This window comes from Clostridium sp. Marseille-QA1073, assembly GCF_054863625.1.
On sequence record NZ_JBSVQM010000027.1, the window covers coordinates 1 to 55,526 of the forward strand.

The following is a 55,526-nucleotide window of genomic DNA, read 5'->3' on the forward strand; positions in this document are numbered from 1 at the left end:
AATCTTAAATTATAAATGAAAAATTAATAATTCTATAGATTCTTAAATAAAAAGAAATATATGCTTAATTTATAATTAAGATTAGAGATATTAAAAAGTTGTGATTAATAGTCACGACTTTTTTGCTATAAAGTTTTATAAAGTAGCTACGACATATAAGATAGTATTTAGAGTAATAAATAAAAGGATATGGAGTTGATAACAATGAGATTAAGTCACAATATACCTTCCCTAAATATTTATAGGCAATATTCAAAACATATAGTGAATCAGAGCTCTGCACTAGGAAGAATATCTTCAGGATATAAGATATTAAGAGCAAAAGATGATCCCAATGTGATGGCGCAAAGTGAACAGCTTAAAATCCAGACAAGAGGGCTTCAAATGGCAGCTAAAAACACTCAAGATGCAGTAAGTATGCTTCAAGCTGCTGATGGAGCTACAAAAAATATAAGTGAAATTATAATAAGAATAAAAGAACTAGTATTAAGTGCTGGAGGAAGTCATACTAATGAAAGCTTAGATGCTATTCAAGGAGAAATAAATCAACTTGTTGAAGGAATAGATAATATAGCTAACTTTAGTGAATTTAATGGGATAAAATTGTTGGCAGAAGAGGAAAGCACTATAGAAAATCCCAAAACTATTGATTTACTATGTGGTGGAAATGCTGGAGAAATAACTAAGATTCCAAAATATGATTTAACACCTAGTGGACTAGGATTAGTAGATGGAGGTGGTAATGTAAAAATAGATGTTAGAAATATTGACAGTTCCATTGAGAAACTAGATAAGGCTTTAGATATAACTACTGCCACAAGAAGTAAGCATGGAGCTTTGACCAATAGATTGGATAGTACTTTTACAATTCTTAATGAATTCTCTGGAAAAATTGAAGGTGTAGAAGCTGAGCTTACTGGAGCAGATATAAGTTTAGAGATTATAGAATACTCTAAACATAGCTTATTGATTGAAAGTTCATTAGCATTAATGATTCAAACCAATAAAATGCCTCAAGATATTTTAACAATATTGCAAAATATTAAAGGAAGATAATAATACAATTGAGAATTGACAATGGAAAATTTATGACACTTCTCAGATATTTCTGAGAAGTTGACAATCTATATAAGGAAAAGTTGTAGTTAACTTTTCCTTAAGGTTTACTATGAAGACAAATTATTAAGTTTTTTATGCCAATATTAAATTGTTTATAAAGAATTTTAACTTTATTTTTAAACGTAAAATAGAATTAAGGAAAAAGATGACTAGTAATGTTTAGCCATCTTTTATTTTGGGCTTAGTTTAGATATTTGAAAGAAATAACTAGTTAGCATGCTAATTATTTTCTTTAAGATACTTTCTTAAAAGTTATAAAATGTCAAATTATCCTATATAATATCGTATACTAAGTTAATTTATAAACTTTTATAAAAATATTACAAAAATTTAGATAATTTTGAAGAAATATATAGAAAAAAATATATAATTTTCTAAATTATGTATAATTGCATGTAAATATTCACAGAGAATTTAAATAAAAGTATATAAATCTCATAAAAATATTAAAATTTTTAAAAATTAAGAAGGATTTATTGAATTTTTGTCAAAATAATATAGTCAGTGTGAGGTGGTAAATTTGAGAAATATTGATAATATGAGCTATAATTTAATTAAAAAGGGAATGGATGTAACTATTACCAGTAATAAGGTAATAAATAACAACATCTCAAATCTTAATACTAAAAATTATAAGCGACATTACATTGAGTTTGATGAGGCATTAAAAAATGAGGTATCTCAAGATTTAATGAAAAAGACAAATGATAAGCATTTAAGTATTAAAGGTAATGAATTAGAGGTTAAAACAGATACCACAAGTAGTATGAGAGAAGATGGAAATAATGTGGATGTGGAAAGTGAAATGACTAGCCAAGCTGCTAACAATTTAATGTATGATGCCTTAGTAAAACAGGCTAATACAAGATTTAATATGAGGAGTATAGTGATTAAAGGAGGTAATTAGCTTTGGAAGCTTTTAGGGGAATGAGAATAAGTTCAAGTGGTCTTTCAGCAGAAAGATTGAGAATGGATACTATAACTGGAAATATTGCAAATGCTAGTACAACAAGGGGAAAGGATGGGAAACCCTATATTAGGAAGATAGCAGTATTTGAAGAAAATTTAACAAATGAATTAAATAAACAAACTGGAAAGCTTGTAGAAAAACATATGGGAATTAAGGCAGTAGGAGTAGAGGAAGATAAATCTGAGCTTAGAAAGGTATATGATCCATATCATCCAGATGCAAATGAAGAAGGCTATGTTTTAATGCCTAATGTAAATATATTAAATGAGATGGTGGATTTAATTGCAGCTTCAAGGTCATATGAAGCAAATATTACTGCACTAAATTCACAAAAGGCAATGTTATCAAAAACTTTAGAAATTGGAAGATAGGTGAGTTAGGATGAAAATTAATAGTTTTGTGCCAGATACTAAAATTTTTACTGATGGATTAAAGCCAAAACAATTTACGAACGTAGAAGAAGAACCATCTGTTGGCTTTGGGGACTTACTAAAGAAAGAACTTAGTAAAGTTAATGATAAGCAAATAGAAGCAGAAAGTTCAGCTATATCTTTTATAAAAGGGGATATGGATTTACATCAAACTTTAGTAGCTACTGAGGAAGCTAGGTTATCTCTCGAATTAGCAGTACAAATTAGAAATAAGTTAGTAAATGCTTATGAAGAATTTAATAAAATGCAGGTATAGTAAGGAGTGCACAGAATGAGCAAGCTATCGGAGAGTATTAATAAACAAAAAGAAAAATTAAAAGAGATGAGCAAGGCTAAAAAGATAGCTTTAGGTATCATAAGTTCCGTTGCAATAATAACACTTATAACTATAACAGTAATCATTCTGCAGCCTAAATATGTTGTGTTGTTTTCAAATATGACGCCAGAAGATTCAGGTGCGATAATTAACAATTTAAAAGAAAAGAAAACCAAATATAAAATAAAAGATAATTCTATATTAGTAGAGAAAAAATCTGTAGATCAGCTTAGAATGGAGCTTTTATCAGAAGTTTCATTTAAAGAAGGAAGTCATGGATTTGAGCTTTTTGATAATAGTAAAATTGCTCCTACTGATAAGGAATCTAAAATTATGTATCAAAGAGCACTATCTGGAGAATTAGAAAGAACAATTAAATCATTTGCAGAAGTAGAAAATGCAAAAGTAAATTTAGTGATACCAGATAAATCAGCTTTTATAACTAAACCAGCTCCAGCTACTGCTTCAGTTACATTAATATTAGCAAAAGGTAAAGAATTATCTGAGGATCAAGTAAGAGCTATTGTGGCACTGGTTTCTGGCAGTGTGGAAAATTTACCAAAAGAAAATGTGGCTATTGTAGCTGATGGCTTTAAATTGTTAACAGAAGATCTTTTTAATGAAGAAAAAAATGCAATAACAAAATCTACTGATAAACAGTTGGCAGCAAAGAAACAAATAGAAGAAGAATATGAGAAAAAGATAATGAATGTTTTAGAGCCAATCTATAAAGAAAAAGTTAGAGTTTCAGTTAACGCAGATTTAAATTTTGACGCTGTTCAACAAAATAAAGTAGAATACGACAAAGATGGAGCAGTTGTAAGTCAGCATGAAATTACAACTTCAAACAATGGTGAAGGGAATAATTCTGGAAGTCCTGTAGACAATAATATGAATAATAATCAGAATACTAATGCAAATGGGGAAAACGTTACACATAAGGAAAATACAACCAATTATGAGTTATCTAAGGCAGAAGAAACAGTTATTAAAGCACCAGGCCAAGTAGAAAGAGTGTCTGCATCTATAGTTGTAGATGGAGCAATTGATAATCAAACTAGAACATCAATAAATAATCTAGTTTCTGAGGCTATAGGCTTTAATAGAAAAAGAGGAGACTCGATTACTGTAGAAGCGCTACAATTTAATACTGCTGAAAAAGATTTAGCAGAAAAAGAATTAGAATCAATGAAAGAAGCTGAAAGAATTGCTAAGAGAAATAAACTTATCTATATGGGTATTTTTGGTGTAGCTGCAATAATTATTTTAGCTATAGTTATTTCTGCAATTAGGAAATCTAAACAAGAGGAGGAAGAGGTGGAAGTTCCAAATTTTGATATGATAATTGGAGATGACGTTAAACCTAAAGAGATATTTGAAACATTAAATTTAGAAGCAGAAACAGAAAAAGAACATGTTGCTAATGAAGTTAGAAAGTATGCTTCTAATAAACCAGAACAAGTTGCAGATATTGTTAAATCATGGCTAGCTGAAGATGAGAGGGGATAATAAATGGCTAAGGTAGAAAAATTATCGGGAGTTCAAAAAGCAGCAATATTATTTATTACATTAGGCCCTGAAGCTTCTGCAGGCATTATTAAAAAGTTACCAGAAAGAGAGATACAAAAGGTAACTTATGAAATTGCCAATATGAGTACTGTATCATCAGAGCAAAGACAAGCTATTTTAGACGAGTTCTTAGAAATGAATAAAGCAAAGGAATACATATTAGAAGGTGGACTTGATTATGCAAGAAATCTTTTAGCCAAAGCTTTAGGAACTCAAAGGGCAGCGGAAATATTGGAGAAGGTTACAGAAATAACTCAACAATATAGACCTTTTTCTATTGCAAGAAAGGCAGATGCTCATCAGCTTATGAATGTAATATCTAATGAGCATCCACAAACTATTGCTCTTATATTATGTTATTTACAACCGGATAAAGCAGCACAGATCATGTCAGAGTTGCCAGTTGAGTTACAAGCAGAAGTAGCATATAGAATAGCAACTATGAACACTATTTATCCTGTAGTAGTTAAGGAAATTGAAGAAGTTCTAAATGATAAGCTATCCAATGTAATTCATAATAGTGAAACTACAATAGTTGGAGGGGTTGCGTCATTAGTTAATATTCTTAATCAAGTGGATAGATCTACAGAAAGAAATATTACAGAAGGACTTGAAAGAGAAGATGCAGAACTTGCCGAAAAAGTTAAAGAGTCTATGTTTGTATTTGAGGATATCATTACTCTTGACGATGTGGCTATTCAAAGAGTACTTCGTGAAGTGGATAACAAGGAATTATGTCTTGCCCTTAAAGGTGCTTCAGAACAAGTGGCAAATGTTATATTTAAAAATCAATCTAAGAGAGCAGCTGCTACATTAAGAGAGGATATGGAATTCTTAGGACCAGTAAGACTTATGGATGTTGAAAAAGCACAACAAAAGGTTGTATCACTAATAAGAAGACTAGAAGAAGCAGGGGAAATTCAAATAGCAAGAGGTGGAGAAGATGCAATCATCTTATAATGTTATTAAAAATCATTATGTTGTAACAGAAGGTAAGAAAGAGATTTGCACCAAAGCACCTTTAGTAATAGATGACTTTGAAGCAGAAGAGGAAGAGAAGATTGAAAATACTATTGAAAATACTGAGGAAGTCTTAGTATCTTTTAAAAATATAGCACGAGATATAGTAGAAAATGCTCATATAGAAAGTAACAAAATTATTGTAGAGGCTACAGAAAGAGCAAAAGAAATTGAAATTGAAGCTTTTAATAATGCAAGTAGTAAAGGATATGATGAGGGATATGGCATAGGGTATAAAGAAGGTATGGAAAAGGCAATAGCTGAAGGGGAAGCAATTATAAAAAATGCTAATGCAGTTTTAGCTAATGCTAAGCTTGAATATAAGAATTATATTGAAGAAAAAGAAATCCATATTAGAGAACTTATATATCAAATGACTTCTTCTGTACTTAAAAAAGAGGTTGAAGATAGTGAAGCTATTAATGAAATCATATTTGATGCATTATCAGAAGAAAAAAATGAAGAGTATTTTATTATAAAATGCAATTCTAATCATTTAAGTAGCTTAAAAGGCGAAGTAGAAAATATGAAAAATAAGCTTGCTTTTACAGGTGATATCTTTGTTATTGAAGATAATAGCTTAGGCAATGGAGCTGCTACTATTGAAAAAGACAGCGGTAAAATTTTAGTGGATATGGGTTATGTATGTGAAAAACTTAAGGAAATAATCTTTGAAAGATAGAGATTAGTGTAGGAATGGTGATGTATGATGTTATCCTTAGATTTTAACAAATTAAATGAAAAAGCAAAAAATACAAATTACAACTATATTGAAGGAATTGTTAAAAATGTTATAGGTCTTACAATTGAAGTGCAGGGCATGAAGGCATTTGTAGGAGAAGTATGTACCATATACAATCAAAAAAATGTTGGAATACCAGCAGAGGTTACAGGATTTAAAGCAGATAACGTCATATTGATGCCTTTAGGTGATTTGGTAGGTATTGCGCCGGGGTGCAGAGTTGTACCTAGTGGAAAAGCTTTAAGTGTTAAATGTAGTGAAGAACTTTTCGGAAAGGTTCTTGATGGATTGGGGAATCCATTAAAAAAAGAAGAAATTTCTACTTATACATTATATCCTTTAGAAGCAATGCCGCCAGATCCATTAAGAAGAAGAAGGATAAAGGATATACTTCCAACAGGTGTTAGAGCTATTGATGCTTTTTTAACCTGCGGCGAAGGACAAAGGGTTGGTATTTTTGCTGGTAGTGGAGTAGGAAAAAGCACAACCTTAGGAATGATTGCAAGAGAAGCAAAGGCGGACGTTAACGTAATTGCACTAATAGGGGAAAGAGGTAGAGAGGTTCTAGACTTCTTAGAAAAAGATTTAGGGGAAGAAGGTCTTAAAAAATCAGTAATAGTTTGTGCTACCTCTGATCAGCCAGCTCTTGTAAGATTAAAAGGTGCCTTTACTGCTACTGCTATTGCAGAATACTTTAGAGATCAGGGAAAAAAGGTAATTTTAATGATGGATTCAGTTACTCGTTTTGCCATGGCTCAAAGGGAAGTAGGATTAGCTATTGGAGAGCCACCAGCTACAAAAGGATATACACCTTCTGTTTTTGCAATGCTACCTAAGCTTTTAGAGCGTAGTGGTATGTCTGATAAAGGATCAATTACGGCCTTTTACACTGTACTTGTTGATGGTGATGATTTTAATGAGCCTATAGCGGATGCAGTTAGAGGTATATTAGATGGACATATAGTGTTATCAAGAAGTTTAGCAGCTAAAAATCATTATCCTTCTATTGATATTTTAAGTAGTATTAGTAGACTTATGCCAGAGATTGCAGAAGAAACTCATAAAGCATCTGCATCATTGGCTAGAGATTTGTTATCTACTTATAGAGATTCAGAGGATTTAATTAATTTAGGAGCTTATGTAGAAGGTAGCAATGAAAAGGTGGATTTAGCTATAAAATACAATGAGCCTCTTACAAGCTTTTTAAAACAGGGAATTAATGAGAAATGTAATTTTGATGAGAGCATAGAGGGACTTATGAACATGTTTAGATAATTCACAATGCACAATTCACAATTAAGGATAATTTCCAATTTACATTGGAAATTTTAATAAAATAAATGAAGGTACTTCAATAAAAAGTGGTGACTTTGAAAAATTTAAAGAATATGTTTTAAACAGTAGAATAACTTATTTAAAGTAATAAATTACTTTAAAATAAATAATTGTGAGTTGTGAGCTGTGAATTAATTAAGTTTTTGGGGTGATACCGTTGGGATATAAATTTAGATTGCAAAAATTGCTTGAATTTAGACAGGATATAGAGGATAAAAGTAAGATATCTTTTATGGAAGCTATGTCGGAAAAAAATAGGGTGGAAATGGAGTTAAATTGTCTTCAAGATAGTTATAACAAATATAAGAATATACCATTAAATCTGTCAACTATAGAGAAAAAAATAGTGCAAAATTATTTAAATGTGGTCAATAATTCTATCGAAGATACCAGTTTACTACTAGATGAGAAAGAAGTAATTGTTGAAGAAAAAAGAGAAAAATTAGTTAAATCGCAGGTAGAAAGAAAGACTGTAGAAATATTAAAAGAAAAAGATTATGGAAGATATATAAATGAAGAAAATAGAAAAGAGCAAAATCAAGTAGATGAATTTGCACTTTATGGATATGTAAGAAAATTTGCTGAAAGGAGGTGAGAATAATGAATAATATCAATATGAATATTTTAGAGGTTTTACAAAATCAAAGCAAACCATCAAGTAATAACAACACAATAAAAGCTAAAGAGTCTAAAGTATCAGATTTTGAAAAAGTGCTTCAAAAAGTATCAGAACCATCAAAAAATAAAACTAACTCTTTAGAAGATAAAAGTTTTATTAAAGAAGAGCTATTAGAGGATATTAATGAGAAAGAAGATAATGGTCATAAGGATATAATAGCTATGCTTTTAAACATGTTTTCAGCTATGGAGAATGATAAAAATATCAACATAAATGTAGAAGGTTTAATTGAGAATATTGAAGGAATAGACAACTCTACTTTAGATTTATTAAAAACTTTATTGAAAAATGTGGAAGATTTAACAGAATTACTAGATAATAAAGCTTTGATTAAGGACAATAATCCACTAAAAGATATGCTGTTAAAACTTATGTCAGTAAAAGGAGAAGATAAGGACTTTAACTTAGAAGTAAATAAATTAATAAAAGAATTAACTGAAGCATTACCTGAATTAAAGGATATATCTAAAGCAGGAATAGCTAGTGATAATTCAAAGGTAGAAGCATTTAAAGATTTAAATAGCACATTAATAGCTGCAAGAGAAGTAAAAGATAATACTGGAAGTGATAAAGTTTCAGTAGAGATAAAACCAGAAGATAAGATTGTAGCTAAGGAAGAAAAAATAGCTATTGAAAATGAAAATAGTAAAAATACTTCTAATGGAGATTTAAAGAAAAGCCTATCTTCAGAAGAAAAGCTTCTTGAAAAGCTTATAGGTGATAAGGAAGATGGAAAACTTACAAGAGTAAACCAATTTATGAATGTATTTAATAATTCTAAAATTTCTCTAGAAGAAGTAAAAAATGTGGACAAGCTACTTATAAATAAGGTTACTTTTAGTGAAGACATCGTAAAATCTATAAGGTTTATGGAGTTAAATAATATTAAAGATTTAACAGTAAAGATAAATCCAAAGCACCTGGGTGAAGTAATTATAAACCTTACGATGGAACAAGAAGCTATGAGAGCTCAATTAAAAGCCTCTAATAAAGATACTGTTGCACTTTTAAATGCTAACTTAAGAGACATTACAGAAAAACTAAATGAAAATATTAAAATACAACAGGTAGAAGTAGCTATATACAACGATGATACAACTTATTTTAGTGGCAATGAAAGAGAAAGTCGCCAAGGATTTAATGGTGAGCAAAGTAAAAGTAAGGTTTCAGCTGTAATGGAAGAAATTGAATTGGAAAAAGAAGCTTCCATTATAGATGACAGTTCATTAAATTTGTTGATATAGGAGGTGAAAGTTTTGAAAGTTGATAACAACATGAAAAATATGTTTGATATGTGGCAAAGTAGAGTAAACGCAGATAATAAGAAATCAGAAGAAGATAGCAAGAATGAAGATGGAAAAGAAAAAGTTAATAGTAAGGATTTCCAGAATAGAGTATATACAGAAAGAGGCACTAAAATTGTTAAACCTGGAGAGGACTTAAATAAAAATGCCTTTCTACAAATACTTGCAGCAGAGCTTGCTAATCAAGATCCAACTAGCCCTCAAGATAGTACAGCGTATGTTGCACAAATGGCACAATTTGCTGGCCTTGAGCAGATGAATAACTTAAATACTACCATGAGATTGTCCTCTGCTACTTCTTTAACAGGAAAATTTGTAGCCCTAGATGCTTATAATGCTAAAGGTGAACAGGAATTTGGTGTGGTTACTGAAGTTTATAAAATAGGATCTAATGTATTTGTAACAGTGGCAACTGCTGATGGAGAGCTTAAAAACTTTGATTATGATTCAGTAAGCAACGTTATAAATAATCCTGATAACACTTTAGACTACATTAATTTTGTAAATGGTTCAAGTTTAATAGGAAAAACTGTTGAGATGTATGCAAAAGAAGAGGAAAAGCCAGATATAGGTATTGTTAAAGAAATCTTTAGAGATGAAGAGGGAATTAAAGTTAAAATTGACTGTGATGGTAAAATAAAGGACTATCCTTTTGATCATATCATGAAAATTAGATAATAAGTTGTGGTGAGTTTTGTGGGATACAGAGTAATTAATGGAATTTTATATCCTGTAGGTAGTTTTATAGGTACCGAAGATAAAAAATCCATTAACAATGAAAGGTCATGTGGCATTAAAAAAGAAAAGGTCTTTGATGATTTTTTTAAAGATGAGATCAATAAGACAGAAGGGTTTGTATTATCAAATCATGCTGCATTAAGACTTAAAGAAAGAAATATAGAACTTAATAAAGAACTGATAGGAAAGATCAATGAGGGAATAAATAAAGCAAATGAAAAAGGTAGTAGGGAGTCTCTAATTTTATACGAAAATATTGGATTGATTGCCAGTATAAAAAATAGAACTATAATAACTGCCATAGATAAAAATGAAAATCAATCAAATGTAATAACTAACATTGATAGTGTTGTATTACTATAGGCTGGACCAGATGTGGAGGCCGTATTCTTATTGAATGACAGAGATAAGAAAAATTTAAATTATAGGGGGAAAATAATATGTTAAATGCAATGTACTCAGGGATTTCTGGATTAAATGCTAATCAAAGAAAGTTAGACGTAATAGGTAACAATATAGCAAACTCAGGAACTACAGCTTTTAAAGGTTCAAGAGTTACCTTTCAAGATAGTATGAGACAAAATCTAGCAAATGCAACAGGTTCAAGTTTAAACATGGGTGGAACAAATCCAAAACAAATAGGTATGGGTGTTCAACTTCAAAGTATAGATGTAAATACAGGACAAGGTAACCTTCAACCAACAGGAAGACCACTAGATGTAGCTATAGATCAAGCAGGGTATTTTGTAGTTTCTAAAGGACCTGTAACAGGAAAAATTGGCCTTGATGGTACCAATAACTCTGTTAATGGTGGTGATATGGAAAATTATTTCACTAGAGATGGTGCTTTTAGATTAACTAGTGAAGGATATTTAGTAACTCCAAATGGATATAGAGTAATGGGATATGTAATTAATGACTCTATAACTCATAGTGCAGATGGAATAAAAGCTACATTTAAGAATGCAGATGAAGCTTTGACAGCAGGTACTGAGTTAGTTCCTTTAGCAATACCAGAAACAGTAGAAAAAGAAGGCAAAGAAATGAAGATACAAAGCTATTCAATAGAAAAAGATGGTCTTTTAAAAGCTACACTATCTGACGGCAGTGTTACTGTGTTAGGTCAGCTTGCTATGGCTACATTTAATAATACAGGAGCACTAGAGGCAGTAGGACAAAATATGTACACTCCAACTAGTAACTCAGGAGCTGCAATAGTGAGAACTGGAAAGGGTGCTGCAGCTGATAATGGTAAAGCTTATGGTGATATGATTCAAGGATGTCTTGAGATGTCAAACGTTGACCTTGCTGAGCAGTTTACAGATATGATAGTTGCTAGCCGTTCTTTCCAAGCTTGTAGTAAAGTTATAACTACAGGAGATGAAATACTTCAAGAGTTAGTTAACTTAAAAAGATAGTTAAACCAATTGATAAAGGATAATTAACGATTATAGATATTTTCAGTGCACTGAGAAATTAATAATCTATATTTTAGAAGTTACCTAGTAATTTTTAAAATAAAAAATAATTCTTTACTTAAAAATAATTAAAGAAATAAAAAAATAATTTACAGTTATGGATATTACTCAGCAGCATGAAAGTTTGTAATCTACACTCTAAAATTTATGAGTAACCCTTAAAATAAAAAAGTAATTGCTACTTAAAAATATAATTTTAAAATTCTCATATGCTGCTGGTAATTATCCTAAATTGCTTATTATCGATTTGCAATTATCAAATTATATTAAAGAACTAATTAAAAAATTAAATTGACAGAAGAAGTTGTACTATGGATATTAATTAAATTTAAAATTCTCAGACCACTGAGAATTATCCCAAATTGTCCATTCTCCATTTTCAATTGTCAATTGCCTAAGTAGGTGAAGTTATGATAAAGGTTACTACACTTAATAAAAAAGAGATAGTTCTTAATTGCGACCATATTGAAAAGATGGAAGCAGTACCAGAGACAATTATTACTTTGACCAATGGAAAGGTGTATTTATTAGCTAACACCATTGATGAAGTTATGGAAAAAGTAATTCAATATAAAAATAAAATTTACAATTCAAAATTTTAGGAGGGTATGGATGTGAAAAAGCAAGATTTGCTAACAGTAATTGGACTTGTTACCGCTATAGCACTTATGATTCTAGGTATGCTAGGTGGAAGCAGCCTCACGATATTCTATGATCCATTCTCCATTGCTATAACAGTAGGGGGTTCTGTAGGAGCACTTTTAGTTTCTTACCCAATGAAGGAAATTAAAAGGCTTGGTAAGGTTATAGTTGAAACTTTTAAAGAAGAAACTACTTCAAAGGTAGATACAATAACACTTTTCACCAACTTATCGAGAAAAGCAAGAAGAGAAGGATTATTATCACTTGAGGATGATATAGCAAACATTGAAGATGAATTTACGAGAAAAGCACTAAACATGGTAGTTGATGGCATTGAGCCTGAGGCAATAAAAGAAATAATGCAGCTTGAAATTGTGGAGCTCGAAAAGCGTCATGAGGATGGATCTGCAATGCTAAAATCCTTAGGAGCTTATGGACCAGCTTTTGGTATGTTAGGTACACTTATTGGACTTATACAAATGCTTGCAGACATGAATGATGCTGCAAACTTAACAAAAGGTATGGGAAAAGCACTTATTACTACTTTTTATGGTTCTATTTTAGCAAATATAATAGCTATACCAATGGCACAAAAACTTGATTATAAAACTGCTCAAGAAGTTAATAGCATGGAGATGATTATTGAAGGGGTAATTGCCATACAATCAGGGGTGAATCCAAGAATTGTTGAGGATAAACTAAGTGCTTATTTATCACCATCAGAAAGAGCAGAAATTAAGGCTATGGGTGTAAATAACAATGAGGTGGCAGAAAATGTCTAAGAAAAAAACTGAAATTAAAACAGATGCCTGGATGAATACTTTTGCTGATACCATGACTCTGCTTTTAACTTTCTTCGTTTTACTCTATTCATTTTCAACAGTAGATGCAGAAAAGTTTCAACAAATATCAGCATCTTTTCAAAGCATGTTTTCAGGTAAAGCTAATACGAGTATGCTAGAGTTTAACATAGCATCTGGACAAGTACCTGTGGTAGGTAAACCTGAAAACACCACTGATTCTTTAAATGTAGATAATCAGGATGTACAGGATAATTTATATGAGCAAGTGTCTAAGTTAATTTCAGAAAGTAATCTTCAAGATGATGTTAAGGTCTTTGAAAATGAAAAAGGAATCAACATACAGCTAAAGGAAACAGTACTTTTTGAATCTGCTAAGTCAGAATTACTTCCAAATAGCAAGAAGATATTAAATGAAATTAACGCATTAATAGCAAAGATAAATAACAGTATAATAATTGAAGGTCACACTGATAACATGCCTATTAGTACGGAACAGTTTCCAAGCAACTGGTATTTATCTTCTGCGAGAGCACTAAGTGTGTTAGACTACTTTCTTATTGATAAAAAACAGCCAAATCCTGAAAGGTTTATTGCTAACGCTTATGGTGAATATGATCCAATAGTACCAAATGATAGTGATGAAAATAGAGCAATGAATAGAAGAGTTAATATTATTATTGTTACTGAGGAAAAGGAGTAATAACTTATGGGTGAAGATAATAAAAAAAGTAATGTTTTTAAGATTATTTTAATAGTACTTTTAGTTTTACTATTGATAGGAGGAGCAGCTTTTGCAGGATTTTTTATAGCTACTAAAAATTCTCCAAAAAATGATCCAAATGTAGTAGCTACTGGAACTAATGTTTTAAAAGATGAAGTTTTCTTTGAAGTAGACGAGCTTTTAGTAAATTTAGCAGATGAAGGTAAGCCAAGATATTTAAAAATTAAAATAGCATTAAGTTATCAAAACAATGGAGGACTTACTAAAGAACTTGAAACTAAAAAACCAAAAATAAGGGATGTAATTGCAAACATTCTAAGAACAAAGAAAACTACTGATTTATCGCCAGAGGGAATTGATCCATTAAAGAAAGAACTAAATGAAAAGGTGAATGAAATCTTAAGCGAAGGAAAAATAGTTGATGTGTATTTTTCAGAAATTTTAGTTCAGTAGGTGAGACATAAATGGATGTACAGTTTTGGAAAAGCCTAATACAGCTTTTGATTTTCCTACCTTTTATACTATTTTTAATATATCTACTTGGTAAATTGACTAATAAATTTTATATTTCACCACCGGGTAGGTATATGAAAATAGTAGAAAGGCTTCAATTATCCAAGGATAGTTTTATCATGGTTATTAAAATTGGAGATAAAGGATATTTAATGAGCTCAAATAATAATAAAACAGAAATTCTAAAAGAATTAACTGAAGAGGAGCTTTTAAAAGCAGAACAAAGCAGTAAGCAGTATTATGGTACTAACTTTAATAACAGCTCTAATTTTGTAACAAATTTAATAAGGAAAAATCATAAGAAGTAGCAATTAAACAAAAATGAAGAGGACGATTTTATGAAAAGTAAGTACAGTAAATATTTAAAAGTGATTTTATTTGCAGCTATAATAATGTTCTTTAGCTATAAGGTTGCATATGCTACTGCTGGAAATAGAATTCCTATTCCAGATGTGAGCATTAATTTTAATAACGGAGATACCAATCCAAAAGAATTTGTAGATAATATAAAGCTAATACTACTGCTTACAGTTCTTACGTTACTTCCTTCTATAATAATAATGACTACAGGATTTGTAAGAATTGTAACTGTATTATCACTGCTAAAAAATGCACTAGGAGTTCAACAATCTATTCCAAGACAAATTACAATTGGACTTTCACTGTTTTTAACTTTCTTTGTGATGGCACCAACCTTTGGAAAGATTAACAATGAAGCTATTACGCCTTATATAGACAATAAAATTTCTACAGAGGTAGCTTATGATAAAGCAGTACAGCCTCTAAAAGATTTTATGTTAAAACAAACAAGGGCAAAAGATTTAAAGTTATTTTTAGAGGTTGGTAAATTAGAGGATACTGTAAAAACTGTAAAGGATGAAAATAATGCAGAAGTTCCATCTTATGATGAGGTACCTTTATATGCAGTAGTACCTGCTTTTATAATAAGTGAACTTAGAACTGCTTTTGAAATAGGATTCCTTTTATTTATACCATTTTTAATTGTGGATATAGTAACCTCTAGTGTACTTATGGCAATGGGGATGTTTATGCTTCCACCAGCAATGATATCACTACCTTTTAAACTGTTGTTATTTGTATTAGTAGATGGATGGAATTTAATTTCTCAGTCTTTAATTATGAGTTTTAAGTAGTGAGGTGAGAGTATGTCAGAAACTTTAGTAATATCTCTATTAAAAGATTTAATAAAAACATCTCTTGTTATTGCAGCACCAATGCTTATAGTGGCTACAGTAGTAGGTCTTATCATAAGTATTTTTCAAGCCACTACGCAAATACAAGAGCAAACACTAACCTTTGTACCTAAGATTATTGCAGTGGCTTTAATTGGACTTTTGACCTCTAGCTTTATTATAAATACTATGACTACTTTTACAGAATATATTTTTTCAATTATAGCTAATATGTGATTTTAGGTGGGGAAAATTTTGATAGATTTAACAAATATAAGTGAATTAATAGTATTTATATTAGTGTTTTGTAGGCTGACATCCTTTATTATGTATGTGCCAGCTTTCTTTCCAAGTGGTACACCTCAAAGATTTAAAATAGGTTTATCTTTAGTACTAACTTTTATATTTGTACCACTTATTAATATAGCTGATTTAACAGTGAATAATTCTGCCACTTTTATAGTATTAATTGGAAAAGAAATACTAATAGGACTTGCACTAGGCTTTATAACTACATTATGCTTTAGTGCAGCACAGATGGCAGGACAATTATTAGATTTTCATGTTTCTTTTTCCATGTCATCATTATATGATCCTATATCTAATGAAACAGTAAGTATATTAGGAAGAGTTTTTTATTGGATGTGCTTAATAGTATTTTTACTAATAGATGGACATCACATAGTAATAAATTGTTTAGTAGAAAGTTTTCAATTAGTAAATATAGGTGGATTAGCTTTAAAGCCTGAATTAGCTACTTATATGATTCAGGTAATAATAGAGTTTTTTACCATTGGGCTGAAGATAGCAATACCTATTGTACTGATAATTATTATAACAGATTTTACTTTAGGACTTGTGGCTAGAGTAATGCCACAACTTAATATAATGATGCTTGGTATGCCTATAAAAATATTAGTAGGATTAGCTTGTTTTACATTATCTCTTCCTGTATTTATGAAGATGATTGTAAATAATTTTGATACAGTGCTTGAGGCAATAAAAGGATTATTTAATATAATGCCTTGTGTATTTATATTTTTCGCCAGTGAAAGTGGTGAGAAAACAGAAGAAGCAACACCAAAGAAGAAGAGTGATGCTAAGAAAAAAGGACAAGTTGCAAAAAGTAAAGAATTAACTTCTGCGCTAGGACTTTTAGTTATAACCCTATTAGTATCAATTTTAGGTGGATATATAGTAAATAGTTTAAAACAAACTTTAATTATGTTTTTAAAAGATTATCCTACGATTTTTATAGATAATAATAGTTTAAGGGGAATATTCATAACTTCTTTTATTAGGATAGCTATAGTATTTTTGCCTATAGCTGTACCAATAGCAATTATGGGGATTTTGGCCAATGTAGCACAATCTGGTAAAATACTTACCGCAGAGCCATTAAAACCTAAATTAGAGAAAATTAATCCTATTAGTGGATTTAAGAGAATGTTTTCCTTAAAAGCAGTAGTAGATTTAATAAAAAATTTAATCATCATTATAATTATCGCTTATGTTGGATATAAGTTTATACTTTCAAATTATGAGCAGGTATTAAACTTTGGTAGCTTTAGAGTAGAAGCAATTTTAACTTCCTTGGGAGAATTGATAGTTGAGATATTAACTAAGGTAACCTTGATTATGATTATTATAGGTATTATTGATTTCGTATATCAAAAGTATCAATTTAATAAGGATTTAAAAATGACTAAGCAAGAGGTAAAGGAAGAATTTAAACAGCAGGAAGGAGACCCTGTTGTTAAAGGTAAAATAAAACAAAAACAAAGAGAAATGTCCATGAAACGGATGATGCAAACTATTCCAGATGCTACAGTAGTTATAACGAACCCAACTCATATAGCAGTAGCATTAAAATATGAAGAAAACACAAAATCAGCTCCTAAATTAATTGCAAAGGGACAAGATAATATAGCTATTAAAATTAAAGAAATAGCTAAGGAAAATAACGTTCCAATAATTGAAAACAAGCCCTTAGCAAGACTTATATATAATGAAGTGGAGTTAGATACAGAAATACCATATGAAATGTATCAAACTGTTGCGGAAATTTTAGCCATAGTTTATAAACTAAATAAGAAAAATAAAAGCTAACTTAATCAATTGAAATTGACAATAGACAATTGATAATTAAGTTGAATTTAGATTTCAACCAATTAATTTTACTAAATTACTTTTATAAAAAAGATAAATATAACATTCTCCTTTAGAGGAGAAATATCCGTAATTGTCAATTGTCCATTGTCAATTATTCATTGATAAAACTTATATAGTAAAAAGAACAAGAAGAAAAATAAACTTATAGTAGAGGATGAGAATTATGAGATTTTTTCAAAACTTTGATATAAAGAAAAATTCAGATATTATTATAGCCTTTGGAGTTATTGGAATTGTACTTATGATTATAATTCCTCTTCCTCCAACACTTTTAGATATCTTCTTAGCAATAAATATTTCAATATCCGTTATTATAATGCTTATTACAATGTTTACCACTAGCATACTTCAATTGTCAGTGTTTCCAACACTATTACTAGTAACAACACTATTTAGATTAGCACTTAATATATCTTCTACTAGGCTAATATTAGGCGATGGATATGCCGGAGATATAATAGAAACCTTTGGACAGTTCGTTGTTAGAGGTGATTATGTAGTTGGTATTATCATTTTCTTAATTATTGTTATTATACAATTTGTAGTTATTACTGCTGGAGCTGGTAGGGTATCAGAAGTATCGGCAAGATTTACTCTTGATGCTATGCCAGGTAAACAAATGAGTATTGATGCGGATTTAAATGCAGGAATGATCAGTGAGGAAGAAGCAAGAGAAAGAAGAAAAAATCTCCAAAGAGAAGCAGACTTCTATGGAGCTATGGACGGAGCATCTAAGTTCGTTAAAGGAGATGCTATAGCAGGTATTATAATCACCATAATAAATATTGCTGCAGGAATTGTTATTGGAGTAGTAATGAAGGGATGGAACATAGGAGATGCAGCTGCTAAATATACTATACTTACCGTTGGAGATGGATTAGTATCCCAAATACCAGCATTATTAATTTCTACTTCTTCAGGTATATTAGTTACTCGCTCTGGTAGTGATGAAAACTTTGGTAAACAATTAGGATCACAGTTAACAGCTTTTCCTATGGTTATAGCAATGGCATCAGCAGTTTTACTTGTACTTGCCATCATACCAGGTATGCCAAGTGGAATTTTTATTTTACTATCAGCAGCTAGTGGATACAGTGCTTATTTATTACATAAGGATGAAAAACAAAAAGTTATCGATGAAATGGAAATAGAAGAAAGAGAAATCATCGAAACAGAAAAACGTGAGCCTGAAAATGTAATGAATTTAATTTCAGTAGAGCCATTAGAAATAGAAATAGGTTATGGACTTATACCTTTAGCGGATGATGCTGCAGGAGGAGATTTGGTGCAAAGAATTTCTTCTGTAAGAAGACAATGTGCTATAGAAATGGGAATAATTGTACAGCCAATAAGAATTAGAGATAATTTAAGGCTAAAAACTAATGAGTACGTAATTAAAATTAGAGGAACGGTAATAGCAAAATCAGAGCTTATGCCGAACATGTTCTTATGTATGGATCCAAGTAACGAGGATATTACTATGCCAGGAATTAGAACTATAGAGCCGACCTTTGGAATACCAGCTCTTTGGATTAATAAAGACCAAAGGGAAGAGGCGGAAATTAAAGGATTAACAGTAGTGGATCCAACCACTGTAATGATAACTCATTTAACAGAAACTATTAAGTGTCACTGTTATGAACTATTAGGTCGTCAAGAAACTAAGATGATTATAGATTCAGTTAGTGAAAAATATAGTACAGTAGTTGAGGAATTAATACCAGATTTAATGACTATAGGAGAAGTACAAAAGGTATTACAAAATTTATTAAAAGAAAAGATATCAATAAAAGATATGGTAACTATATTAGAGTGTTTAGCGGATAATTCTAGAAATACTAGGGATATAGAACTATTAACTGAATATGTAAGATTTGCACTAGGAAGAAGTATATGTAATGAACTTGTAGATGAAAATAATAGTATTACAGTATTAACTTTATCACCGGATATAGAGAATATGGTATCTAATAGTATTCAAAAATCTGTTCAAGGTTCTTTCCCAGCAATGAATCCTGATATAACTACAAATATTTTTAATTCTTTAAGAGATCTTTTGGATGTTACATATTTTAATAATAACATTCCTGTGATATTGGTTTCACCTAAAATTAGACCAGCTTTTAGAAAACTTATAGAGATGGTTTTTCCAAGCCTTATGGTATTATCCTTAAACGAAATACCAAATGATATTGAGATAAAAGCTGAAGGAGTTGTATCTATATAATGATAATAAAAAAATATGTAGCTACTAATATGAATGAAGCTCTTACTAGAATTAGACATGAGCTAGGAAAAGATGCAGTTATTATAAGTCAAAGAAGAATTAGAAAATCTGGAATTAAAGGCTTCTTTGGAAAAAAGGTTTTAGAAGTTACAGCAGCAATAGAATCAAAGGAAAAAGACAATTTTGAGGTGGATTTAGATATTAAGAATCCAAAGGAGCCTCGTAAAGAAGATGAGAAAAATTTAATCGATGCAATCTTAAAAAGTCAAATATCAATAAATAATGATAAGTTTAGTGAAACTAAAAATACCAGAAATGATGAAAAGCCTATAGAAGAGAAAGAAAATACAGAAATATACAAAGAGGTTATGGAAATGAAAAATATGATTACTTCTTTGTTAAATGGTGAGATAAATAATTCTATAGGGGTTACAGATAAAACAAGCTTAGGATTAATTTTAGAGGATGCAGATGTCAGCACGGAAGCAACAGAAGATATATTAAACTCCATAAATAGCGATGGAAGTGAAGAAGAGAAGTTAGAAGAAGTAAAGAAAATAATAGAGAACATGGTTAGCATTGAAGAATTAGATGCAAAAGGTACAGTAGTATTCATAGGTCCAACAGGAGTAGGAAAGACTACTACAATTGCTAAATTAGCAGGAAAATTAGCTTTAGTTGAAAAAAAGAAGGTAGGGTTAATTACTATCGATACTTATAGAATAGGAGCAGTAGAGCAATTAAAGACCTATGCTGAAATTATGAACATTCCTTTCAAAGTAGTATTTACCATGAAAGATATGGAAGCTGCTATAGAAAGTATGAAAGATTGTGAGGTTATTTTAATTGATACTACAGGTAGAAGTAGTAAAAACACCATGCAATTGTCAGAGCTTAGAGCTTTTGTTGAAAAGACAAATGCTAAAAGTATAAATCTTGTTGTTAGTGCTACTACAAAAAATAAAGATATTAAGATTATTTCTGATTCTTATAAAGCTTTAAACTTTAATAGAGTAATAATAACTAAATTAGATGAAACTTCAACTTATGGATCAATATTAAATATTATTAAGGAGGTTGGAGTCCCTTTAAGCTTTATAACTACAGGTCAAAATGTTCCAGAAGATATTAAATGTCCAGAAAGTAGTGAGATTGCTAGCTTGATAATAGGGGAGAAAAATATATGTTAGATCAAGCATCAACATTAAGACAATTAGCACAGGAAAGTTACAAAATTAATTGCAAAAATGAAAATAGAACTACTAAAATATTGACTATTACTTCTGGTAAAGGAGGAGTAGGAAAAAGTAATATAGTAGTGAATTTAGGCATTACTCTTCAGAAAATGGGAAAAAAGGTATTAATATTTGATGCAGACATAGGTATGGGCAACGATGATGTATTAATTGGATGCTTTCCTAAATATAATATTTTTGATGTGATTTTTAATAACAAAGATATTGAAGACGTAATGATAGAAGGACCCTTAGGAATTAAACTTTTACCTGGAGGATCTGGTCTTTCAAGAGTGGATGATTTAACAGAGGTACAACGTAAAAGCTTTTTAAATAAACTAGAAAATATAGAAGGCTTTGATTATATTTTGATGGATACCGGTGCGGGGATAAACAGAAGTGTGCTAGGATTTATAGCTTGTAGTGATGAGTTTATAGTAGTAACTACACCGGAACCAACTTCATTAACAGATGCTTATAGTCTTATTAAGGCTGTAAGTCATTTTAAAATTAGAGAAAGTGGAAGTGTAATAGTTAATAGAGCTCTAGATGGAGAAGAAGGAGCGGATACTTTCGCAAAATTTAGCAGTGCTTCATCAAGATTTTTAAATATTAAATTAAATTTTTTAGGTATAGTTTCTGAAGATGTTAAAGTAGTGAAATCTGTTAGAGCACAAAAACCACTTTGTATTAATTATCCAAATTCAGAAGCAGCAAGAGATATAGAAAATATTGCAAAAAAATTAGAAGGGCTTGTACTTAGAGAACATAATTTAGGAGTACAGAGGTTATTTAAAAAGATATTTAGTATTTTTTCATAGGGGGATAGCCATGACATCAAATATAAATTTTTATCCTAACAATAGAATAAAAGTTATCACTGAAGAGGGATATGCAAAAAGCATAATTCAAGAGGTAGATGAAAGGACGTTATCCATAGGATTACCAATGATAAACCATACTTATGTAGCTATGAGGCAGGGAGAAGTCTACGAAGCTATATATAATGATGGAAAGGGAAATGTTTTTAAGTTCAAAATAGATGTAATTGGACGTAAGTTTGAGAAGATACCACTTATAGTTATAAGTAAGCCTTATAACATACAAAAAATACAGAGAAGAGAATATGTAAGGATTAATTATACAGGTATAGTAAATTATTATTTAGCACCTAATTATCCAACACAGGACTTAAAAAATTACGATATTTTAGATTTTAATGTAGGATATGCATTAGACTTAAGTGGCGGCGGTATGAAGATAAAGATTGCAGAAGAAGTTAAGAATGGTGACTATATTATAACTCAGTTAAAAATTGATGATGAGGATATTATAGCATTGAGCAGAGTTGTTAGAGTAGAACGTGATAAAGAGGAAAAATATATTTGTGGATTAAGTTTTGTATCAATTGAAGGAAATGAAAGAGAAAAATTAATTAAATATATATTTAATGAAATGAGAAAAACACTTAAGACTAATAGGGGTGATGGACGTGAATAGTGCTGTAGAAGCAAAGGGGGAAGTTGTAAAAAAGTATATACCACTAGTGAAATATATTGCTTCTAGAATTATCATGGGGAAAACTAAATATGTAGAATATGAGGACTTAGTCAGCTATGGTATGGTAGGTCTTATGGACGCCTTAAACAAATTTGATGAGAGCAAAGGAATGAAATTTTCAACTTATGCAGCTATAAGAATTAAAGGGGCTATGATAGATGAACTTAGAAAAAATAGTCCTATTTCAAAAGGCTCTATGGACAAGCTTAATAAGTATAATGATGCTATTGAAAAATTGCAAAATAAATTATTTAGAGAACCAAATAACTATGAGATAGCAGAAGAATTAGGCATATCTATTCAAGAAGTTACTCAAGTTGAAAACTATATTAATTATATCTCAGTAGTATCTTTAGAAACTTTAATGTTTAGCGAAGAAGATGAGATTTCATTGATAGGAACTATTGAGGATAAAAAAAGTCCAAGTCCAGAAAAATCTTTAGAAGAAAAAGAGATATTAGAATATCTGGCTAAAGCCTTAGATTTATTAAGAGAAAAAGATAAATTAGTAATTACACTTTATTATTATGAAGGACTTACTTTAAAGGAAATAGGAAATATTTTAAATGTTTCAGAATCAAGAGTATGTCAACTTCACAGTAAAGCACTAATAAATTTAAGAAAGATATTAAAGAAACTTAAGTATGATATTAATTCTTAAATCATTTAAATCCACAACTTAAAGCAATTGAGAATTGACAATTAAGGTAGAAATTATTTTTATTCAAACTAATTTCTTTAATAAACTTTTTTTACTAGCAATATAATTGCTAGATTTTTATAAAAAGTTATTTTATAACTTAAAAGAAGAAATCAATTCAAAACTTCTCTTATAAAAGAGAAGTGTCAATAATTTTCCATTGTCCATTGTCAATTCTCCATTGTATAAGGGGGAGTAACATGTTAATACCATTATTATTTATAGGTATTATATTAATAGTTTTCAATATTAAAGCAATTAAGAAAGAAGAAAAATCTTTTGATAAAGCCTTTAAAGATGCAGAGTTTAGTACAGATGAAATAGATGTAAAATTAGGAGAACTGAGAAGAGAGTTTAGTGAAACAATATTAGAACTTCAACAGGAAATATTAGAGTTAAAAGAAAAATATGATGTTAAGTATAAAGAAAAAGATTACGATAATATATTAGAGGAAAAATTAGAATTATTTAATATGCCTATAATTAAAGAAAAATCAGAGGAAAAACAAAACAAATCAATTAATTTTGAAGAAGTAAAGAAAGAAACAAAGGAAGAAACTTTAGAAAATAATATAAAAATTCAACAAATAAAAGAGCTTTTTGAAAAAAATCTTAGTATAGAGGAAATAGTTGAAAAATCAGGCCTAGGAAAGGGTGAAATATTATTAATAAAGGAGTTATATCTAAAATAAGGGAACATATAAATTTTATTGCTGATAGAAAGATACTACTAGGTATAGGTATAGGCATAATTATAGGAACAATATTTATGGGATTTTCTAAGTTGAACTATGAACTTAGTGATGCACAAATAGAGGTGAAAGCAAGGGCTTTAGGAATGAAATATCCTGATGAGGTAAAAATTATGATTAAGGATGAGGTGAAAAAATGATAAGAGGATTATATAATGCTGCTTCTGGTCTTATAACTAGTGAAGCAAAACAAAATGTAATAATGAACAATATTGCAAACTCAAACACTACAGGCTATAAATCAGAAAATTTATCTATTAAAAGCTTTGATGAAGTTATGATATCAAATAAAGATAGAAGCGTTAATGGTAAAAATTATAGGGTTAATATAGGAACATTAAGTAATGGTGCAGAAATAAATGAAAAAAATATAGACTTTACTCAAGGATTAGTTAAAGATACAGATAGTAGCTTTGATTTTGCACTAGAAGGAAATGGTTTTTTCACTGTTCAAAGAACAGGAGTTAATGATGCAGGTAATTACTATACTAGAGATGGACATTTTCAAGTTAATCCGGCAGGATATCTAGTAACTTCAAATGGAGAAATGGTATTAGGTAGAAATTTGATGACTAACGTATTAGAACCAATAAATGTAGGTAGTGGAGAGCTTACCTGCGATAAATTAGGTAATATTAAAATAAACGGAAATATGACTTATAACTTTGGAATTGTAGATTTTGAAAACTATGATGGACTAAAAAAGGTTGGACATAATTTATATCAAGGAAACAACCCACAAGTAGCACAGAGAGCTATGGTTAGACAAAATGCCTTAGAGGGATCTAATGTGGAAGTAATTGAAGAAATGGCTGATATGATGGCTGTTATGAGAAATTTTGAAAGTGATATAAAGGTTTTGAAAACACTAGATGAAACTTTAGGAAAAGCAGTTAACGAAATTGGTAAAGTGAGATAATAGGAGGGAAAGAATTTGTACACTCTTTTAAATAGCAATAGAAGTGCAATGGTTGCACAACAAAGAAAATTAGATACTATATCTAATAACTTAGCAAATGTAAATACAACTGGATATAAAAAATTAAAAGCTCAATTTTCCGATTTATATCAAGACACTTTAGAGCGTCAAGGATATCCTACTACTGATGGTGCAGAAAATCTGAACTATGGTACAGGGGTGAAAATAGGAAAAGCAGTAAGACAAGTAACTCAAGGAAGTTTAGTAGAAACCGGCAATAATAGTGATTTAGCTATAGATGGACAAGGATTCTTTAAAATATATATGGCAGATAATACTGCAGCATATACAAGATCCGGAAGCTTTAAAGTAGATTCTACTGGAGTTTTAGTTGATGGAAATGGAAATAGATTAAGTGTAGTAGATAGAAATGGAAATGAAGTAAATTATCCTAATGGAAGAATGAGACTTACAAATGAAAATTTTGTTATTGATAAAAATGGAGTATTATATAGAGAAGAAAAGGGTAATTTTATAGAAGTAGGAAGTATTAAAACATATAATTCAATAGGAGATACTTCTTTACTTTCAGTAGGAGAAAGTTTATTTGTACCTGGAGAAGGTACTACTATGTATGAGACAAGGAATAGAAATATTCAACAAGGTTATTTAGAGAATTCAAACGTCAATGTAGCTGAAGAAATGTCAGATATGATATTAACTCAAAGAGCATTTCAATTAAGCTCAACAGGACTTAAAACTACTGATGAAATGTGGGGACTAGTAAATAGCTTAAGATAGTTAATTTAGAAGAATTAGCATATATAATAAATAAGAACATATAATTTAAAATCCACCTTAAGAGAAGAATAACTTATTTCTTAAGGTGGATTTTTATTAAAATATTCAGAAAATATGTTGATTTTTTAAATTTCAAATAATATAATAGTGTCTGTAAGATATGTAATAATACGTTATTTATTAAAATTAAATAGTTTAAATAAATAGAGGAGCGAGTAGATGGTAATATATATTTGGAAAAGTAACTTTTCAAAATATATATGAAGGATTTTTACATGCCGAAAGGATATACTTTTAAGTATAATACTTGGGGATAAAAAGCAAATTTTCTATCACTGTCATAAAAGATTATGATGTGCTATTTATGTAATGAAAATATGAAATTTTTCGTGCATCTATAGCCCGTTGTATATAATAAGAATTATTTAGGCACTGAAATTTCAGTGCCTTTTTGGTGTTTGTTTTCTAATGTTAAACTTCTGCTCAGTGAAAAAATTTATAGATAAGGTTATAAGATATATAAATTTAAAAGATATTATTTATAAATATAATAGATTAATAATTACTAGTTTATTATACCTTATTCTAAAAGGGGCATGTCCTACATATAATGTATAAACATATACACAATTGAGAATTAAAATGGAAATTACTTCAAAACAAGCTAATTTATTTAAAGGTAATTTTTAAAGTATATGAATAAAAGAACTTTTAGGAAAGAATTTTCTACAAGGGTAGTATTAAAAAATAAAATAATTAATATAATAAGTGCTTAATATAAAAGTTTTATTGAGGTATATTAAAAAACAAATAATCAGTATATTTGCCTAATTTCATCATACTGAACTGTTAGAATTTTATGATGGCCTGAGCTATCATGAAACCTATTCATAGTCTTAGGTAAAGCTATAGGCCATATTTTCGGCTGATTATTTTCGTTTATATGCTTTTAAGTGTAAATTAAAATAATTTTTAAAACTATCTATCATCTAATATGGAGTTTAAGAATAAAGAAATGGAGGAATTTTAATGGCAGTAGGATATATTTTTGGATGTTTAATTAGCATTATTTTATGGGGATTCGATAGAGAAAAGGCATTTTACAAATTTAATCAATTCATTCATAAAAAAATAAAATCTAGATTATGGATACAATGTTTTTATATAGTATTAATATTAATAATAGCTTATTTATTTTATTTGATGAAATATGAAGAGCTTTATAATGCACTTACTGCATTTATTGTAATTGAGATTAGTAATACAGAAAGAAAAGCTCTTATTCCCGAAAATCCTGATAAGAGACATTTTTATGACAGCATGTCAATAATCTCATCTGCACTAGTATATGGGTTTATTGGTCCACTATTCTATATATTAATTTTTAATAACGGCATAGCTATTGCATTTACATTAATTCATTATATTTCTTATAGTAACGATTTTAAAATCTTTAATATTTTAGAAAAATATTTATCCATAATACCAACAATTATTGCTTCAATAATTCTTTACATTATTTATATACCTAGAAATAAGACTATAAAAATTGATTTTAAAGGCGATTTTTTTACTAATATGGTGTCTAGACCTATGCTAAATGTGTATATTTTGGCTGCTTATATTGAATCAGTTAATTTTTATTATCATGTAAATAATAATAACGTGCATTATTTAAAATCTTATGGTGTTTATTCTAAAAAGATAGATGATAATTCTGTGAAAGACTATTTATCTATTACTTATAGTATTTGTATTGTATCATTTGTAATATTTTGGGTTCATCAAAGCCAAGTTTTACTTAAATTAATAGCTTAAAATGATGCAAAATTGATTATTCATGACGATATCTTGGAATATTATTTATTGCAATTTTAATCGACTGTACAATATTTGATAATGGAAACCAATTTGGATTTTGTGGCTAATGTTGTTCGCTGTTACAATTATTAAATAAAAAATAATAAAAAGGCGTAATATACGCCTTTTTTATTTCATTTGACTTATAGCATCTGTTAAAGGAGGAATAACCTGTTTCTTTCTAGATACTACTCCATCTAGATATACAGCATCATCCTTTAATGTTGAACTAAATGCTTTTATAAATAAATCCTTATTTCCAGCCACTAAGAATAATGAACCACCATTAAAAATATCAGTTATCATTAAAGTAATCATTTCAAGATCATTTGTAGAAACTATGTTATTCATAAGTTTTAATAAGTCTTCTTTTAAATCGTTAAAGCCCTCAATATAAGTTGTTGTAACTTGAGCTACACCAATCTTTATATCTCCTATAGTAAAAGTTTTAAAATCTTGATAGAAAAGTTCTTTAGCAGATTTTCCTTCAAGAGATGTAGCAGCTTTAAACATTTGCTTAGCAAAATCTTCAATATCAATATCAGCTATTTGAGCTAATCTCTTAAGTATTATTTCATCAACTAATGTAGCCGTTGGAGATTTTAATAATAATGTATCAGAAATTATTGCGCCACATAATACCCCAGCAATTTTCTTGCTTGGTCTAATGCCATTTTCAAAGAATATTGATGCAACAATAGTTGAAGTACTTCCAACAGGTTCATTTCTAAAATATATTGGAAGTCCAGTTTGAATATCTGCAATTCTATGATGATCTATTATTTCAAGAACTTCTGCATCCTCTATACCATCAACAGATTGAGCTTTTTCATTATGATCTAATAGTATAACTTTCTTTCTTCTTTGATTGATTAAATGATAACGAGATACACTTCCAATTACTTTATTGTTTTCATCTAATACAGGATAGCTTCTATATCTTGTTTCAAGCATAATATCTTTTATTTCATCAACAAAATCAACAGTATCAAAGCTTATTAAATTATTTTTAGTCATTACATGACTAATTGGAATGCTCTGAGTTATTAATCTTGAAGTTGTAAAGGTATCATATGGAGTAGAAATTATAGTACATCCAACTTTTCTAGCCTTATCAATAATTCCTTCTAAAGGCTCTTTATTTCCTGTTATTATCATTAAAGAAACTTTTCTATCAACAACACAATGTTGTAGTTCCTCTCTATCTCCACAGATTACAATATCGCCTTCTTCAATTATAGTTTTTGCTATATCTGGAGACATATTAGCTACTGCAATCTTGCCCTTTAGTACTACATCTTCTTCATGTAAGTATTCAACTTTTGCAGACAGAGTATCTAATATATTTTCTAGCTTGGTGTTACTTTTAGCTAATATATAGTTATCCCAAATATCTAGATAACTAGAAGCTAGATTAGAAACAGAAGCAATACCAATTAGTCTATCGTTTTCATCTACTACTGGTAAAGTTTTAACATTGTTTTTTTTCATTATGCTCCAAGCCATCTTTAATGATATATCTGGAGAAATTGGAGCTACAGTATCTATATCTAAATCTGATACTTGAGTTCTTACTGTTTTTATAAGTTTTGGGGCTTCAACACCAAAATAGTCCAATATAAACTTGGTTTCATTATTTAGTTCTCCTAGCCTAATTGCCATAGCAGGAGTTTTTTGAGTTTTACTTTTAAATTCTGCATAGGCTAGTGCAGAACAAATGGAATCTGAATCTGGATTTCTATGTCCTGTAATGTAAATTATATTTTTCAAATGCGCTACCTCCTTAAATAGAATTCCATAAATAAAAGAGTTACTATATGTATTTTATAGCTATAATCCATGTCTGTAAAGGAAAAAATTTAGTATTGTATATTTTTTCATATACTAGTAGGCTCGTACATATATTTTAGAGTAAGATAGTTGTTATTAAATATATAAACTTTAACTTGTACATTGCAGTTTAATTTAATAAGAATTCACAATGTAATATTAACAATTAATGATGAAATTATTTTTTTAAGATATTTAGTTGAAAAACTCTCATGTCTGCTGAGAATTCACATAATTGTTCATCGTTAATTATCAATTTTCTATTAATGTGAATTCAAATAATTCAATAATACAATTATATGAATGCATAGATTAAATTTGAAATTAGTCTATCTATAATATTGTATATTGTTTTAGGTTATTTATCGTTTAAAAGAAAAGGGGGAATAAAAGTGTATGATAAAGATGTTAGAGGACTTACTAATGATGAAGTAGAAAAAAAGCTAAGACAATTTGGGTTGAATGTTTTACAAAGTAAGGAACAAGTATCGGTAATTAAAATATTTTTATCTCAATTTAATGATTTTATAATTTGGGTTTTAATTGGTGCTACTATAATTTCAGGAATTATGGGAGATAGTGCAGATGCTATAACTATAATAATAATAATATTTATGAATGCTATATTGGGGTTTGTACAAGAATATAAAACAGAAAAATCGTTAGAGGCATTGAAAGAATTAGCTTCACCTACTGCTAAGGTAGTTAGAAACGGCAAAATACAAGTTATAAATTCTATGTATTTAGTTCCAGGCGATTTAGTGATACTTGAGAGTGGAGATAGGGTTCCAGCAGATTGTTTATTAGTTGAAGATAATAATTTAATGGTAGATGAATCCTTATTAACCGGTGAATCAGTAGGGGTTTATAAAAATGCTAACGATAGAAGTAATAATGATATTTATATGGGAACTATTGTATTAACAGGAAAGGGCAGAGCAAAGGTATTATCAACAGGAATGAGTACAGAAATGGGGAAAATAGCTAATATGCTTGATAATATTGATAGTGAAAAATCTCCATTGAAGGAAAGGCTAGATTCACTAGGAAAAATATTAGTGGTGCTCTGTTTAGTAATCTGTACTTTAGTAACTGTACTAGGGATTGTAAGAGGACAAGATCCTTATAATATGTTCTTATCAGGTGTTACATTAGCAGTTGCAGCGATTCCAGAGGGCTTAGCAGCTATTGTAACAGTAGCACTAGCTTTAGGCGTATCAAGAATGTTAAATAGAAAGGCGTTAATTAGAAAGTTGCCTGCTGTTGAAACGCTAGGCTGCACCTCTGTAATTTGTAGTGATAAAACTGGTACTCTTACAGAAAATAAAATGACAGTAAAAAGTCTATATTTTAATAACAATATTTATAGCATAGGAGAGTTTGGAAGCAATCCAAATTTGATGTTAAAAAAAGCTTTTACCTATTGTAATGATTGTAATTATAATTTTGATGGTATCACATTAGAGAAGACCTTATTTGGAGACCCTACGGAGACAGCACTTATAACAGCATTTTTTAATAGCGGAAAGGAAATACAAAATTTTATATATAAAGGTAAAAGAATATATGAAAACCCCTTCAATTCTACAAGAAAAATGATGTCTGTTATCATAGAGGAAAACGGTAAAAATACTTGTTATGTTAAAGGAGCACCAGAAAGGGTAATTGAAAGATGTAGCCACATTTTAGTAAACGGTAAAGTAGAGCCTTTTACATACAGTCATAAACAAAATGTAGAAAAGGCAATTGATAAAATGTCTTATAAAGCGTTAAGATGCATTGCTGCTGCTTATAAAGAAAATAATATAGTAAAAAGTGAAGCATTAGAACAAGACTTAATATTTATAGGTATAGCAGGAATTATTGATCCTCCTAGAAAAGAAGTTAAGGATGCAGTATTAAAATGTAAAGTTGCAGGAATTAAGCCTATAATGATAACTGGTGATCATAAAAATACTGCTTTTGCAATAGGTAAAGAAATAGAGATATGCAAAAGTATTAATGAAGTTATTACAGGGGCGGAGCTAGACAAAATTTCTGATAAAGAACTTCAAAAAAATATAAATAAGTATAAGATATTTGCTAGAGTAAGTCCAAAGCATAAATTAAGAATAGTAAAGGCTTTTAAAAAAGAAGGAGTTATTGTTGCTATGACAGGAGATGGGGTTAATGATGCTCCCGCTGTTAAAGAAGCAGATATAGGAATTGCAATGGGCATATCAGGGACAGATGTTACTAAAGAAGCAGCTTCAATGATTTTACTAGATGATAATTTTGCTACAATTGTTTCTGCCGTAGAAGAAGGAAGAGTTATATACGATAATATAAGAAAATTTATAAGATATTTGTTATCATGTAATTTAGGAGAAGTATTAACAATGTTTTTGGCTTCATTATTTTATCTTGATGTACCCTTACTTCCAATTCAAATATTATTTGTAAATTTAGTAACAGATGGGTTACCAGCTATTGCACTTGGTGTTGATCCAGCGGACAAAGATATTATGCTACAACCACCTAGAGCAAAAAATGAAAGTGTATTTTCAAGAGGGCTAAAGGAAAAAATTCTTTTAAGAGGTACTTTAATTGGAGTTTGTACTGTACTAGCATTTATAATAGGAAAATACTATAATATGAGTTTAGAGACTTGTAGAACCATGGCATTAGGTACATTGATAACTTCACAACTAATACACGTGTTTGAATGCAGATCAGAAAGATATTCGCTATTTGAAATAAATCCTTTTACTAACTTATATTTATTAGGTGCAGTAGCTTTATCTATGATATCTTTAATTTCAATTATTTATATACCGATATTTCAAACTATATTCCACACTTCTTCATTACAATTAGGCCAATGGTTAATTATAATTTTCTTCTCAAGTATAATTTCTTTTATAAATAGCTTATATATATTCTTATCTCATAAAAAATAGAAAAACTGTGGACAGTGTGTCCACAGTTTTAAATTTATCACATATACAATGAATAGTATATGTTTCTATTTAAATCTTCTATCAGCTCTTACCCTTTGAGGTTTAGGCATTTTACCCTCAGTAGGAACCAACTCCGCTTTATTTGTCATGTTGATTAAATTTATTATAGAAATAGATTCTTTGGTATTTTTATTCTTTTTACTCTTTTTAGGCTTTAGTCCTTGAATTATAACAGAGTGACCTTGAGTTACAGGTATAAATTGTGGTTTTTTAAACCATTTTCTTTTCTTATAGACACAAGTAAAAACATTTTTTGCTGCATCAGGTTTTAATACTATAGTAACTGTTATCCAGTTTAATATTCCAAGAAAACTTTTAGTTTCAGGTTTGATAGAGAGAACTCTACCTTGTAATTGTGTAAGTCTATCACCATATTTATTTAAATATGCATTAGTATAGCTTTGAGCTAGTTTGTCTTTAAATCCCATAAAAATAACTCCTTTTCAATGATATATATAATTCCAATTATAAGCACTATGACTTATTAATAACAATAATGAATAAAAACATTATATATTAACTTTCAATAATTAACAAGACTTTATCAATGGAGAATTGAAAATTGACAATTGATAATTAAGGATGAAATTATTTCTAGTAAAATAATTTCTTTAATTGATTTCTAACTAGCAATATAATTGCTAGTTATTTTGTGGCGAACACTATTCGCCGCTGCAGTAAAAAGTTACTCTGTAATTTAAAAAGAGAATCAATTTTAAATTTCTCAGTTTCCACTGAGAAATATCCATAATTGTCTACTGTCAATAGTCAATTCTCAATTATATATATTAGTATACTATACTTTTTTTATTTAATTCATAACTCATAAATCATCATTATCTATTGTTTTAAGGATTATGGTAAAAAGTTAATAAATTTGTTCCAAAAAACCATTTATAAGAATATTAATATAATAAGTGATTTTTACGGGAGGATAGTTATGAAGAGAAAGTTGACTCCAAAGGAAGTTATATATAATTTTGAATTTGGTGGTATCAACTCTAAGAGAGATAAATGTATATTACCACAATATTCAGAAGCATATAAAAAGATAAAAACCGCCCTTGAGATAGATAAAGAAGGATATAATGTATATTTAGTTGATGATTATTCCATGGATAAGGTTAAAACAATTATAGAATATATTGAAAATGTGCTTAAGGATAGAGATAAGCCTGATGATATATGTTATGTAGTTAAAAATGATGAAAAAAAGCCAATACCTATATTTGTAAGCAATAGTTTAGGAAAAAAATTCAAAGCTACCTTAGAAGAAATACAAAGTAGTTTAATAGAATATACTTTTGAATTTTATAATAATTCTATAAGTAAAGAAAAAGAAAAGCTTGTAGACACAATTCAAAAGAAACGAAATGAAATTATAAATAATTTAATTATTATATCTAAAAGTAGTGGATTTGAAATTAAATCAAATGATGGAGGATTCACTTTTATACCATTAAATGATGGTAGAGAAATGACGGAAGAAGAATATGAAGATTTAGATTCAGATAAAAAAGATTTGATGATATCTAAGGTAAATGAACTTAAACTTAAAGCTAAGGAAATTTTGGAAGAACTGAAGCTTATGGAAGTAAATGAACTAGAGAAAATAAAGGGTATTATGCATGATTATTTAAATGAAAAATTAGAAGATAAAAGAGAAGAATATAAAAAAGTTTTTTATAGAGATACTGAAGTAATAGAATATTTAGAATATGTATGTGATAGCATAGTAACATATTTAATTGACAACTATAGTATTAACTATGATGATGATGAAGATAAAATAAATGAAATAATTTATAAATATATGATAAATGTAATAGTGGATAATAGTGAACAAAATTCTCCTCCAGTGATTTTTGAAGAAGACCCTAATTTAAATAATCTTCTTGGAAGTATTGAATACGAAAATCACAATGGCATATATGTTTCTGACGTTTCTCTTATAAAAGCAGGAAGTTTAATAAAAGCAAATGGAGGATGTTTAATTTTAAGAGTAAATAATCTACTAAGTAATTCACAGGCTTATTATTATTTGAAAAAAGCACTTTTAAGTGAAAAAGTAGATTTAGATTATAATAAAGGATATTTAGAACTTTTAGCTCTTAGCGGATTAAAGCCTAAGCCAATTAATATTAGACAGAAGGTTATATTGATTGGTGATTATGAAACTTATGATTTACTTTATACTCATGATGAAGATTTTAAGAAAATATTTAAAATGAGAACAGAATATAATCCAATATTAGATATAGATAAGAATGTAAAAGGGGCATTAATTAGTGAAATAAATAGTTTTTCATCAGAAAATAATATAAGGACACTGACGGATGAAGCTATTAAACAAATAGCTAAATGTTTATCGAGAAAGGCAGAAAATAAAAATAAAATTTATTTTGAAAGTTATGAACTAAACAATTTAATCTTACTTGCTAATAATAAAGTAAAAGAAGAAAATAGAAATACCATTGATGGAAAAGATATTATTGATATCGCCTATGAAGAGGAGCTTATTGAAAAAGAAATTTTACAAAGTTATGAGGAAGGTAAAACTTTAATTGAAGTTACAGATAGCAAAGTAGGTCAAGTAAATGGACTTTCTGTTATAGATACAGGATATGTAAGCTTTGGGAAACCTATAAAAATAACCTGCATATGTTATAAAGGAGAGGGTAATATAATTGATGCTCAAAGAGACAGCAATTTAAGTGGAAAAATTCATAATAAGGCATTAAGTATATTAAAAGGTTATATTAGTACTTTAAATGGAGGTTATACAAAATTACCAGTAGACTTACATTTAAGCTTTGAACAAATTTATGGAATTGTTAATGGCGACAGTGCTTCTATAGCAGAAGTAATATGTATGTTATCTTCTATAAGTAAGATTCCAATAAGGCAAAATATTGCTGTGACAGGATCCATAAATCAATTTGGGGAAGTTCAGCCTATAGGTGGAGTAAATCAGAAAATTGAGGGCTTTTTTAAGGTCTGTAAATCTATAGATACTATAGAAAATAAGGGGGTATTAATACCTGCCTCTAATAAAGAGGATTTAGTATTATGTGAAGAAGTTGAAATGGCAATAAAAGAAGGAAAGTTTTCTATTTATACAATGAAGTCTGTAGAAGATGCTGTAAGAGTTTTATTAGATAAGCCAGCAATAAACTTTGATAAAGTTACTAAAGCAATAAACAAGGAGATTGAAAAATATAATGATAAGAATAATATCCAAGATAAAGATGGAGATAAAACTAAAGGAATCAAAGGTAAAATTATTAATGAGGAGAATGCCTAATTTAAAAGAGGTAGTTCCGGAAACCATTAATGCGGGTTTAGCAAAGGTAGATAAAAAGGTAGATTTAAAAAAGATTAATAAAAAAATAAAAAAATCAATAAAAAAAATCATGGAATAAGTTTTATTCAATAGAGGATTAGTTTTTGATAATTGATTATTAAAGAGGTTTCAGGTAAATAGCATAAATCAATTTCTTTTAAAACTATTAGCAAAGTATATTATATTAAAAATAATAATAACCCTTAGTTTACTAAAATTTTATTTTGTAAATTAAGGGTTTTATTATTTTATCTAAAAATTAATTATTCATTATCAATGACTAGTTAATTTAACTATACATTAAATCTAAAGTTTACAACATCTCCGTCTTGCATTACATAGTCTTTACCTTCTAATCTAAAATAGCCTTTTTCTTTTGCAGCTACTTCAGAACCACATTCGACTAGCTTATCATAAGAAACAATTTCAGCTCTTATAAAACCTCTTTCAATATCACTATGGATTTTGCCAGCAGCTTGAGGTGCTTTTGTTCCTAATTTTATAGTCCAAGCTCTAACCTCTTGAACACCAGCAGTTAAAAAGCTCATAAGTCCTAATAATTTATAACTTGCTCTTATAAGTTTATCTAGTCCTGACTCTTCAAGCCCATATTCAGATAATAAATCTTTTTTCTCTTCATCATCAAGAGTAGATAATTCTTCCTCTAATCTAGCACAAACCACTATAACTTGGGAATTTTCACTAGCTGCATATTGTTGAACTTTTTTTACTAAATCATTCTCAATATTTCCTGACATTAAATCATCTTCACTGATATTACAAGCATATAATACAGGCTTAGAAGTTATTAAAAATAATCCTTTTATGAATTCATCCTCATCCTCAGTGACTTCTAAAGTTCTAACAGGTTTATTTTCTTCTAAGTGTTTTTTTATTCTTTCCATTAGAGCGTATTCAATTTTAGCGGTTTTATCTCCAGAACGAACAAGTTTTAGAGATTTTTCCATTCTTCTATCTAAAACTTCAAGATCAGAAAAAATAAGTTCTAAGTTAATAGTTTCAATATCTCTTATTGGATCAACAGATCCATCAACGTGAACTATATTGTCATCTTCAAAACATCTAACTACATGTACTATTGAGGAAACTTCTCTTATATGAGATAAGAATTTGTTTCCAAGACCCTCTCCTTTGCTAGCACCTTTTACAAGACCAGCTATATCATAAAATTCAATAGCAGTGTGAACTTTTCTTTTAGTGTTATACATTTTTTCAAGCACGTCTAATCTTTTATCTGGTACACTAACCACTCCTACGTTTGGCTCAATTGTACAGAATGGATAGTTTGCAGATTCTGCGCCAGCCTTAGTGATAGCATTAAAAAGAGTGCTTTTTCCTACATTTGGTAATCCTACTATTCCTAATTTCATATATATTTTCTTTCCTTTCTCTTCTCTTCCTGTATATTATAAAATGCAAATTGAGTTTTAATTTTATTTCATATATCTTAATATAAAGTTTTTATAGTTTCTCTTATAGTTTTTCCAAAACCTTAATATTTAAATTTAGATATTCAATTTACAATTTAATATAAATATATAATTACTTTTTAGATTATTATAATACACAATAATTTTACAAATATATATCTATATTATGACAAATAATTTTTTAAAAACTCAAATAAATTCTTTTAAATTATACTCTACAACAGAATATATTTCAACAATTGTAGGGAAAACTAGGTTTTACAAAAAGTTTTATTATTATGGTGAGTTTAAAAGAAAATAATATTTTTCTAGAAAGAATTGTAATTTAATGTAACAGCATAAAGTGAGAGATTTCAACATTTTCAAAGCATTTTAAGAGAAAATTAAGAAAAAACACCAAATATTCTCTAAAAAAGGATTATAAAAAAATCCACCTTTTTGAAGGAATTTTTATGTACTCATAGAATAATTTATGTTATAAATATTTAATAGAGTTTAAATTTTATACAAAGGAAGAAAATAATGATAAACTACCTTAATAAGTATAGTAATAATTTATTGAAGGAGACTTTAAAATGGACTTTAAACATATTTCAGTATTATTAGAAGAATGTATAGATGCGCTTAACATTAAAGAAGACGGTATTTATGTAGATTGTACCTTAGGTGGTGCAGGCCATTCTAATGAAATACTTAAGAAATTATCAAGTAAAGGAAGATTAATTGGTATAGACCAAGATTTAGATGCTTTAAATGCAGCTAAGAAAAGATTAGAGAATTATGAAAATGTTACTTTCGTTCACAATAATTTTTATAATATAAAAGAAATATTAGAAGAATTAAAAATTGAAAAAATTGATGGAGTTCTTATGGATTTAGGTGTATCTTCCTATCAGTTAGATGAAGCTGAAAGAGGTTTTAGTTATATGAAAGATGCTCCTTTAGATATGAGAATGAATAGAGAAAATAGTTTTTCTGCATATAACGTAGTTAATGATTATAGTGAAGAAGAACTTTCAGATGTTATAAAAAGTTTTGGGGAAGAAAAGTTTGCAAAGAGAATATCAAATTTTATAGTTAATAGAAGACCTATTAATACTACTTTAGAACTATCTAATATAATAACAGCAGCTATTCCAGCAAAATTTAGAAGAGAAGGAGGTCATCCTGCTAAAAGAACCTTTCAAGCTATAAGAATAGAAGTTAATAAAGAATTAACTATATTAAATAAAACTATTGAAGATGCAGTTGAATCCTTAAATAAAGAGGGAAGAATTGCAATAATTACTTTTCATTCCTTAGAAGATAGAATTGTTAAAAATAAATTTAAAGAATTACAAGATCCATGTACTTGCCCTAAAGAATTACCTATGTGTGTTTGTGGAAAGACACCAACAGTTAAGTTAATAAGTAAAAAACCTATTGAACCTTCTTTAGAAGAGAAAAATTTAAATTCAAGAAGCAAAAGTGCAAAGCTCAGAGTGGCTGAGAAAATTTAGTTCTAAAAATACTATGGGGGTAGTAAAATGTTAGTAGAAAAAGATAAAAATGTGGTAAGTGGCAATACAGTTTTAAAACCTAAGATTACTTCTGTGCCTAAGAGGCAGGAAGATAAAAAACATTCACATAAAACTAAAATAGAAAAGAAACAAATTCTTAAAAGAAGATTAAAGCTTATAAGAAATATAGGACTTAGCTTTGTAGTGGCAATTGTAATTTTATTTAGATATTCTTCTATATATAAAACACAGGGGGATATTATTAAGAAGCAAGAAGAAATATATAATATCCGTGAACAAAATGAAAGTATGAGAGTTGAGCTTATCAAATTTAACAATTTAAAATATATAGAAGAAGTAGCTACAACTAAACTAAAAATGAAAAAACCTAATGCTGGAGTTGCTATATATTGCAATTTAGAGCAGGTTGAAGTACCCCATGGTGAAAAAGTCGTTGAAGAATCTAAGGAAGGTTTTTTTGAAAAAATCAAAAATATTTTATTTTAACAGTAAGATTTTTTGGGGGAGTAATAGTGGCGAAAGGGGAATTGAGAGATAAGGTAATAATTAGAAAAAGGTTAAAATATGCCTTATTAATGGCACTTTTAATATTTATTTATCTCACTTATAGATTAATTACAATAATGTTTATTGAAGGGGATAAATATAAAAACAAAGGCATTCAACAATGGACAAGTGATGTTAAAATTAATGCAAAGCGTGGAAGAATTTTAGATAGAGATGAAAATGAGTTAGCTGTAAGTGCAAATGTATATAGAGTTGACTTAGATTTAAATACTTTAAGAGATTCTTTAAAAGATAAAGAACTGACTATGAAACAAATAGCTCCAGACTTAGCAAACATACTAAGCATGGATAATGATAAGGTGTTAGATATTTTAACAAGGCCACTACCAAATGGCAAGCCTAGGGGGGCAGCTATTTTAAAAAGAAGAGTAGAAAAAGAGGTAGCTGATGAAATTAAGTCTTATTCTAAGAGTAAAGAACTAAGAGGTGTGGTTGTTTCACCAGATACTAAAAGATATTATCCAAATGAGAATTTTGCATCTCATGTTATTGGACATACTAATTCTGATGGAGATGGATTAACAGGTATAGAGTTATATTACAATAAATACTTATCTGGTATGCCAGGAATAAAGATTTCTGAAACTGACAAAAAAAGCGAAGGCTTACCATATACCATTTCAGATTATAGTAAACCAGTAGATGGAAGAGATGTGGTTTTAACTATTGATGAAAAGATTCAATTTTTTGCTGAAAAAGCTGCAGAACAAGCATTAAGTGACAATGATGCTAGTGCAGTATCAGTATTGGTTATGGATCCTAATAATGGAGAAGTACTAGCTATGGCAAATAAGCCAGATTACAATCTTAATGAACCTTGGCCGGAGAATCTTGATGAAAATGCTATCCAAAAATCTTGGAGAAATAGAGCTGTAAGTGACACCTTTGAACCTGGTTCTATTTTCAAAGTGGTAACAGCAACAGCAGCGTTAGAAACTGGTGTTGTAAAGGAAAGCGACACATTTAATTGTGGTGGTTCCTCAAGAATTGGTGGTAGAACCATAAGATGCTGGAAAACAGCAGGACATGGTAGTCAAACTTTTCAAGAGATAATTAAAAATTCTTGTAACGTTGGGTTTATGGCATTAGGTGAAAGGTTAGGAAGAGATAATTTAAACAAATATATAACAAAGTATGGTTTTGGGAAAAAAACTGGTATTGATTTACCAGGGGAAGCAAAAGGTATAATTAAGCCTACAGAGTCTATAACAAATGTAGACTTGGCAACTATTTCTTTTGGTCAAAGTAATACAGTATCTGCAATTCAATTTATGACTGCTTTTAATGCCATTGCTAATGGTGGAAAATTAATTACTCCTCATTTAATGAAGGAAGTTATTCATTATGATGAAAATAATAAAAGAGTAGTGGATCAAGAATTTAAACCAAAAGTAATTGAAGGAAATTTTAAGCCAGAGACTATGGCGGATATGAGACGTCATCTTGAAGCGGTTGTAGAAAGTGGCGGTTCTTCAAAGGCTTATATAGCGGGATATCATATAGGTGGTAAAACTGGTACAGCACAAAAAGTTGATCCGCAAAGAGGTGGTTATGGAGCAGGCAAATACATTTCTTCATTTGCCGCAATGGCACCAGCCAATGAACCAAAAGTTACTGTATTTATATCAATAGATGAACCTAATCCATCATTATACTATGCTGGTCAAATAGCAGCCCCAGCAGGAAAAGGTTTATTTTATGATATATTTAATTATTTAGGATTAAAACCAGATGCCACTTCAGAAGAAGTTAATGACAGTTTATTAAAAAGTATAGCATTGCCAGAAATAAGAGGTTCTAAGAAAAATGATGGCATTAAAATATTAAAGGATAATAATTTAAACGCTAGAATAGAAGGCGATGGAGAGTATATCTCAGATATTAGTCCTAAGCCAGGATATATGGTTAAAGAAGGCTCTGAGATTATAATATATACTAGTGATCAATCGGACTCAGATAACACAGTAGCAGTACCAGATTTAAATGGATATAGCGTAGAAAAAGCCACTGAGCTTTTAGAGAGCTTAGGTCTTAAAATAGAAACTCAAGGTGAAGGTGTAGTATCTGAACAAAGTATTGCGCCGGGTCAGCATGTTAACAAGGGAACAGTAATTACAGTTCATTTACAAATAATTGCAGATTAATTTACAATTAAATACTTATTAGTATGTAATATATTTGAATTGTAAATTGATAAAATATAATTAATTGTTTTAAACGGTAGCATATAATTTATTATGCTACCGATTTGCCATATTTAAACAGAAAGAGGATGTGCAAGTAGAATTTTAGTAATTTAAAATAAAAAGTCTAAAGAAATTTTCTTAATAAAGCTGAAAAGTTTTAGTATTAGAATTTTTGGAGGAATAATAGTGACAAAAGCAAAAACAAAAAATAAAACAGTGAATAAGAAAAGAATAAAATATGCATTATTATTTACGCTTTTAATATTTATCTACATTATGTATAGATTAGTTACAATAATGTTTGTTAAAGGAGATGAATATAAAAGTAAGGGTGTACAACAATGGACAAATGACTCTAGAATAAGCGCAAAGCGTGGAAGAATTTTAGATAGAGATGAAAATGAATTAGCTGTAAGTGCTAATGTATATAGAGTTGACTTAGATTTGAAGGCATTGAGAGAATCTTTAGAAACTAAAAAATTAACTATGAAACAAATAGCTCCAGATTTAGCACAAATATTGACTATGGATAGTGATACCGTGCTTGAAATTTTAACTGAACCATTACCAAATGGTAAGCCTAAAAATGCAGCTATTTTAAAAAGGAGAATTGAAAAAGAAGTAGCTGATAAGATTAAAGCTTATTCAAAAGAAAAAGATATAATAGGCTTGGTTATATCAGCAGATACTAAGAGATATTATCCCAATGATAATCTTGCATCTCATGCTATTGGGCACACCAATTCTGATGGGGAGGGATTAACTGGGATAGAATTATACTATAATAAATATTTAGCTGGTATACCAGGAATAAAAATTTCTGAAACTGACAGAACAAGTGAAGATTTGCCTTATAATGTTTCTGAGTACAGTAAACCAGTAGACGGAAGAGATGTGGTTTTGACTATTGACCAAAATATTCAATTTTTTGCGGATAAAGCTGCAGAGAAAGCGTTAGCTGATAATAATGCCAAGGCTGTTTCTATAATGGTTATGAATCCTAATAATGGAGAGATATTAGCTACAGTAAATAAACCAGATTATAACTTGAACAATCCTTGGCCGGAAGAACTTAGTGATAGTGAAACGGAAGCATTGTGGAGGAATAAGTCTATAAGTGATGCCTTTGAACCAGGATCAATTTTTAAAGTAGTTACTGCTACAGCTGCAATAGAAACTGGAAACGTAAAAGAAGGAGATAATTTTTATTGTAGTGGTTTTTCTGTAGTAGATGGCAAACCTATTCACTGTTGGAAAACAGAAGGACATGGAGATCAAAGTTTTAGAGATATTATAGCAAATTCTTGTAATGTTGGTTTTATGACCTTAGCACAAAGAATGGGAAAAGAAACTTTAAATAAATACATTGAGAAATATGGCTTTGGTAAAAAAACTGGAGTGGATTTACCGGGAGAAACTGAAGGAATAGTTAAATCAGTGGAATCGATGAGTAATTCTGACTTAGCAACTATTTCTTTTGGACAAAGTGATACAGTATCAATAGTTCAATATATGATGGCATTTAATGCTGTTGCAAATGGAGGAAAATTAATTACTCCTCATTTAATGAAAGAAATTGTCCATTATGATGAGGATAATAAGAGAGTGGTAGATCAAGAATTTAATCCTAAGATTACAGAAGGCAATTTTAGACCGGAGACTTTGGAAGAGATGAGAGGACATTTAGAGACAGCTGTAGAAAAAAATGGAACTGCATATATACCTGGTTATCATATAGCAGGAAAGACAGGTACTGCAGAAAAGCCTGATTTTGAAAATGGTGGATATGCAAAGGATAAGTATATTGGTTCATTTGTAGGTATGGCTCCAGCCAATGATCCTAAGATTACCATAGTTGTAACAGTAGATGAGCCTGATCCATCTAAATATTACGGCAATGAAGTAGCAGCACCAGTAGGTAAAAGTTTATTTCAAGATATATTTAATTATTTAGCTTTAAACCCAGAAGGCAGTTCAGATAAAAGCAAAGATAATTTATTAAAGAACATAGCTATACCTGAAATAAGAGGAATAAAAAAGGATGATGGTATTAAAATTTTAAAGGATAATAATTTAAATATGAAAATAGAAGGGGACGGTGAGTATATAGTTGATGTCAGCCCTAAACCTGGATATATGGTTAAGGAAGGAACAGAAATTATAGTGTATACAGGTAAAAAAGCGGACACAGACACTACAGTAGCAGTTCCAGATTTAAATGGATACAGTAAAGAAAAAGCAAGTGAACTTTTAGAGAGTTTAGGACTTCACATAGAATTTGATGGGGAAGGGTCAGTATCAGAACAAAGTATTGCTCCAAGACAACATGTAAAAAAGGGAACGGTAGTTAATGTGACTTTAAAGGTATCAGGAGGCTAATTCAATTCACAATTCACATTTCACAATTGTGGATATTTCTCAGTAGAAACTGAGAAATTTAGAATTGATCAGTTAGTGTGCGGTGAACAGTGTTCGCCACACACTAACTAGCAATTGCTAGTTAGAAATCTATTGGAGAAATTATTTTGCTAAAAATAATTTCCTCCTTAATTGTGCACTGTGCATTGTTCAAGGTGTTTTTAATTAGCTTATAAGAATTCTTGTTACGAAAGCTAAAATATTATATAAATTAAATTTTGGCTATATGCAATTTATTGATAAGTCTTTGAATATAGTGTATAAATATATATGTTGATTAATTAAAAGTATTTATGCTTCTAATTAATCTGTTATTAACTTTCCATATTTAAAGAAAAGCTTAAAGGAGTGATATTATGAATTTAAATAAGCTTTTAACGAATTTAAAATTTGAGTTATTAAATGGAAGCTTAGATATAGAAATAAATAATATACAATACGATTCTAGGAAAATTAATAAAGGAGATGTATTTTTTTGTATAGAAGGGCTTAGCTTAGATGGCCATAAATATATAAAAAGTGCTATAGATAAAGGCGCAGTTGCAATAATAGTGCAAAAAGAAGTGCAAGATTATGAAAATATCACATTAATTAAGGTTGAAGACGCTAGGAAAGCTTTAGCATTAGCTTCAGCAAATTTTTATGATAATCCAGGTAAGAAACTTAAACTTATTGGAATAACGGGAACCAATGGAAAAACAACTTCTACATTTATGGTTAAGTCTATATTAGAACAATGTGGTCATAAAGTTGGTCTTATCGGTACTATTGCAAATTATATAGGAGATAAAAAACTTTATACTGAAAGAACTACTCCTGAATCTCTAGAATTACATCAATTGTTCAATGAAATGGTTAAAGAAGAGGTTGAATATTGTGTGATGGAAGTCTCATCTCATTCATTAGAACTTAATAGAGTTTATGGAGTGGAATTTTCAGAAGGTATATTTACAAATTTAACTCAAGATCACTTAGATTTTCATAAAACTTTTGAAAACTATTTTAATGCTAAATTAAAATTATTCTTAAATAGCAAGGTGTCTATAGTTAATATAGATGATAGTTATGGAGAAAAAATTATAGATTCAATTGATAATGATGTAATAACCTATGGAGTAGAAAAGAAGGCTGTGTTATGGGCTAAGGATTTGAAACTTCATTCAAGGGGAATAGAGTTTACTTTAGTTTATAACGGAGATGAAGAAAATATTAAACTTAGTATTCCAGGTAAATATAATGTTTATAATGCATTAGGATGTATTGCAGCTACAATACATGAAGGTGTATCTATTCAAGATATAAAACAGGCTCTTGAAAAAGTAACTGTCCCAGGACGATGTGAAATAGTTACTATAAATCATAATTTAGGATACGATGTAATTGTTGATTATGCTCATACTCCAGATGGTCTTGAAAACATATTAAACTCCGCTAGAGAATTTACTTTTGGTAGATTAATATCTGTTTTTGGTTGTGGTGGAGATAGAGATAGAAGTAAAAGACCTATAATGGGTAGCATAGGAAGTGAGCTAAGTGATATAGCAATAATTACTTCTGATAATCCAAGAACAGAAGATCCTATGGCTATAATTGAGGATATAAAAGCTGGATTAAAAAAAGAAAATTATGTAGTTATAGAAAATAGAAGAGAAGCAATAAAGTATGCTATGAAAATTGCTAAAGATAAAGATATTATAGTCATAGCCGGTAAAGGCCATGAAGACTATCAAGTACTTAAAGACAAAAGAATTCACTTTGATGAGAGAGAAATTATAAGTGAAATCATAAAGGAGTTGTATGCTTAAATGGAATATTTAGATATAAAGGAGATTACAGATACCTTAAAAGGTAAACTTATTGTAAAAGGTACAATAGATAGATTTAATAATGTTGTCATAGATAGTAGAAAGGTAAAGAAAAATGACATTTTTTTTGCCCTTAAAGGAGAAAATTTTGATGGTCATGAATATGTAGTAAATTCTTCATGCAAAGGAGCAGCACTATGTATAGTTCATAATGAAAATTTTAATAAAGAAGATCTGTGTGAATATACTTCTATAGTATTGGTTGAAGATACTAGAATGGCACTATTAGATTTAGCAAAATATTATAGAGATAAGTTAGATATTAAAATAATAGGAATTACAGGCTCTACAGGAAAGACATCTACTAAAGATTTGGTAGCGGCAGTTTTAAGTGAAAAATATAAGGTTTTTAAAACTAAAGGTAATTTTAACAATGAGGTGGGGCTACCACTTATGGTATTCAATTTAGATAATTCTTATGATATAGCAGTACTAGAGCTTGGTATGAGTAACTTAGGTGAAATACATAGACTATCTAGAGTTTCGAATCCAGATATCGCAATTATAACTAATATTGGATTGTCTCATATAGAAAATTTAAAGACGCAAGAAAATATATTAAAAGCAAAGATGGAAATTACAGACTTTTTTGAGAAGGATAATGTTTTAATAGTTAATGGAGATAGCTCTTTATTAAGTGAAATATCTTCAGATAAATATGAAATTATAAAAATTGGCATAGAAAATGATTATAATTTTATGGCAAGTGGAATAATTATAGGTGATAGCAATATAAAATTTAATATAAGGGAAAATAATGTGTTAATTGATGAGACTTTTGTTGTACCTGTTTTAGGAAAACATAATGTACTTAATTCATTATTAACAATAGCTACAGCTAGAGAATTAAATATGGATTATAAAGATATAAATAGAGGGTTCAATAATTTAGAGGCTACCTCTATGAGACTTGATGTATTAAAATATAATAAATTTACAGTTATAAATGATGCTTATAACGCAAGCCCTGATTCAATGGAAGCAGCTTTAGATGTATTAAAGGATTTTAAAGGTGGTAGGAAAATAGCAGTATTGGGAACTATGAAGGAACTAGGAGATGAATCCTATAATGCTCATAAGGGAGTAGCACAGTACGCTAAACTTAAAGAGATTGATTTGCTTATAGCAATAGGTGATTTTAAGAAGGCTTTTAAAGATGGTTTTCAGGATGAAAATTGTATATTATTTGAAAATAAAGAAGAAGTAGTAAAATACTTAGCTTCTGAGATAAAACCTAATGATGTAATTTTAGTAAAAGCATCTAGGTCAATGGAATTTGAAAGTATCATAAGTGAACTAGAAGATCTAAATGTTAAGGAGGGGATATAAAATGAGTAAAGTTGTTTATTCAGTATTGGTAGCATTTATTATTTCTTTACTTTTATCACCATTATTAATTCCGCTCTTAACTAAATTTAAATTTGGACAGAATATAAGAGATGAAGGACCTAAGAGCCATCTAAAGAAAGCGGGAACTCCTACCATGGGTGGATTAATATTTATTATTGCTTCAGCCATTACATTATTTGTAGTTCTAAGAAATGTAGCAGATGAAACAATAATTGCTTTAGTTTCATTAGTTGGCTTTGGAATTATAGGAATGTTAGATGATTCTTTAAAAATAATTCATAAGCATAATGAGGGGTTAAAATCATGGCAAAAGATGATATTACTAGTTATTCTTTCAATTTTTCTTGGATACTATGCTTCTACAAGAATTGGAACAGATATAATAATACCCTTCTTTAACAAAACCTTTAATTTGGGACCGCTGTTCATACCTTTCATTGTGTTTTACTTTGCAGCAACCACTAATGCGGTTAATTTAACTGATGGATTAGATGGATTAGCTAGTTCAATAACATTATTGGTAATGACTTTCTTTGCACTTGTAAGTTTTGGAATGGGATATTATAATTTATCTATATTCTGTGGAGTATTAGCAGGAGCATTGTTAGGATTTTTAAGATATAATTCTTATCCTGCACAGATATTTATGGGAGATACAGGATCTTTAGCTCTAGGTGGTGCTATTGGTGCTGTAGCAATGATATTAAAGCTTGAGCTTTTAGTATTAATTGTTGGAGGAATATATGTAATTGAAACTCTATCTGTTATTATTCAGGTTATATCTTTTAAACTTACTGGTAAAAGAGTGTTTAAAATGAGTCCTCTTCATCATCATTTTGAGCTTAGTGGATGGCATGAAAGTAAAATTGTAGCAGTATTTTCTATAATTACTGTAGTATTATGTTTGATAGGATTCTTATCAATTACACCTTAAGGCATCTTAAAAAGCAACTGATAAATATTCCACTGTGTTTTGTGTCATAGTGAATCAGTATAATTTATAGATATTAATATATTATCTATAAGAATATGATTTTTGTCTAACACAAGATATGTTTAAAATCTTTTGCTGATCATTTTGTTTCAGATGCCTAAAATAATATAGGGGGATGAGATATGAAAAAATCCAAGGTAAAGCTAGGAGAAATTGATTTTGTATTATTTGCTACTATTTTAATGTTAGTATCAATTGGCGTGGTTATGGTTTATAGTGCTAGCTCATATTTTGCATCTTTTCAATACAATAATGCAGAATACTTTTTGTGGAGACAGCTTATGTGGGCAGGTTTAGGAACTGTTGCTATGATAATAACTATGAATGTAGATTATCATAAGTATAAAAGACATACAGGAAAACTTATGATTTTAACGGTAATTGCATTGTTATTAGTGTTTCTATTTCCCCCAGTTAAAGGTGCGCAAAGATGGATAAGGCTTGGACCAGCATCTTTTCAGCCATCAGAAATTGCCAAGTATACGGTGGTATTATTTACGGCAATGAGTGTTGAACGAAAAGGTGAAAAAATTAAGAGTTTTACCAAAGGTGTTTTACCATATTTACTGATATCTGGATTCTATGCTGGACTTGTAATTGCAGAGAAGAACTTAAGTATAGCCACAGTTATAATGATAGTGACAGTAGGAATGTTATTTGTTGCTGGTACTAAACTTAGATTTATTGGAGGGTTAGTAGGAGGACTAGTAGCATTGGTAGGATTAGCTATAAAGATCGAGCCCTATAGAATGAGAAGAATAACAGGGTTTTTAGATCCTTGGTCAGATGCACAGGATACAGGATATCAGTTGATTCAATCACTTCTAGCACTGGGATCCGGAGGACTTACAGGAGTAGGGATAGGTCAATCAAGACAAAAATGCTTTTATATTCCTGAGCCTCATAATGATTTTATATTTGCAGTTATTGGTGAAGAATTGGGGTTTATTGGATGTATGTTCATAATTACTCTATTCATAATATTTTTATGGAGAGGGCTTAGGGCAGCAGTACAAGCGAAAGATGTATATGGTAGCTTATTAGCTACAGGTATAACTGCAGTAGTAATAGTTCAAGCACTTATAAATGTAGCAGTTGTTACTGTTTCTATGCCTACAACAGGGGTTCCCCTTCCTTTTATAAGCTCTGGAGGTTCTTCGCTGGTTATAAATATGATGGCAATGGGAATACTTTTAAATATAACTAGACAGAATGCTTATAGCGGTAAATAAAGTATATTCAAAAAAGTAACAAGTTAGTATTTAAGCTATTTTATGTAATACTGTATTATTAGAACCCGCCATAGAGTCACTATGAGCGGGTTTTGACGTCTTATTTGATAAAAAAATATATTAACATCTTTGAATTATTATTTACTTTTATTTTTCAGTTCCTAAAATTTCTAGAGTAAATTAATGGTTTTGTAATGAATTTTAATGAAATTAATGTTATTATGTAAGTAATGTAATTTTTCATATAAATATAATGGGTATAGTATAGGTGAAAATAATATGTCTAAATTAAAAAAGCAACAAGATAGTTATATATTAAAAAACAAAGAAAAATTATTAAATAAAAAAAGAAAGATTAAATTTATTAAAAGGTATTTTTTTATTTATAGTGTTGACAAGCGTTCTAATTACTTTATGTTTAAAATTAAGTTATTTTAATATAGCTTCAATAACTGTTAAAGGGAATGAAAACTTGACTAAAGAAGAAATAATAGAAAAATCTAATATAAAAGTTGGAGAAAATATATTTACAGTAAAAACTAATAAAGCTATTAGTAGTGTGAAGGAAAATCCCTATGTAATTACTTCTCATATTAAAAGAAAGTTTCCTAATGAAATTATTATAACAGTTGAAGAAAGAAAAGCTGCTTTTTATAGTAAATTAAATGATGAATTTTACATAATTGATAATGAAGGGATAATATTAGATAAAGAAGACCATAGAAAATCCTAATTTGGTAAGATTAGAAGGTATAAATCTTTCCAATCCAACTTTAGGTAGCGAGATTCCTATGGAAAATAAGAAAAATTAAAGGATATTAATACTTTATCTGATATTATATATGATTATAATTCAAAAGATGAGAATGTAAAAATTACCATGATTGAACTAAATAATTTTCTTGATATTAAAATTCATTGTAATAACAACGTTTATATTAAAATTGGTACTGATGATGACATACCAGAAAAATTAGCAAAGGCATTTAGTATATTGAAGGATAAACAACTTAAAAATATGAAAGGGTATATTGATGTTAGCTTTGATGGGAACCCAGTAATATATAAGCAGGATTAGGAGGGGTTTAATTGAAAAAATTCTCATATCAAATTGCGATAGCACTTATATTTCTTCTTTTAGGATATATGTTAACTACTCAAATCTCAACTATAAATAAACAAACAGTTTCTACAGATGAAGAAAAGGCTAATCCAGAAATTATAATTGAAAATGAACATTTAAGAAAGCAAAAGGAACAACTTGAAAAGCAAATTAATGATTTAAATGCTAAGGCTAAAGAATTTGAAGAAGCAGCAGCAGGAAGAACTGAAGAAAGTAAACTTCTTTTAGAGGAATTACAACAAACCAGATTACAAACTGGAGCAGTAGATGTAAAGGGAGAAGGGATAATTATATATATAACTCCTAAAAAAAATCTATTTGCAAATGATATAAAGTTTAGGCCTATGTATGATGAACAGTTATTACGTATAGTTAATGAATTGAATGCAGCAGATGCAGAGGCGATTTCAATAAATGATATAAGATTGACATCACGAAGTGGTATTAGAGATGGTGGAGACAATATCATCATAAATAATGAGAGAATATCTCCTAAGCAGAGGGTTGTAATCAAAGCCATAGGTAATAGGAAATTGTTAGAGGCAGCTTTAAACTTTCCAGGAGTAATACCAGATAGCCTTTTGAAATTGTGTGATGTAACATTTGAAACTTCCGATGAAGTTATAATAAAGAAAAACAGTACAAACCAAAAATTTGATTATGCAAAACAAGTTGAAAATAAATAGAGGTGATTAGATGGTAGCATTCATAGGTCTATTAATTGGAATAATATTAGGAATTGTGTGGAATATAAATATTCCTATTAAATTTTCACCATATATATCAGTAGCAATATTTGCCTGTATAGATTCAGTCTTTGGTGCAGTAAGAGCTTCTTTAAACAAAGATTTTAGACCGGATATATTTATATCAGGTTTTTTTGGTAATGCCTTATTAGCAGCACTTATGGTATATTTGGGAGATAAATTAGGTATTCCTATATATTTGGCAGCAGTTATAGTATTTGGAGAAAGAATATTTAATAACTTTGCTGTTATTAGAAGATTACTTATGGATAGAGCAAAATTCCATAATTGAGGTGATTAAATGCAAACTAACGAAGCTACTATATTTTTGTTTATTGCTTCAATTATTGTAGGATTATTGATTTCTATGAATATTGACCTTGGAAAATCTAATGCTTTTTTAGATGTTAAGCAATATGAAATTGCTTATAATGAAAGAGGAGATTTACAAAGGGATATAAGCGATTTACAAGGAGAATTAAATGAATTAAATAAAAAAATTAAAAAATATGAGTATAACTCACAAAACACTTATGGAGTTTTAAATGAGATAAATAAAGAATTAAATGAAAATAAAATGATTTTAGGAACTTTACCACTACAAGGTGAAGGAATAAGGATTACACTAAATGATTCACCAGAAGCTGGCTTTGGTGGTAAATATAATAAAGATATGCTAATACATGATGCAGATCTTGTTAAAGTAATAAATGAACTTAGAAATGCAGGGGCTGAAGCTATAGCAGTTAATGATTATAGAGTGACTTACAATGCCTTTGGAATTTGTTTCGGATCTAATGTCAATATCAATGGAATAAAGGTAGTAGCACCTTTTTATATAACTGCTATTGGAAATAAAGATGTTATGGAAAATTATTTAGAGACTCAAGAAAATCATATTAAAAGATTAAAAAGAAGAACATGTTATGTTGAAATTGAGACTTTAGATAATGTAGAAATACAGCCATATAATGGTACAATTAAAAGTAATTACCTAAGTGAAGTTACAGAGAAATAATATACCAGTTTTATGTATTTTTTTGCAGGAATTTTTCAATCTGATGAAGAATATATAAAAGAATATTAATTCTTGTTTTAAGAATCACCATAAGGAGGTCAGAATATTGTCAATTGGACATAATTATGAAGCTATAATGAATAAAATTTCAAATGAGATTACCCTAATTTCTGTATCTAAAACTAAACCTGTTGAAGATCTAGTTGAAGCTTATGAGGCGGGAGCTAGAGATTTTGGTGAAAATAAGGTGCAAGAGTTAAAGACGAAGTATGAACAATTGCCTAAGGATATAAGATGGCATCTTATTGGACATTTACAAAGAAACAAGGTTAAATATTTAGTAGGTAAAGTTCATCTCATACATTCATTAGATAGTATAAGGTTAGCAGAAGAGATAGAAAAACAATTTTCAACAAATAATGAAATTGCTAATGTACTTATTCAAATTAATATAGGAAGAGAAGCTTCAAAAACTGGAGTTAAAATAGAAGAATTAGAAGATTTATTAAATGTTTGTGAAAGTTGCAGTTCAATTAAGGTTAGAGGGCTAATGGCCACTATACCTATTGGTAATGAGGAGAGCTGTAGATATTATTTTAGTGAAATGAAAAAAATCTTTGATAACTTGAGTAAAAGAAGCTTTAAAAATATATCTATGGAAATTTTATCCATGGGAATGACTCATGACTATGAAATTGCTGTTGAGGAAGGTAGCAATATGATAAGAGTTGGAGAAGGCATTTTTGGCAAAAGGCAGTATAACTAATAATTTAGGAGGTAATCATAAATGGAAAAGAATATGTTTAACAAAGTTTTAACAATTTTAGGAATGGATGACAATATTGACGAAGAAGAAATGGATGAATTTGAAGAGCAAGAAGAAAATGAAGATGCCATTGATATAGAAACTTTTGGTTCAACCACTAAAAAACAAAATAAAATTGTAAATATCCACACAGCAACTTCTGCTAAAGTGGTAATAATAAAGCCACAAGAATATGATGAAGCAACAGCTATAGTGGACAACTTAAAAAATAGAAAAATAGTTCTTGTGAATATAAATGGTATAGAACAAAAGGTTGGACAGAGAATATTGGATTTTTTAATTGGAGCTGTATATTCCTTAGAAGGAGATCTTCAGCAGGTAGAAAAAGGTGTATTTATATTATGTCCTTCAAATGTTGAAGTCACCAATGATTTAAAAAGTGAATTATCAAGCAAAGGACTTTTTAGCTGGCCTAAATAATGGTGGGACAAATGATAATTAGAATAGTAAATATCTTTTTTGAAGTAATTAAAGCTGCAATTTTAGTAGAAGTGCTATTAACTTGGATACCTAATGGAAGATACAGTAAAGTTGGTCAATTTATAAGAACATTCACAGCTCCAATTATGGAGCCAGCAGAAAAAATAAATGATTTATTTCTAAAGGGATTTGTTATTGATTTTTCTCCTATAATTGCTTACTTTTTAATATATGTTATACAGGGAATCATATTGTCAGTATTGGTAAGGATATAATGTGAATATGATAACAAAAGAAGCTTTTGTAAATAGTTTTTTAGAATACGAGAATAATTCAATATCAAAGCTTTATGATCAAATTATTTTAGCTAAGAAATTTAATGGGACAATATACAGCAAAGTTTTTACATACCCTGATATTTATAAAAAACTTAAGAATATGGAGAATAATCTACAAATTAAGGTTTATTGTAATGGTGTTTTTGAAGAGTTTGATAGAACAATGTTAGCCTTTGATTGTTATGAAGAACCTCATTATTATCCTATAGATTTGTTAAAGATATGTAATAAATCTAAATTTAAAAATCTACAACATAAGGATTATTTAGGTGCAATAATGTCTCTAGGAATAAAAAGAGAACTATTAGGTGACTTAATTCTAGAGGAAGAATGTTGTTATGTACCTGTATATAATGAAATTACAGATTTTATTAGACTTAATTTGACTAATATTAACACTTGTCCTTGTGAAGTTATAATAGTAGATGAACCATTGAAAAATGCACCTAAAATTAAATTTGAAGAGAGAACTATAGTAGTTACATCTTTAAGATTAGATAATATAATTAGTTCCTTATGTAATGTATCTCGAAGTAAGGCTCTAGAACTTATAGAAGGTAATAAAATATTATTAAACCATATTGGAATTTTAAAAAAGGATAAATTACTTTGTAGTGGAGATATATTGACTATTAGAGGTTATGGAAAATTTAAGATTTGTGATTTTATAAATAAAACACAAAGCCAAAGACTTAGAATTTCTATAAAAAAGTACAATTAATTAGGGGTGATTTACGTGAGATTAACTTCAATAGATATTAATAATAAAGAATTTAAAAGGTCTATGAGAGGATATAATTTAGATGAAGTTGATGAATTTCTAGAAAAGGTTTCAGAGGATTATGAAAGTATTTATAAAGAAAATGCTACTTTAAAAGAAAGAATTTCAGTTTTTGAAGATAAATTAGATCATTATTCAAAAATAGAAGCAACAATTCAAAGTACGCTATTATTAGCACAAAATGCTGCTGAACAAGCTAAGATAACAGCACAAAATGAAGCTGAACTTATACTTAGAAATGCTAATGAATCGGCAAAGAAGATTTTAGATAAAGCACATAGCGATGTACTTCAAATTAATGATGAGTTTGATAAAACTAAGCAAGAATTTTTAAAATTTAGAACTAAGTTTAGAAATTTTATGGTAAGCCAATTAGAAATGTTTGAATCTTTGGAAAAGGATTTTGATAAGAACTATAATATATCAAATATTATAGAAGAAAATGTAGAAGAAAAAGGCTTAGATAATTTAAAAGAATCAGATTTAGATAAAGAAAATTTAAATTATGATGCTACAGAACTAGAAGAAATAAAGAGCTTTTTTGCTAATAATGATTAAAATCTCACTTTTACAGTGAGATTTTTTTAACTAAAGTTTGGTATAATATAAGTATATAGGGAGCTAATATGAAAATTTAAAATGTACTTTAGAAAATAAAAGTTCCATCAAAATAGTTTAAATCTCTATAAATTAAGGATTAATAATTAAGAGTGAAGAATT

55 protein-coding genes and 1 riboswitch are annotated in these 55,526 nt (G+C 29.1%); of the genes, 52 read left to right on the forward strand and 3 right to left on the reverse strand.

Features of this window, described 5'->3' with window-relative positions:
* The first annotated feature begins 204 nt into the window (after positions 1 to 204).
* From ACY1IQ_RS18110 to ACY1IQ_RS18260, 31 genes are all read left to right on the forward strand, one after another.
* Positions 205 to 1,056, forward strand: coding sequence for a flagellin N-terminal helical domain-containing protein (locus ACY1IQ_RS18110; RefSeq protein ID WP_461615298.1), 852 nt, complete (start codon positions 205 to 207; stop codon positions 1,054 to 1,056).
* A gap of 574 nt (positions 1,057 to 1,630) precedes the next feature.
* Positions 1,631 to 2,026 carry a flagellar basal body rod protein FlgB gene (gene flgB, locus ACY1IQ_RS18115; protein ID WP_461615299.1) on the forward strand — a complete coding sequence of 132 codons (396 nt, stop codon included), beginning with the start codon at positions 1,631 to 1,633 and terminating at the stop codon, positions 2,024 to 2,026.
* Positions 2,027 to 2,028: 2 nt separating this feature from the next.
* Positions 2,029 to 2,460 (forward strand): flagellar basal body rod protein FlgC, encoded by a 432-nt coding sequence (gene flgC / locus ACY1IQ_RS18120; RefSeq protein WP_461615300.1) that lies wholly within the window; start codon positions 2,029 to 2,031, stop codon positions 2,458 to 2,460.
* Between the two features lie 10 nt (positions 2,461 to 2,470).
* A complete protein-coding gene (gene fliE / locus ACY1IQ_RS18125; RefSeq protein WP_461615301.1) occupies positions 2,471 to 2,776 on the forward strand; it encodes a flagellar hook-basal body complex protein FliE in 306 nt (101 codons plus the stop codon).
* A 15-nt stretch (positions 2,777 to 2,791) separates the two neighbouring features.
* Positions 2,792 to 4,345 carry a flagellar basal-body MS-ring/collar protein FliF gene (gene fliF / locus ACY1IQ_RS18130; protein ID WP_461615302.1) on the forward strand — a complete coding sequence of 518 codons (1,554 nt, stop codon included), beginning with the start codon at positions 2,792 to 2,794 and terminating at the stop codon, positions 4,343 to 4,345.
* A 3-nt stretch (positions 4,346 to 4,348) separates the two neighbouring features.
* Positions 4,349 to 5,365: a flagellar motor switch protein FliG gene (fliG, locus tag ACY1IQ_RS18135; RefSeq protein ID WP_461615303.1), complete on the forward strand. Its 1,017-nt coding sequence runs from the start codon at positions 4,349 to 4,351 to the stop codon at positions 5,363 to 5,365.
* Positions 5,349 to 6,107: a FliH/SctL family protein gene (locus ACY1IQ_RS18140; RefSeq protein ID WP_461615304.1), complete on the forward strand. Its 759-nt coding sequence runs from the start codon at positions 5,349 to 5,351 to the stop codon at positions 6,105 to 6,107. The genes fliG and ACY1IQ_RS18140 overlap by 17 nt, the downstream gene beginning before the upstream one ends.
* Positions 6,108 to 6,134: 27 nt before the next feature.
* Positions 6,135 to 7,442: a flagellar protein export ATPase FliI gene (gene fliI, locus ACY1IQ_RS18145; protein WP_461615348.1), complete on the forward strand. Its 1,308-nt coding sequence runs from the start codon at positions 6,135 to 6,137 to the stop codon at positions 7,440 to 7,442.
* A gap of 217 nt (positions 7,443 to 7,659) precedes the next feature.
* Positions 7,660 to 8,097 carry a flagellar export protein FliJ gene (gene fliJ / locus ACY1IQ_RS18150; protein WP_461615305.1) on the forward strand — a complete coding sequence of 146 codons (438 nt, stop codon included), beginning with the start codon at positions 7,660 to 7,662 and terminating at the stop codon, positions 8,095 to 8,097.
* 5 nt (positions 8,098 to 8,102) lie between these two features.
* Positions 8,103 to 9,425 (forward strand): flagellar hook-length control protein FliK, encoded by a 1,323-nt coding sequence (locus ACY1IQ_RS18155; RefSeq protein ID WP_461615306.1) that lies wholly within the window; start codon positions 8,103 to 8,105, stop codon positions 9,423 to 9,425.
* 12 nt (positions 9,426 to 9,437) lie between these two features.
* Positions 9,438 to 10,163 carry a flagellar hook assembly protein FlgD gene (locus tag ACY1IQ_RS18160; RefSeq protein ID WP_461615307.1) on the forward strand — a complete coding sequence of 242 codons (726 nt, stop codon included), beginning with the start codon at positions 9,438 to 9,440 and terminating at the stop codon, positions 10,161 to 10,163.
* A gap of 18 nt (positions 10,164 to 10,181) precedes the next feature.
* Entirely contained in the window at positions 10,182 to 10,586 is a 405-nt protein-coding gene (locus tag ACY1IQ_RS18165; RefSeq protein ID WP_461615308.1) for a TIGR02530 family flagellar biosynthesis protein, read from the forward strand.
* Positions 10,587 to 10,663: 77 nt separating this feature from the next.
* A complete protein-coding gene (locus tag ACY1IQ_RS18170; RefSeq protein ID WP_461615309.1) occupies positions 10,664 to 11,641 on the forward strand; it encodes a flagellar hook-basal body complex protein in 978 nt (325 codons plus the stop codon).
* Positions 11,642 to 12,111: 470 nt separating this feature from the next.
* Positions 12,112 to 12,303 (forward strand): flagellar FlbD family protein, encoded by a 192-nt coding sequence (locus ACY1IQ_RS18175; RefSeq protein ID WP_461615310.1) that lies wholly within the window; start codon positions 12,112 to 12,114, stop codon positions 12,301 to 12,303.
* 12 nt (positions 12,304 to 12,315) lie between these two features.
* Positions 12,316 to 13,125 (forward strand): motility protein A, encoded by an 810-nt coding sequence (locus tag ACY1IQ_RS18180; protein ID WP_461615311.1) that lies wholly within the window; start codon positions 12,316 to 12,318, stop codon positions 13,123 to 13,125.
* On the forward strand, positions 13,118 to 13,846 hold the full coding sequence (locus tag ACY1IQ_RS18185; protein WP_461615312.1) for a flagellar motor protein MotB: 729 nt from the start codon (positions 13,118 to 13,120) through the stop codon (positions 13,844 to 13,846). Before ACY1IQ_RS18180 ends, ACY1IQ_RS18185 begins: the two co-directional genes overlap by 8 nt.
* 6 nt (positions 13,847 to 13,852) lie before the next feature.
* Positions 13,853 to 14,320 carry a flagellar basal body-associated FliL family protein gene (locus ACY1IQ_RS18190; protein WP_461615313.1) on the forward strand — a complete coding sequence of 156 codons (468 nt, stop codon included), beginning with the start codon at positions 13,853 to 13,855 and terminating at the stop codon, positions 14,318 to 14,320.
* 11 nt (positions 14,321 to 14,331) lie between these two features.
* On the forward strand, positions 14,332 to 14,688 hold the full coding sequence (locus ACY1IQ_RS18195; RefSeq protein ID WP_461615314.1) for a flagellar biosynthetic protein FliO: 357 nt from the start codon (positions 14,332 to 14,334) through the stop codon (positions 14,686 to 14,688).
* Positions 14,689 to 14,718: 30 nt separating this feature from the next.
* Positions 14,719 to 15,534 carry a flagellar type III secretion system pore protein FliP gene (fliP, locus tag ACY1IQ_RS18200; protein ID WP_461615315.1) on the forward strand — a complete coding sequence of 272 codons (816 nt, stop codon included), beginning with the start codon at positions 14,719 to 14,721 and terminating at the stop codon, positions 15,532 to 15,534.
* Between the two features lie 12 nt (positions 15,535 to 15,546).
* Positions 15,547 to 15,810, forward strand: coding sequence for a flagellar biosynthesis protein FliQ (gene fliQ / locus ACY1IQ_RS18205; protein WP_461615316.1), 264 nt, complete (start codon positions 15,547 to 15,549; stop codon positions 15,808 to 15,810).
* Between the two features lie 18 nt (positions 15,811 to 15,828).
* Complete coding sequence (locus tag ACY1IQ_RS18210) at positions 15,829 to 17,682, forward strand: fused FliR family export protein/FlhB family type III secretion system protein (protein WP_461615317.1); 1,854 nt, start codon at positions 15,829 to 15,831, stop codon at positions 17,680 to 17,682.
* A gap of 226 nt (positions 17,683 to 17,908) precedes the next feature.
* A complete protein-coding gene (flhA, locus tag ACY1IQ_RS18215; protein WP_461615318.1) occupies positions 17,909 to 19,972 on the forward strand; it encodes a flagellar biosynthesis protein FlhA in 2,064 nt (687 codons plus the stop codon).
* Entirely contained in the window at positions 19,972 to 21,162 is a 1,191-nt protein-coding gene (gene flhF, locus ACY1IQ_RS18220; protein WP_461615319.1) for a flagellar biosynthesis protein FlhF, read from the forward strand. Before flhA ends, flhF begins: the two co-directional genes overlap by 1 nt.
* Entirely contained in the window at positions 21,156 to 22,028 is an 873-nt protein-coding gene (locus tag ACY1IQ_RS18225) for a MinD/ParA family protein (RefSeq protein WP_461615320.1), read from the forward strand. The genes flhF and ACY1IQ_RS18225 overlap by 7 nt, the downstream gene beginning before the upstream one ends.
* Before the next feature lie 10 nt (positions 22,029 to 22,038).
* Positions 22,039 to 22,707 (forward strand): flagellar brake protein, encoded by a 669-nt coding sequence (locus tag ACY1IQ_RS18230; RefSeq protein WP_461615321.1) that lies wholly within the window; start codon positions 22,039 to 22,041, stop codon positions 22,705 to 22,707.
* Positions 22,700 to 23,428 carry a FliA/WhiG family RNA polymerase sigma factor gene (locus tag ACY1IQ_RS18235; protein ID WP_461615322.1) on the forward strand — a complete coding sequence of 243 codons (729 nt, stop codon included), beginning with the start codon at positions 22,700 to 22,702 and terminating at the stop codon, positions 23,426 to 23,428. The genes ACY1IQ_RS18230 and ACY1IQ_RS18235 overlap by 8 nt, the downstream gene beginning before the upstream one ends.
* A 239-nt stretch (positions 23,429 to 23,667) precedes the next feature.
* Entirely contained in the window at positions 23,668 to 24,159 is a 492-nt protein-coding gene (locus tag ACY1IQ_RS18240; protein WP_461615323.1) for a hypothetical protein, read from the forward strand.
* Between the two features lie 77 nt (positions 24,160 to 24,236).
* On the forward strand, positions 24,237 to 24,359 hold the full coding sequence (locus tag ACY1IQ_RS18245) for a hypothetical protein (protein WP_312573555.1): 123 nt from the start codon (positions 24,237 to 24,239) through the stop codon (positions 24,357 to 24,359).
* Positions 24,356 to 25,138 carry a flagellar hook-basal body complex protein gene (locus ACY1IQ_RS18250; protein ID WP_461615324.1) on the forward strand — a complete coding sequence of 261 codons (783 nt, stop codon included), beginning with the start codon at positions 24,356 to 24,358 and terminating at the stop codon, positions 25,136 to 25,138. Before ACY1IQ_RS18245 ends, ACY1IQ_RS18250 begins: the two co-directional genes overlap by 4 nt.
* 15 nt (positions 25,139 to 25,153) lie before the next feature.
* Positions 25,154 to 25,939: a flagellar hook-basal body complex protein gene (locus ACY1IQ_RS18255; RefSeq protein ID WP_461615325.1), complete on the forward strand. Its 786-nt coding sequence runs from the start codon at positions 25,154 to 25,156 to the stop codon at positions 25,937 to 25,939.
* A gap of 196 nt (positions 25,940 to 26,135) precedes the next feature.
* A riboswitch (Lysine riboswitch) is annotated at positions 26,136 to 26,308 on the forward strand.
* A gap of 660 nt (positions 26,309 to 26,968) precedes the next feature.
* Entirely contained in the window at positions 26,969 to 27,757 is a 789-nt protein-coding gene (locus ACY1IQ_RS18260) for a hypothetical protein (RefSeq protein ID WP_461615326.1), read from the forward strand.
* A 171-nt stretch (positions 27,758 to 27,928) separates the two neighbouring features.
* Here ACY1IQ_RS18260 and ACY1IQ_RS18265 read toward each other — a convergent pair whose 3' ends face one another.
* Entirely contained in the window at positions 27,929 to 29,569 is a 1,641-nt protein-coding gene (locus ACY1IQ_RS18265) for a putative manganese-dependent inorganic diphosphatase (protein WP_461615327.1), read from the reverse strand.
* Positions 29,570 to 30,021: 452 nt separating this feature from the next.
* Between ACY1IQ_RS18265 and ACY1IQ_RS18270 the strand changes: the two genes are divergently transcribed.
* Positions 30,022 to 32,568 carry a calcium-translocating P-type ATPase, SERCA-type gene (locus tag ACY1IQ_RS18270; protein WP_461615328.1) on the forward strand — a complete coding sequence of 849 codons (2,547 nt, stop codon included), beginning with the start codon at positions 30,022 to 30,024 and terminating at the stop codon, positions 32,566 to 32,568.
* Between the two features lie 65 nt (positions 32,569 to 32,633).
* Here the strand turns inward: ACY1IQ_RS18270 and ACY1IQ_RS18275 are convergent, their stop codons facing one another.
* Positions 32,634 to 33,056, reverse strand: a complete 423-nt coding sequence (locus ACY1IQ_RS18275) for a hypothetical protein (RefSeq protein ID WP_461615329.1) — start codon at positions 33,054 to 33,056, stop codon at positions 32,634 to 32,636.
* Positions 33,057 to 33,568: 512 nt separating this feature from the next.
* On the opposite strand from ACY1IQ_RS18275, the gene ACY1IQ_RS18280 reads away from it, so the two are divergent.
* The gene (locus tag ACY1IQ_RS18280) at positions 33,569 to 35,932 is read left to right on the forward strand and encodes an AAA family ATPase (RefSeq protein WP_461615330.1); all 2,364 of its coding nucleotides are present in this window, start codon (positions 33,569 to 33,571) and stop codon (positions 35,930 to 35,932) included.
* Positions 35,925 to 36,050 carry a hypothetical protein gene (locus ACY1IQ_RS18285; RefSeq protein WP_461615331.1) on the forward strand — a complete coding sequence of 42 codons (126 nt, stop codon included), beginning with the start codon at positions 35,925 to 35,927 and terminating at the stop codon, positions 36,048 to 36,050. The genes ACY1IQ_RS18280 and ACY1IQ_RS18285 overlap by 8 nt, the downstream gene beginning before the upstream one ends.
* A 214-nt stretch (positions 36,051 to 36,264) precedes the next feature.
* On the opposite strand, the gene ychF is transcribed toward ACY1IQ_RS18285, so the two are convergent.
* On the reverse strand, positions 36,265 to 37,362 hold the full coding sequence (gene ychF / locus ACY1IQ_RS18290) for a redox-regulated ATPase YchF (RefSeq protein WP_461615332.1): 1,098 nt from the start codon (positions 37,360 to 37,362) through the stop codon (positions 36,265 to 36,267).
* Positions 37,363 to 37,997: 635 nt separating this feature from the next.
* Here ychF and rsmH point away from each other — a divergent pair.
* The 18 genes from rsmH (at position 37,998) to ACY1IQ_RS18380 (ending at position 55,364) form a co-directional block, all read left to right on the forward strand.
* Positions 37,998 to 38,921 carry a 16S rRNA (cytosine(1402)-N(4))-methyltransferase RsmH gene (gene rsmH / locus ACY1IQ_RS18295; protein WP_461615333.1) on the forward strand — a complete coding sequence of 308 codons (924 nt, stop codon included), beginning with the start codon at positions 37,998 to 38,000 and terminating at the stop codon, positions 38,919 to 38,921.
* A gap of 27 nt (positions 38,922 to 38,948) precedes the next feature.
* Complete coding sequence (locus ACY1IQ_RS18300; RefSeq protein WP_461615334.1) at positions 38,949 to 39,428, forward strand: septum formation initiator family protein; 480 nt, start codon at positions 38,949 to 38,951, stop codon at positions 39,426 to 39,428.
* A gap of 26 nt (positions 39,429 to 39,454) precedes the next feature.
* Positions 39,455 to 41,653 (forward strand): stage V sporulation protein D, encoded by a 2,199-nt coding sequence (locus ACY1IQ_RS18305; protein WP_461615335.1) that lies wholly within the window; start codon positions 39,455 to 39,457, stop codon positions 41,651 to 41,653.
* A gap of 228 nt (positions 41,654 to 41,881) precedes the next feature.
* Positions 41,882 to 44,074 carry a stage V sporulation protein D gene (locus tag ACY1IQ_RS18310; RefSeq protein ID WP_461615336.1) on the forward strand — a complete coding sequence of 731 codons (2,193 nt, stop codon included), beginning with the start codon at positions 41,882 to 41,884 and terminating at the stop codon, positions 44,072 to 44,074.
* A 395-nt stretch (positions 44,075 to 44,469) separates the two neighbouring features.
* Complete coding sequence (locus ACY1IQ_RS18315) at positions 44,470 to 45,918, forward strand: UDP-N-acetylmuramoyl-L-alanyl-D-glutamate--2,6-diaminopimelate ligase (protein WP_461615337.1); 1,449 nt, start codon at positions 44,470 to 44,472, stop codon at positions 45,916 to 45,918.
* Positions 45,919 to 47,307 carry a UDP-N-acetylmuramoyl-tripeptide--D-alanyl-D-alanine ligase gene (locus ACY1IQ_RS18320; RefSeq protein ID WP_461615338.1) on the forward strand — a complete coding sequence of 463 codons (1,389 nt, stop codon included), beginning with the start codon at positions 45,919 to 45,921 and terminating at the stop codon, positions 47,305 to 47,307.
* A 1-nt stretch (position 47,308) separates the two neighbouring features.
* A complete protein-coding gene (gene mraY, locus ACY1IQ_RS18325; protein WP_461615339.1) occupies positions 47,309 to 48,262 on the forward strand; it encodes a phospho-N-acetylmuramoyl-pentapeptide-transferase in 954 nt (317 codons plus the stop codon).
* 182 nt (positions 48,263 to 48,444) lie between these two features.
* A complete protein-coding gene (gene spoVE, locus ACY1IQ_RS18330; protein ID WP_461615340.1) occupies positions 48,445 to 49,554 on the forward strand; it encodes a stage V sporulation protein E in 1,110 nt (369 codons plus the stop codon).
* 388 nt (positions 49,555 to 49,942) lie between these two features.
* Complete coding sequence (locus ACY1IQ_RS18335) at positions 49,943 to 50,287, forward strand: cell division protein FtsQ/DivIB (protein WP_461615341.1); 345 nt, start codon at positions 49,943 to 49,945, stop codon at positions 50,285 to 50,287.
* 147 nt (positions 50,288 to 50,434) lie between these two features.
* Positions 50,435 to 50,632 carry a hypothetical protein gene (locus ACY1IQ_RS18340; protein WP_461615342.1) on the forward strand — a complete coding sequence of 66 codons (198 nt, stop codon included), beginning with the start codon at positions 50,435 to 50,437 and terminating at the stop codon, positions 50,630 to 50,632.
* Positions 50,633 to 50,643: 11 nt separating this feature from the next.
* On the forward strand, positions 50,644 to 51,363 hold the full coding sequence (locus ACY1IQ_RS18345; protein WP_461615343.1) for a DUF881 domain-containing protein: 720 nt from the start codon (positions 50,644 to 50,646) through the stop codon (positions 51,361 to 51,363).
* 10 nt (positions 51,364 to 51,373) lie between these two features.
* Positions 51,374 to 51,715, forward strand: a complete 342-nt coding sequence (locus ACY1IQ_RS18350; RefSeq protein WP_291561992.1) for a small basic family protein — start codon at positions 51,374 to 51,376, stop codon at positions 51,713 to 51,715.
* Between the two features lie 9 nt (positions 51,716 to 51,724).
* Positions 51,725 to 52,441, forward strand: a complete 717-nt coding sequence (locus ACY1IQ_RS18355; protein ID WP_461615344.1) for a DUF881 domain-containing protein — start codon at positions 51,725 to 51,727, stop codon at positions 52,439 to 52,441.
* 106 nt (positions 52,442 to 52,547) lie between these two features.
* Positions 52,548 to 53,207, forward strand: coding sequence for a YggS family pyridoxal phosphate-dependent enzyme (locus ACY1IQ_RS18360; RefSeq protein ID WP_461615345.1), 660 nt, complete (start codon positions 52,548 to 52,550; stop codon positions 53,205 to 53,207).
* A 21-nt stretch (positions 53,208 to 53,228) separates the two neighbouring features.
* Positions 53,229 to 53,687 (forward strand): cell division protein SepF, encoded by a 459-nt coding sequence (locus ACY1IQ_RS18365; RefSeq protein ID WP_039632602.1) that lies wholly within the window; start codon positions 53,229 to 53,231, stop codon positions 53,685 to 53,687.
* Positions 53,688 to 53,698: 11 nt separating this feature from the next.
* Entirely contained in the window at positions 53,699 to 53,962 is a 264-nt protein-coding gene (locus tag ACY1IQ_RS18370; protein ID WP_461615346.1) for a YggT family protein, read from the forward strand.
* 7 nt (positions 53,963 to 53,969) lie between these two features.
* The gene (locus ACY1IQ_RS18375) at positions 53,970 to 54,746 is read left to right on the forward strand and encodes a YlmH/Sll1252 family protein (RefSeq protein WP_461615349.1); all 777 of its coding nucleotides are present in this window, start codon (positions 53,970 to 53,972) and stop codon (positions 54,744 to 54,746) included.
* Between the two features lie 15 nt (positions 54,747 to 54,761).
* Entirely contained in the window at positions 54,762 to 55,364 is a 603-nt protein-coding gene (locus tag ACY1IQ_RS18380; protein ID WP_461615347.1) for a DivIVA domain-containing protein, read from the forward strand.
* Positions 55,365 to 55,526 lie beyond the last annotated feature (162 nt).

Bases quoted from the DNA above. Each gene is read 5' to 3' on its own strand.
- ACY1IQ_RS18110 (WP_461615298.1), top strand. From the start codon at position 205: ATGAGATTAAGTCACAATATACCTTCCCTAAATATTTATAGGCAATAT.
- fliE (WP_461615301.1), top strand. From the start codon at position 2,471: ATGAAAATTAATAGTTTTGTGCCAGATACTAAAATTTTTACTGATGGA.
- fliF (WP_461615302.1), top strand. From the start codon at position 2,792: ATGAGCAAGCTATCGGAGAGTATTAATAAACAAAAAGAAAAATTAAAA.
- fliG (WP_461615303.1), top strand. From the start codon at position 4,349: ATGGCTAAGGTAGAAAAATTATCGGGAGTTCAAAAAGCAGCAATATTA.
- ACY1IQ_RS18140 (WP_461615304.1), top strand. From the start codon at position 5,349: ATGCAATCATCTTATAATGTTATTAAAAATCATTATGTTGTAACAGAA.
- fliI (WP_461615348.1), top strand. From the start codon at position 6,135: ATGTTATCCTTAGATTTTAACAAATTAAATGAAAAAGCAAAAAATACA.
- ACY1IQ_RS18155 (WP_461615306.1), top strand. From the start codon at position 8,103: ATGAATAATATCAATATGAATATTTTAGAGGTTTTACAAAATCAAAGC.
- ACY1IQ_RS18170 (WP_461615309.1), top strand. From the start codon at position 10,664: ATGTTAAATGCAATGTACTCAGGGATTTCTGGATTAAATGCTAATCAA.
- ACY1IQ_RS18175 (WP_461615310.1), top strand. From the start codon at position 12,112: ATGATAAAGGTTACTACACTTAATAAAAAAGAGATAGTTCTTAATTGC.
- ACY1IQ_RS18185 (WP_461615312.1), top strand. From the start codon at position 13,118: ATGTCTAAGAAAAAAACTGAAATTAAAACAGATGCCTGGATGAATACT.
- ACY1IQ_RS18190 (WP_461615313.1), top strand. From the start codon at position 13,853: ATGGGTGAAGATAATAAAAAAAGTAATGTTTTTAAGATTATTTTAATA.
- ACY1IQ_RS18195 (WP_461615314.1), top strand. From the start codon at position 14,332: ATGGATGTACAGTTTTGGAAAAGCCTAATACAGCTTTTGATTTTCCTA.
- fliP (WP_461615315.1), top strand. From the start codon at position 14,719: ATGAAAAGTAAGTACAGTAAATATTTAAAAGTGATTTTATTTGCAGCT.
- fliQ (WP_461615316.1), top strand. From the start codon at position 15,547: ATGTCAGAAACTTTAGTAATATCTCTATTAAAAGATTTAATAAAAACA.
- flhA (WP_461615318.1), top strand. From the start codon at position 17,909: ATGAGATTTTTTCAAAACTTTGATATAAAGAAAAATTCAGATATTATT.
- flhF (WP_461615319.1), top strand. From the start codon at position 19,972: ATGATAATAAAAAAATATGTAGCTACTAATATGAATGAAGCTCTTACT.
- ACY1IQ_RS18225 (WP_461615320.1), top strand. From the start codon at position 21,156: ATGTTAGATCAAGCATCAACATTAAGACAATTAGCACAGGAAAGTTAC.
- ACY1IQ_RS18230 (WP_461615321.1), top strand. From the start codon at position 22,039: ATGACATCAAATATAAATTTTTATCCTAACAATAGAATAAAAGTTATC.
- ACY1IQ_RS18240 (WP_461615323.1), top strand. From the start codon at position 23,668: ATGTTAATACCATTATTATTTATAGGTATTATATTAATAGTTTTCAAT.
- ACY1IQ_RS18245 (WP_312573555.1), top strand. From the start codon at position 24,237: ATGGGATTTTCTAAGTTGAACTATGAACTTAGTGATGCACAAATAGAG.
- ACY1IQ_RS18250 (WP_461615324.1), top strand. From the start codon at position 24,356: ATGATAAGAGGATTATATAATGCTGCTTCTGGTCTTATAACTAGTGAA.
- ACY1IQ_RS18260 (WP_461615326.1), top strand. From the start codon at position 26,969: ATGGCAGTAGGATATATTTTTGGATGTTTAATTAGCATTATTTTATGG.
- ACY1IQ_RS18275 (WP_461615329.1), bottom strand. From the start codon at position 33,056: ATGGGATTTAAAGACAAACTAGCTCAAAGCTATACTAATGCATATTTA.
- ACY1IQ_RS18280 (WP_461615330.1), top strand. From the start codon at position 33,569: ATGAAGAGAAAGTTGACTCCAAAGGAAGTTATATATAATTTTGAATTT.
- ACY1IQ_RS18285 (WP_461615331.1), top strand. From the start codon at position 35,925: ATGCCTAATTTAAAAGAGGTAGTTCCGGAAACCATTAATGCGGGTTTA.
- ychF (WP_461615332.1), bottom strand. From the start codon at position 37,362: ATGAAATTAGGAATAGTAGGATTACCAAATGTAGGAAAAAGCACTCTT.
- rsmH (WP_461615333.1), top strand. From the start codon at position 37,998: ATGGACTTTAAACATATTTCAGTATTATTAGAAGAATGTATAGATGCG.
- ACY1IQ_RS18300 (WP_461615334.1), top strand. From the start codon at position 38,949: ATGTTAGTAGAAAAAGATAAAAATGTGGTAAGTGGCAATACAGTTTTA.
- ACY1IQ_RS18315 (WP_461615337.1), top strand. From the start codon at position 44,470: ATGAATTTAAATAAGCTTTTAACGAATTTAAAATTTGAGTTATTAAAT.
- ACY1IQ_RS18320 (WP_461615338.1), top strand. From the start codon at position 45,919: ATGGAATATTTAGATATAAAGGAGATTACAGATACCTTAAAAGGTAAA.
- mraY (WP_461615339.1), top strand. From the start codon at position 47,309: ATGAGTAAAGTTGTTTATTCAGTATTGGTAGCATTTATTATTTCTTTA.
- spoVE (WP_461615340.1), top strand. From the start codon at position 48,445: ATGAAAAAATCCAAGGTAAAGCTAGGAGAAATTGATTTTGTATTATTT.
- ACY1IQ_RS18340 (WP_461615342.1), top strand. From the start codon at position 50,435: ATGATTGAACTAAATAATTTTCTTGATATTAAAATTCATTGTAATAAC.
- ACY1IQ_RS18350 (WP_291561992.1), top strand. From the start codon at position 51,374: ATGGTAGCATTCATAGGTCTATTAATTGGAATAATATTAGGAATTGTG.
- ACY1IQ_RS18355 (WP_461615344.1), top strand. From the start codon at position 51,725: ATGCAAACTAACGAAGCTACTATATTTTTGTTTATTGCTTCAATTATT.
- ACY1IQ_RS18365 (WP_039632602.1), top strand. From the start codon at position 53,229: ATGGAAAAGAATATGTTTAACAAAGTTTTAACAATTTTAGGAATGGAT.
- ACY1IQ_RS18370 (WP_461615346.1), top strand. From the start codon at position 53,699: ATGATAATTAGAATAGTAAATATCTTTTTTGAAGTAATTAAAGCTGCA.
- ACY1IQ_RS18375 (WP_461615349.1), top strand. From the start codon at position 53,970: ATGATAACAAAAGAAGCTTTTGTAAATAGTTTTTTAGAATACGAGAAT.